Annotated in this window: 55 protein-coding genes (2 of these 55 only partly in view); 15 read left to right on the top strand and 40 right to left on the bottom strand. The window is 68.3% G+C overall.

What is annotated here, in order from left to right:
- Positions 1-236, top strand: partial view of a hypothetical protein gene (locus BST13_RS08270; protein WP_095533446.1) — the end only. 292 nt of this gene lie to the left of the window's left edge; the window shows 236 of its 528 coding nt (coding positions 293-528); the start codon falls outside the window, past its left edge; it ends in the stop codon at positions 234-236.
- The gene (locus BST13_RS08265) at positions 233-715 is read left to right on the top strand and encodes a ferritin-like domain-containing protein (protein ID WP_083162484.1); all 483 of its coding nucleotides are present in this window, start codon (positions 233-235) and stop codon (positions 713-715) included. Before BST13_RS08270 ends, BST13_RS08265 begins: the two co-directional genes overlap by 4 nt.
- A 45-nt stretch (positions 716-760) precedes the next feature.
- Here BST13_RS08265 and BST13_RS08260 read toward each other — a convergent pair whose 3' ends face one another.
- The 9 genes from BST13_RS08260 to mqo form a co-directional block, all read right to left on the bottom strand.
- The gene (locus BST13_RS08260; RefSeq protein ID WP_083162482.1) at positions 761-2,518 is read right to left on the bottom strand and encodes a proline--tRNA ligase; all 1,758 of its coding nucleotides are present in this window, start codon (positions 2,516-2,518) and stop codon (positions 761-763) included.
- Positions 2,519-2,543: 25 nt separating this feature from the next.
- A complete protein-coding gene (locus BST13_RS08255) occupies positions 2,544-3,212 on the bottom strand; it encodes a VOC family protein (protein ID WP_083162480.1) in 669 nt (222 codons plus the stop codon).
- A gap of 4 nt (positions 3,213-3,216) precedes the next feature.
- The gene (locus BST13_RS08250; protein WP_095533457.1) at positions 3,217-4,746 is read right to left on the bottom strand and encodes an MFS transporter; all 1,530 of its coding nucleotides are present in this window, start codon (positions 4,744-4,746) and stop codon (positions 3,217-3,219) included.
- A gap of 102 nt (positions 4,747-4,848) precedes the next feature.
- On the bottom strand, positions 4,849-6,060 hold the full coding sequence (gene cobA, locus BST13_RS08245) for a uroporphyrinogen-III C-methyltransferase (protein WP_083162476.1): 1,212 nt from the start codon (positions 6,058-6,060) through the stop codon (positions 4,849-4,851).
- Positions 6,061-6,135: 75 nt separating this feature from the next.
- Complete coding sequence (locus BST13_RS08240; protein ID WP_083162474.1) at positions 6,136-7,509, bottom strand: cobyrinic acid a,c-diamide synthase CobB; 1,374 nt, start codon at positions 7,507-7,509, stop codon at positions 6,136-6,138.
- Positions 7,510-7,561: 52 nt separating this feature from the next.
- Entirely contained in the window at positions 7,562-8,176 is a 615-nt protein-coding gene (gene cobO, locus BST13_RS08235; protein WP_083162472.1) for a cob(I)yrinic acid a,c-diamide adenosyltransferase, read from the bottom strand.
- 20 nt (positions 8,177-8,196) lie between these two features.
- On the bottom strand, positions 8,197-10,089 hold the full coding sequence (locus tag BST13_RS08230) for a magnesium chelatase subunit D family protein (protein WP_083162470.1): 1,893 nt from the start codon (positions 10,087-10,089) through the stop codon (positions 8,197-8,199).
- A 16-nt stretch (positions 10,090-10,105) separates the two neighbouring features.
- Positions 10,106-10,591 (bottom strand): GNAT family N-acetyltransferase, encoded by a 486-nt coding sequence (locus BST13_RS08225; protein WP_083162468.1) that lies wholly within the window; start codon positions 10,589-10,591, stop codon positions 10,106-10,108.
- A gap of 13 nt (positions 10,592-10,604) precedes the next feature.
- Entirely contained in the window at positions 10,605-12,107 is a 1,503-nt protein-coding gene (gene mqo, locus BST13_RS08220; protein ID WP_083162540.1) for a malate dehydrogenase (quinone), read from the bottom strand.
- A 171-nt stretch (positions 12,108-12,278) separates the two neighbouring features.
- Between mqo and BST13_RS08215 the strand changes: the two genes are divergently transcribed.
- Positions 12,279-13,274: an alpha/beta hydrolase gene (locus BST13_RS08215; protein ID WP_211296036.1), complete on the top strand. Its 996-nt coding sequence runs from the start codon at positions 12,279-12,281 to the stop codon at positions 13,272-13,274.
- 8 nt (positions 13,275-13,282) lie between these two features.
- Entirely contained in the window at positions 13,283-14,668 is a 1,386-nt protein-coding gene (gene mtr / locus BST13_RS08210; RefSeq protein ID WP_083162464.1) for a mycothione reductase, read from the top strand.
- Here mtr and nicT read toward each other — a convergent pair.
- The 7 genes from nicT to BST13_RS08175 all read right to left on the bottom strand — a co-directional run bounded on the left by nicT (position 14,665) and on the right by BST13_RS08175 (position 21,320).
- Positions 14,665-15,759 carry a Nickel transporter NicT gene (gene nicT / locus BST13_RS08205; RefSeq protein ID WP_083162462.1) on the bottom strand — a complete coding sequence of 365 codons (1,095 nt, stop codon included), beginning with the start codon at positions 15,757-15,759 and terminating at the stop codon, positions 14,665-14,667. The genes mtr and nicT overlap by 4 nt on opposite strands.
- A 49-nt stretch (positions 15,760-15,808) precedes the next feature.
- Positions 15,809-16,138: an ArsR/SmtB family transcription factor gene (locus tag BST13_RS08200; RefSeq protein WP_211296032.1), complete on the bottom strand. Its 330-nt coding sequence runs from the start codon at positions 16,136-16,138 to the stop codon at positions 15,809-15,811.
- A gap of 164 nt (positions 16,139-16,302) precedes the next feature.
- Positions 16,303-17,046 (bottom strand): FadR/GntR family transcriptional regulator, encoded by a 744-nt coding sequence (locus BST13_RS08195; RefSeq protein WP_083162460.1) that lies wholly within the window; start codon positions 17,044-17,046, stop codon positions 16,303-16,305.
- A gap of 17 nt (positions 17,047-17,063) precedes the next feature.
- Complete coding sequence (locus BST13_RS08190) at positions 17,064-17,837, bottom strand: 3-oxoacyl-ACP reductase (protein ID WP_029373334.1); 774 nt, start codon at positions 17,835-17,837, stop codon at positions 17,064-17,066.
- The gene (locus BST13_RS08185; protein WP_083162458.1) at positions 17,838-19,214 is read right to left on the bottom strand and encodes an aldehyde dehydrogenase family protein; all 1,377 of its coding nucleotides are present in this window, start codon (positions 19,212-19,214) and stop codon (positions 17,838-17,840) included.
- Positions 19,211-19,966 (bottom strand): gamma-glutamyl-gamma-aminobutyrate hydrolase family protein, encoded by a 756-nt coding sequence (locus BST13_RS08180; RefSeq protein WP_083162456.1) that lies wholly within the window; start codon positions 19,964-19,966, stop codon positions 19,211-19,213. The genes BST13_RS08185 and BST13_RS08180 overlap by 4 nt, the downstream gene beginning before the upstream one ends.
- On the bottom strand, positions 19,953-21,320 hold the full coding sequence (locus BST13_RS08175; RefSeq protein ID WP_083162454.1) for a glutamine synthetase family protein: 1,368 nt from the start codon (positions 21,318-21,320) through the stop codon (positions 19,953-19,955). Before BST13_RS08175 ends, BST13_RS08180 begins: the two co-directional genes overlap by 14 nt.
- A gap of 173 nt (positions 21,321-21,493) precedes the next feature.
- Between BST13_RS08175 and BST13_RS08170 the strand changes: the two genes are divergently transcribed.
- The 3 genes from BST13_RS08170 (at position 21,494) to ngg (ending at position 26,796) form a co-directional block, all read left to right on the top strand.
- Complete coding sequence (locus BST13_RS08170) at positions 21,494-23,071, top strand: amino acid permease (RefSeq protein WP_083162452.1); 1,578 nt, start codon at positions 21,494-21,496, stop codon at positions 23,069-23,071.
- A gap of 129 nt (positions 23,072-23,200) precedes the next feature.
- On the top strand, positions 23,201-25,009 hold the full coding sequence (locus tag BST13_RS08165; RefSeq protein WP_083162450.1) for an N-acetylglutaminylglutamine amidotransferase: 1,809 nt from the start codon (positions 23,201-23,203) through the stop codon (positions 25,007-25,009).
- Positions 25,006-26,796 (top strand): N-acetylglutaminylglutamine synthetase, encoded by a 1,791-nt coding sequence (gene ngg / locus BST13_RS08160; protein ID WP_083162536.1) that lies wholly within the window; start codon positions 25,006-25,008, stop codon positions 26,794-26,796. Before BST13_RS08165 ends, ngg begins: the two co-directional genes overlap by 4 nt.
- A gap of 15 nt (positions 26,797-26,811) precedes the next feature.
- On the opposite strand, the gene BST13_RS08155 is transcribed toward ngg, so the two are convergent.
- The 11 genes from BST13_RS08155 to sigI form a co-directional block, all read right to left on the bottom strand.
- The gene (locus BST13_RS08155) at positions 26,812-27,375 is read right to left on the bottom strand and encodes an alpha/beta fold hydrolase (protein WP_083162447.1); all 564 of its coding nucleotides are present in this window, start codon (positions 27,373-27,375) and stop codon (positions 26,812-26,814) included.
- An 87-nt stretch (positions 27,376-27,462) separates the two neighbouring features.
- Positions 27,463-28,125 carry a hypothetical protein gene (locus BST13_RS08150; protein ID WP_083162445.1) on the bottom strand — a complete coding sequence of 221 codons (663 nt, stop codon included), beginning with the start codon at positions 28,123-28,125 and terminating at the stop codon, positions 27,463-27,465.
- 9 nt (positions 28,126-28,134) lie between these two features.
- Entirely contained in the window at positions 28,135-29,583 is a 1,449-nt protein-coding gene (locus tag BST13_RS08145; RefSeq protein WP_245839441.1) for a cobyric acid synthase, read from the bottom strand.
- Positions 29,584-29,713: 130 nt separating this feature from the next.
- Positions 29,714-30,571: a type I methionyl aminopeptidase gene (map, locus tag BST13_RS08140; RefSeq protein ID WP_083162432.1), complete on the bottom strand. Its 858-nt coding sequence runs from the start codon at positions 30,569-30,571 to the stop codon at positions 29,714-29,716.
- 69 nt (positions 30,572-30,640) lie between these two features.
- On the bottom strand, positions 30,641-31,228 hold the full coding sequence (locus BST13_RS08135) for a DUF1707 SHOCT-like domain-containing protein (protein WP_083162430.1): 588 nt from the start codon (positions 31,226-31,228) through the stop codon (positions 30,641-30,643).
- A gap of 46 nt (positions 31,229-31,274) precedes the next feature.
- Positions 31,275-33,095, bottom strand: coding sequence for a penicillin-binding transpeptidase domain-containing protein (locus BST13_RS08130; protein ID WP_083162428.1), 1,821 nt, complete (start codon positions 33,093-33,095; stop codon positions 31,275-31,277).
- 121 nt (positions 33,096-33,216) lie between these two features.
- Complete coding sequence (locus BST13_RS08125) at positions 33,217-34,071, bottom strand: GNAT family N-acetyltransferase (protein ID WP_083162426.1); 855 nt, start codon at positions 34,069-34,071, stop codon at positions 33,217-33,219.
- 56 nt (positions 34,072-34,127) lie between these two features.
- Entirely contained in the window at positions 34,128-35,258 is a 1,131-nt protein-coding gene (gene ispG, locus BST13_RS08120) for a flavodoxin-dependent (E)-4-hydroxy-3-methylbut-2-enyl-diphosphate synthase (protein ID WP_083162424.1), read from the bottom strand.
- Between the two features lie 31 nt (positions 35,259-35,289).
- Positions 35,290-36,516, bottom strand: coding sequence for a M50 family metallopeptidase (locus BST13_RS08115; protein WP_083162422.1), 1,227 nt, complete (start codon positions 36,514-36,516; stop codon positions 35,290-35,292).
- Entirely contained in the window at positions 36,513-37,724 is a 1,212-nt protein-coding gene (gene dxr, locus BST13_RS08110; RefSeq protein WP_083162420.1) for a 1-deoxy-D-xylulose-5-phosphate reductoisomerase, read from the bottom strand. Before dxr ends, BST13_RS08115 begins: the two co-directional genes overlap by 4 nt.
- Before the next feature lie 43 nt (positions 37,725-37,767).
- Positions 37,768-38,631 carry an RNA polymerase sigma factor SigI gene (sigI, locus tag BST13_RS08105; protein WP_083162418.1) on the bottom strand — a complete coding sequence of 288 codons (864 nt, stop codon included), beginning with the start codon at positions 38,629-38,631 and terminating at the stop codon, positions 37,768-37,770.
- Positions 38,632-38,712: 81 nt separating this feature from the next.
- Here sigI and BST13_RS08100 point away from each other — a divergent pair, with 81 nt between their 5' ends.
- Positions 38,713-39,558 carry an NmrA family NAD(P)-binding protein gene (locus BST13_RS08100; protein ID WP_083162416.1) on the top strand — a complete coding sequence of 282 codons (846 nt, stop codon included), beginning with the start codon at positions 38,713-38,715 and terminating at the stop codon, positions 39,556-39,558.
- 10 nt (positions 39,559-39,568) lie between these two features.
- Positions 39,569-40,009 (top strand): nitroreductase family deazaflavin-dependent oxidoreductase, encoded by a 441-nt coding sequence (locus tag BST13_RS08095; RefSeq protein ID WP_083162414.1) that lies wholly within the window; start codon positions 39,569-39,571, stop codon positions 40,007-40,009.
- Here BST13_RS08095 and BST13_RS08090 read toward each other — a convergent pair.
- Positions 40,006-40,821, bottom strand: a complete 816-nt coding sequence (locus tag BST13_RS08090) for a DUF4097 family beta strand repeat-containing protein (RefSeq protein ID WP_083162412.1) — start codon at positions 40,819-40,821, stop codon at positions 40,006-40,008. The two genes, BST13_RS08095 and BST13_RS08090, sit on opposite strands and share 4 nt — an antisense overlap.
- A 37-nt stretch (positions 40,822-40,858) precedes the next feature.
- Positions 40,859-41,344: a histidine kinase gene (locus tag BST13_RS08085; RefSeq protein ID WP_083162410.1), complete on the bottom strand. Its 486-nt coding sequence runs from the start codon at positions 41,342-41,344 to the stop codon at positions 40,859-40,861.
- A gap of 100 nt (positions 41,345-41,444) precedes the next feature.
- On the opposite strand from BST13_RS08085, the gene BST13_RS08080 reads away from it, so the two are divergent.
- Complete coding sequence (locus BST13_RS08080; protein ID WP_083162408.1) at positions 41,445-42,767, top strand: cryptochrome/photolyase family protein; 1,323 nt, start codon at positions 41,445-41,447, stop codon at positions 42,765-42,767.
- Between the two features lie 76 nt (positions 42,768-42,843).
- On the top strand, positions 42,844-43,098 hold the full coding sequence (locus BST13_RS08075; RefSeq protein WP_029373311.1) for a DUF2631 domain-containing protein: 255 nt from the start codon (positions 42,844-42,846) through the stop codon (positions 43,096-43,098).
- Between the two features lie 43 nt (positions 43,099-43,141).
- Here BST13_RS08075 and BST13_RS08070 read toward each other — a convergent pair whose 3' ends face one another.
- Entirely contained in the window at positions 43,142-43,708 is a 567-nt protein-coding gene (locus BST13_RS08070; RefSeq protein WP_142282751.1) for a hypothetical protein, read from the bottom strand.
- A 133-nt stretch (positions 43,709-43,841) separates the two neighbouring features.
- On the opposite strand from BST13_RS08070, the gene BST13_RS08065 reads away from it, so the two are divergent.
- Both BST13_RS08065 and BST13_RS08060 read left to right on the top strand, forming a co-directional pair.
- A complete protein-coding gene (locus BST13_RS08065; RefSeq protein ID WP_083162404.1) occupies positions 43,842-44,525 on the top strand; it encodes a DUF427 domain-containing protein in 684 nt (227 codons plus the stop codon).
- An 18-nt stretch (positions 44,526-44,543) separates the two neighbouring features.
- Positions 44,544-45,017 (top strand): polyketide cyclase, encoded by a 474-nt coding sequence (locus tag BST13_RS08060; protein ID WP_083162402.1) that lies wholly within the window; start codon positions 44,544-44,546, stop codon positions 45,015-45,017.
- Here BST13_RS08060 and BST13_RS08055 read toward each other — a convergent pair.
- The 8 genes from BST13_RS08055 to BST13_RS08020 form a co-directional block, all read right to left on the bottom strand.
- On the bottom strand, positions 45,014-46,267 hold the full coding sequence (locus tag BST13_RS08055; RefSeq protein ID WP_083162400.1) for a MinD/ParA family ATP-binding protein: 1,254 nt from the start codon (positions 46,265-46,267) through the stop codon (positions 45,014-45,016). The genes BST13_RS08060 and BST13_RS08055 overlap by 4 nt on opposite strands.
- Before the next feature lie 122 nt (positions 46,268-46,389).
- On the bottom strand, positions 46,390-47,310 hold the full coding sequence (locus tag BST13_RS08050) for an alpha/beta hydrolase (protein ID WP_083162398.1): 921 nt from the start codon (positions 47,308-47,310) through the stop codon (positions 46,390-46,392).
- Between the two features lie 3 nt (positions 47,311-47,313).
- On the bottom strand, positions 47,314-48,849 hold the full coding sequence (locus BST13_RS08045; RefSeq protein ID WP_083162396.1) for a flavin-containing monooxygenase: 1,536 nt from the start codon (positions 48,847-48,849) through the stop codon (positions 47,314-47,316).
- Entirely contained in the window at positions 48,831-49,535 is a 705-nt protein-coding gene (locus BST13_RS08040) for an SDR family NAD(P)-dependent oxidoreductase (RefSeq protein ID WP_245839437.1), read from the bottom strand. Before BST13_RS08040 ends, BST13_RS08045 begins: the two co-directional genes overlap by 19 nt.
- Before the next feature lie 26 nt (positions 49,536-49,561).
- Positions 49,562-50,341, bottom strand: coding sequence for an HpcH/HpaI aldolase family protein (locus BST13_RS08035; RefSeq protein WP_083162383.1), 780 nt, complete (start codon positions 50,339-50,341; stop codon positions 49,562-49,564).
- Positions 50,338-51,306 carry a zinc-binding dehydrogenase gene (locus BST13_RS08030; RefSeq protein WP_083162377.1) on the bottom strand — a complete coding sequence of 323 codons (969 nt, stop codon included), beginning with the start codon at positions 51,304-51,306 and terminating at the stop codon, positions 50,338-50,340. Before BST13_RS08030 ends, BST13_RS08035 begins: the two co-directional genes overlap by 4 nt.
- A gap of 2 nt (positions 51,307-51,308) precedes the next feature.
- On the bottom strand, positions 51,309-52,529 hold the full coding sequence (locus BST13_RS08025; protein ID WP_083162375.1) for a cytochrome P450: 1,221 nt from the start codon (positions 52,527-52,529) through the stop codon (positions 51,309-51,311).
- A 7-nt stretch (positions 52,530-52,536) separates the two neighbouring features.
- Positions 52,537-53,241, bottom strand: a complete 705-nt coding sequence (locus BST13_RS08020; protein ID WP_083162373.1) for an NIPSNAP family protein — start codon at positions 53,239-53,241, stop codon at positions 52,537-52,539.
- Positions 53,242-53,316: 75 nt separating this feature from the next.
- On the opposite strand from BST13_RS08020, the gene BST13_RS08015 reads away from it, so the two are divergent.
- Together BST13_RS08015 and BST13_RS08010 are read left to right on the top strand one after the other, a co-directional pair.
- Positions 53,317-54,237, top strand: coding sequence for an SMP-30/gluconolactonase/LRE family protein (locus tag BST13_RS08015; protein WP_083162371.1), 921 nt, complete (start codon positions 53,317-53,319; stop codon positions 54,235-54,237).
- A gap of 10 nt (positions 54,238-54,247) precedes the next feature.
- Complete coding sequence (locus BST13_RS08010) at positions 54,248-55,063, top strand: thioesterase family protein (protein WP_083162534.1); 816 nt, start codon at positions 54,248-54,250, stop codon at positions 55,061-55,063.
- Between the two features lie 73 nt (positions 55,064-55,136).
- Here BST13_RS08010 and BST13_RS08005 read toward each other — a convergent pair whose 3' ends face one another.
- On the bottom strand, positions 55,137-56,393 hold the full coding sequence (locus tag BST13_RS08005) for a cytochrome P450 (protein ID WP_083162369.1): 1,257 nt from the start codon (positions 56,391-56,393) through the stop codon (positions 55,137-55,139).
- 85 nt (positions 56,394-56,478) lie between these two features.
- Positions 56,479-57,108: the 3' portion of a carbohydrate kinase family protein gene (locus BST13_RS08000; RefSeq protein WP_083162367.1), read on the bottom strand. The gene runs 318 nt beyond the window's last position; the window shows 630 of its 948 coding nt (coding positions 319-948); its start codon lies off the right edge, out of view; its stop codon occupies positions 56,479-56,481.

Here is a 57,108-nt window from a genome sequence, read left to right as displayed (position 1 = left end):
CCGGGACGAAGGCGCCGACCGCGCAGCCGTCGGCGCCGTCGTCCACCACGGCACCCCCCTCGGGCGCTCCGGCGCCCGCGCCGACGGCAGCCGACGTGATCAACGCGCTCAAGCAGTCCGCACAGGAGGCGACGACGCTGGCCGCCCGGCTCTCGGGGTACCGTGCCGGGCTGGTCGGATCGATCGCCGCGGCGTGCACGGCCGCCTACACCGTGGCACTGGGCGGTGCGCAATGACGACCACCGAACCGCCGCCTGCCGGACCGGCACGCCCGGCTGATCCGGCCGACCGTGCCCTCTTCGACGCCGTGGCCACCGAGCACGCCATCGTCTACGGCTACGGCCTGGTCTCCGCGCACTCCACGCCTGACGACAACGCGCTGGTGGCCGCCGCCATGGCCGAGCACCGAGACCGTCGCGAAGCCGCGATCACCATGCTGGGAGCCCGGTCGGTCCCTCCACCACTGCCCGCGGCCGGATACCAGGTACCGATACCCGTGGCCAACCCCACCGACGCGGCGAACCTCGCGGTCCGAATGGAACAGGACGCCGCGGTGGCCTGGCGCGCGGTGCTCGAGCAGGCCACCGACAACGCTGACCGCGCCTTCGCGGTGACGGCGCTGACGCAGTCTGCGGTGACGGCGGCGAAATGGCGCGCCCAGCTCAACGCCTGGCCCGTGACCGTCGCTTTCCCGGGCGGCGCCGAATCCGGCTGATCCGGCGCCGCCGCGGGCGGTACTCGATTGCTCTTGGCGGGCGCGTCAGCCGGCCAACGCCGCCGAGATCTCGGTGACGGCGTCGTCCACGGCGATTTCGCGGTTCTCGCCCGTCAACCGGTTGCGCAGCTCCACGGTGCCGTCGGCCCAGCCGCGACCCACCACGACGATCCACGGCATGCCCAGCAGTTCAGCGTCCTTGAACTTCACCCCGGGCGAGGCCTTGCGGTCGTCGAAGAGCACCTCGTGGCCGAGCCGGTCCAGGCCTGCGACCAGCTCCGTGGCACCCGCTCGAGCCGCCTCGTCCTTGTTGGCCACAACGACGTGCACGTCGAACGGGGCCACCGAAGCGGGCCAGCGCAACCCCAGCTCGTCGTGCTGCTGCTCGGCGATCACCGCGACCATGCGGGACACGCCGATGCCGTAGGAGCCCATGGTCAACCGGACCGGCTTGCCGTCCTCGCCGAGCACGTCGGCGGTGAAGGCGTCGGCGTACTTGCGGCCCAACTGGAAGATGTGGCCGATCTCGATGCCACGCGCCGACGTCAGCACACCGGCGCCGTCGGGCGACGGGTCGCCGTCGCGGACCTCGGCGGCCTCGATGGTGCCGTCGGGGGTGAAGTCGCGGCCGACGACCAGGCCGACGACGTGCTTGTTGGGCGCGTCGGCGCCGGTGATCCAGGCCGTCCCCTCGACGATCCTGGGGTCGACCAGATAGCGAACACCGTTCTTCTGCAAGGCTTTCGGGCCGACATATCCCTTCACCAGGAACGGGTTCCTGGCGAAGTCGGCCTCTTCGAGCAGGGCGAACTCGGCCGGCTCAAGCGCGGCACCCAGGCGCTTCTCGTCGATGTCGCGGTCGCCGGGCACGCCGATCGCGAGCAGTTCCCACTCGCCACCGGGTTCGCGGGTCTTGAGCAGGATGTTCTTCAGGGTGTCGGCCGCGGTGACCTCGCGGCCCGAGAACTCGTCCAGCCCAGCTGAATTGGCCCAGTCGACCAATGTCGCGATGGTCGGGGTGTCGGGGGTGTCGTACACCACGGCCTCGGGTTGCCCCTCGATGGGCAGCGGCGCGGGAGCCCGGGTGACCACGGCTTCGACGTTGGCGGCGTAGCCGGATTCCAGGCACCGCACGAAAGTGTCCTCACCGACTTCGCTTTCGGCCAGGAACTCCTCGGAGGCACTGCCGCCCATCGCACCCGACATCGCCGAGACGATCACGTAACGCACGCCCAGCCGTCCGAAGATCCTCTGGTAGGCCTCGCGGTGGGCGTGGTAGGCGTTCTTGAGGCCGTCGTCGTCCACGTCGAACGAGTACGAGTCCTTCATCACGAACTCTCGGCCGCGCAGGATGCCCGCGCGCGGCCGGGCCTCGTCGCGGTACTTGGTCTGGATTTGGTACAGCAGAACCGGGAAGTCCTTGTATGAGGAGTACTCCCCCTTGACCGTCAGCGTGAAGATCTCCTCGTGGGTGGGCCCGAGCAGATAGTCGTTGCCGCGGCGGTCCTGCAGCCGGAACAGGGTGTCGCCGTATTCGGTCCACCGATTGGTGGTTTCGTACGGGCCACGCGGCAACAGGGCGGGCAACAGGATCTCCTGGCCGCCGATGGCGTTCATCTCCTCGCGGACGATCTTTTCGATCCGGCGCAGAACCCGCAGTCCCAGCGGCAGCCAGCTGTAGATGCCGGGGCCGACCGGGCGTACGTATCCGGCCCGGATCAGCAACTTGTGGCTGGGCACCTCGGCATCGGCGGGGTCGTCGCGCAGGGTGCGCAGAAACAGCTCTGACATACGGGTGATCACAGCCGACAACCTTAAAGCGTGGTGCTCAGTCCCTGCCCTGCCAGGTACAGATGCAGGCCTCGTTGCCCTCGGCGTCGGCCAGTACCCAGAAGCGCGGCGCGCGGCGGTCGCTGAGCAGCGTGCCACCCGCGGCCAGCGCCGCCTCGACGCGGGCCTGCGCCATGTCGTGGGGTACGTCGATGTCGAGATGGATCCGATTTCGCTGCGGGCGGGGTCGGTCCATCTGCTGAAACGAGATCGCCGGGCCGCGGCCGAACGGGTCGACGAGGCCCGCGTTGAGGTCCGACTGCTCGACTTCATCCTGGTACCCGGTGACGGCTTTCCAGAACGGCCGCACGGCCGCGATGTCGAGCGCGTCGATGGCAATCTCCAGGGCCTGCACGGCCCCGCCGGTGGTCATCTCGAACCCACGGGCGGCCAGTGCTCGCGATACCTCGGCGGCCAGCTCGATGTCACGGTCGCTCACCCAGCCGGTTTCGGTGCACTGCAGTCGCAGCACTGCCCGGTCGGCCCGGATGTCGACGGTCAGATGGGTGGGCGCGTCGGAACCCGCGGCCTCGACCGCATGCGACGCGGCGGCCACCGCATCGGCCATCGACGGCGCCAGCACCTCGGTGTAGACGGCGCCGAGGACCAGGCGCCAACCCAAGTCTCCGACGGCGTCGGAGATCTGTTGACGGGTCGGACGGCTCACGGCGTCATTCGACGTCGAGCTCGCCCGCGTCCATGGCGTCCTTGACGTCCTGGGCATGGGCCACCTGCTCGGCGGTGTACCCGATGAACAGAGCCGCCCCGCCGACCAGGACCGCCACCGCCGCGACCCACAGCAGCCCGTAGGTGTAGCCGGCGTCCAGCGCGGCCAGCTGCGCGGGATTCATGTTCTTGACGGGCCCGGTGGTGCCGCCCAGGTACAGCGTGCGCGAGGTGATGACCGCCTGTATCACCGACAACACCAGCGGACCGCCCAGGTTCTGCAGCATCAGCGCGATCGCCGACGCGGGACCGATCCGGTCGAAGCCCACTCCGGCGATGGCGGCCAGGGTCAGCGGCACCACGATCATGCCGATGCCGATACCGCCGATGGTGATGGGAACCACGAGGTTCGGGAAGTACGGGATGCCCGCGTGCAGCGTCGAGCCGTACAGCATGGCCCCCAGCACCAGGATGCCGCCGGCGATGACCAGCACTCGCGGCGAGAAGAACCGCACGGCCTGCGAGGCCACGCCGAGGCCGATGCCCATGCCGACCACGAACGGGATGAACCCGATACCGGCGTGCAGTGCGCTGTAGCCCAGGATGTCCTGCACGTACAGGCCGATCAGCACAGTGAGGGTGAACAGCACGCCACCGGCCAGGAAGATCGCGGCGAAGGTGGCGACGCGGTTGCGCTCGTGGAAGAGGTCGAACGGGACGACGGGGTTCTCCGCGTTGCGTTCGGCGATGAGGAAGGCCAGCCCGAAGATCGCCGCGGCCGCACCCGAACCGAGCGTGACGGGCGAGAGCCAGCCCCGCTCAGGCCCCTGCGTGAACGCGAACACCGCCGCGGTGCAGGCCAGGGTGGCCAGCAGCGCACCGGCCGCGTCCAGCTTCATGCGCTCACGGTTGGTCTCGCGCAGTGCGGTGCGGGCCAGGTAGAGCATCACCAGGCCGATCGGCACGTTGACCATGAAGGCCCAGCGCCAGGACACTTCGGTGAGAGCCCCACCGACCACCAGGCCCATCACCGAGCCGATGGCGGTCATCGCGCCGAACACCGCGGTGGCCAGATTTCTCGCCGGTCCCTTGGGGAACGTGGTGGCGACCAGCGCCAGGCCGGTGGGCGACGCGATGGCCGCACCGATGCCCTGCAGCAGCCGCGCGGTCACCATGGTGGCCTCGTTCCACGCGCTGCCGCACAGGATCGAGGCGATGGTGAACAGCGCGACACCGACGATGAAGGTGCGCTTGCGGCCGATGGTGTCACCGAGGCGACCGCCGAGCAGCATCAGACCGCCGAAGGTCAATACGTAGGCGGTGATGACCCAGCTGCGGCCGGCATCGGAGAGACCGAGCTCGTCCTGGATCCGCGGCAGCGCGACGATCGCGACGGTGCTGTCCATGGTGGCGAGCAGCTGCATGCCTGCGATGGCGATGACTGCCGACAGAAAACCCCACGACGGGACCCATGCCGGGAGCCGTGAAGCGATCCCGTCACGCTGGTCACCGTCGTTGCCTGCCGCCTGGTACATCGGCAAAACCCGATCCTCCCCGGCGTCGCGGTTCATAGCTGCGCGCTCTGCGTCATTGAGAGCCGTCATAGCCGGTTACCTTACAGTAATCTTAAGAATCCTTTAACTGGCGAACGCTGCCACAGCCCCGATCACGATGATCGCGGGAGGCCGGATGCCGTCTTCACGGATCTTTTCCGGCGCGTCACCGAGAGTGGCCCGCAACGTCCGCTGTGCCACCGTGCTGCCGTGCTGCACCACAAGAACAGGCGTATCCGCAGGTCGGCCCCCGTCGAGAAGCGCCTTGGCAAACAACTCGATGCGTTCGACGGCCATCAGCAGCACGATGGTGCCGGTCATCTGGGCCAGCGCATTCCAATTCACTAACGATTCGGGGTGCCCCGGCGCAACATGCCCGCTGACCACCACGAATTCATGCGTCAGACCGCGATGAGTGACGGGAACACCGGCCAGCGCAGGAACTGCTATGGCACTCGTCACACCCGGCACGACAGTGACCGGAATGCCGGCGTCGGCGCACGCGATCACCTCCTCATAACCCCGCGCGAACACGAACGGGTCACCGCCCTTGAGCCGCACCACGAACTTGCCGGCCCGGGCCCGGTCGACGAGCACCTGGTTGATGGCGTCCTGCGCCATCGCCCGCCCGTAGGGAATCTTCGCCGCGTCGATCACCTCGACGTGCGGGCCGAGTTCGGCGAGCAGGTCCTGTGGCGCCAACCGGTCGGCGACGACGACGTCGGCGCGGGCCAGCAACCGCCGCCCGCGCACCGTGATCAGTTCCGGATCGCCGGGTCCGCCGCCCACCAACGCCACGCCGCTCGGCGCCTCGCCCGTCGCCTCGGCGGTGATCACGCCGCGCTGCAGCGCCTCATGGATGGCCGAGCGGATGGCCGCCGAACGGCGGTGCTCACCGCCCGCAAGCACACCCACCGACAGTCCGTCGTACTCGAAGGTCGCCGGCGTGACCGCCGAACCCTCGCGGGCGATGTCGGCGCGCACGCAGAAGATCCGACGCTGCTGGGCCTCGTCGGAGATGGCCGCGTTGACGGCGCCGTCGTCGGTGGCCGCGATCACGTACCAGGCGCCGTCGAGGTCGCCCGGCTCGAAATCGCGCAGCGCGAGGGTGATGCCAGGGTCCGCCTGGGCCAGTGCCTCCACCGCAGGGGTCGCGGCGCGGGCGATGACGTGGACGTCGGCGCCGTGGGCGATCAGCAACGGCAGTCGGCGCTGGGCGACGGTTCCGCCGCCGACGACGACCACCTTTCTGCCCGACAGGCGCAGGCCGACGAGGTAGGCGTTCTCTGAGTTCATTTTGCTCCTCGCGTCCGCGGCGTCATTGTGCTCCTCGCGTGCGCGGCGTTCATTTTGCTCCTCGCTTCCGCGGCGTCACGCGCCGAGCTTAGAGCCTGCCGCCGCCGCCACGAACCGGGTGATGGCCTGCGGGTGGGCCGCGGGATGGGTGTGCAGGTAGCCGGCATGCACCCCGCCTCGTACCGCACCGTCGGTGACAGGCCGGCGCTGCGCGTCGGTGAACGCCCACGCCGGGTCGAGCGGGTCGGCGAAAGTGACTGCGGTGCGGTGGAATTCGTGTCCGGTGACCCGGTCACCCGCGACGTGCAATACGGAGTCGACCACCGCGACGGCGTCCCGGTATCCGAGGGTGAGCCGTTCGGTGAACCGCGCCGAGCCGGGCAGCACCCCGCACATCGGCGCCCCGTCGAGATCGTCGAGCAGATACGTCAAGCCTGCGCACTCCGCGTGCACCGGGGCACCACGGCGCGCGAGATCGCGAATCTGCTCGCGCACAACGTCGTTGGCAGACAACTCGGCAGTGAACTGCTCGGGGAAGCCGCCCGGCAGCAGGAGCGCGTCGGTGCCCGGCGGCAATGGCTCGGTCAGCGGGTCGAACTCGGCCACCACCGCACCGGCTCCGCGCAGCAGTTCACCGTGCTCGGTGTAGCCGAAGCTGAACGCCTTTCCCGTCGCCAGCGCGACCGTGATCTCGCCTGTCGAACCGGCGCCGTCGGGGGACCACGGCTCGGCCGCCACATGCGCGGCCGCGGCCGACCGCACCGCGGCCAGGTCGACGTGGCGTGCCACCAAGGCGGTCATCGCGGCCACCGCAGCAGTTGCCCGACGACCGTGCTCGACGGCCGTGACGAGGCCGAGATGCCTTGACGGAACGGCCAGTTCGTCGTCACGAGGGATCGCCCCGAACACCGGGACGCCGGCGTGCTCGCAGGCCTGCCGCAGCACCTCCTCGTGCCGAGGCGAGCCGACCCGGTTGAGGATCACCCCCGCGATGTGCACATCCGGGTCGAAGGTCGCAAAGCCGTGCAGCAGCGCCGCGACGCTGTGACTCTGGCCACGCGCATCGACGACCAGCACCACAGGTGCGCCCAGCAGGCCTGCGACCTGTGCCGTGGAACCCCGAGGCGTGCCGTGCATTCGGTCGTCGATCCGCCCGTCGAACAGGCCCATCACGCCCTCGACCACGGCGATGTCAGCTCCGGAGCTGCCGTGCCGGTACAGCGGGCCGATCAACTCGGTGCCGACCAGCACCGGGTCGAGGTTGCGTCCCGGCCTGCCTGCGGCCAGCGCGTGGTAGCCCGGATCGATGAAATCGGGGCCGATCTTGAACGGGGCCACTGGGTTTCCGGCACGGCGCAGCGCGCCGATCAGACCCGTCGCCACCGTGGTCTTCCCGCTGCCCGACGCGGGTGCGGCGATCACCACCGCCGGCGTGGTGGCCGTGCTCACCCCAGCACCGCGAGCGTGCGTGTCTGTTGCCCGACACGCCCTTGCCGTCCGGCTACCACTCGATGCCCTTCTGCCCCTTACGGCCGACGTCCATCGGGTGCTTGATCTTGGTCATCTCGGTCACCAGGTCGGCGGCATCGATGAGATCCCGTGGCGCGTCGCGGCCGGTGATCACGACATGCTGCGTACCGGGGCGCGCGGTGAGGGTCGCGACGACTTCGGCCACGTCCACCCAGCCCCACTTCAGCGGGTAGGTGAACTCGTCGAGCACATAGAAGTCGTGCTGCTCGGCGGCGAGTCGGCGCGTGATCTCGGCCCACCCGTCGGCGGCTGCGGCGGCGTGGTCGACGTCAGAACCGTGCTTGCGGGTCCACGACCACCCCGAGCCCATCTTGTGCCATTCCACCGGCCCGCCCGTGCCGTGCTCATCGTGCAGTCGGCCGAGCTCACGAAACACGGCCTCCTCCCCCACCTTCCACTTCGCGCTCTTGACGAACTGGAACACCGCAACCCGGAAACCCTGATTCCAGGCCCGCAAGGCCATGCCGAACGCGGCAGTGGATTTCCCTTTGCCCGGCCCCGTGTGCACGGCCAGAAGGGGCGCGTTGCGACGGGCTTTGGTGGTCAGCCCATCGTCGGGAACGGTGAGCGGCTGGCCCTGTGGCATGGACGGTCCTCTCTCTCGCGCTATGCGGCGTCGGCCCGCGCCGTGACCAGCCGGGTCAGGCTGTCGGCGTGCAGGTGCTCCAAGCGCACAGCCGGGGCACCGAGCTGTTGGGCCAGTTGCTCGGCCAAACCCAGCCGCACAAAAGACGTTTCACAATCGACCACGACGGCCGCAGCCCCCTCGGCGACCAGCAGAGCCGCCGCCGCGCGGGTCCGGCCCAGCGGGTCGGGGCCTCCGGTGGCCCGCCCGTCGGTGAGCAGTACGACCAGCGGACGTCGCGCGCGGTCGCGGGCCCGCTCCCGCACCACCACGTCGCGGGCGGCCAACAAGCCTTGTGCCAGTGGGGTTTTGCCGCCGGTGTCGAAACGCGCCAGCCGCCGGCTGGCGATGTGCACCGAGGACGTCGGAGGCAGCAGCACCCGCGCATCCTGCTGACGGAACGTGATCACCGCGACCTTGTCCCGGCGCTGATAGGCATCACGCAGCAGGGACAGTGTGGCTCCGCCGACCGCCGACATGCGATCCCGCGCGGCCATCGACCCGGATGCGTCGACGACGAAGATCACCAGATTGCCTTCCCGGCCTTCGCGAATCGCGCGCCGGACATCGTCGGGCGCCGGGCGGGGCCGGCCTGCTTGGGTCTGGCGGCCGGCAGTGGCCAGCAGCGTGCCGAACACGTGCAGACCGTGCCCGACGCCGGATTCGGCGGTGGCCGCGATGGGCGCCCCGGTGCGGTTGCGTGCGCGCGACCGCCGGCCCGGCGCACCCTCACCGACCCCAGGCACCACCAACGCTTTGGTGCGGAACACCGCCGCGGGCGGTGCACTGGGACGGTTCGGAGCAGCCTTCGAATTACCTTGCGAGGGTTGGTTTTCCGGAGCGGATCCTGGTTCGCCGCCACCACCGCCGGGCGGATCGGGATCGAACTCGGGATCCTCACCCCCGTCCGGTCGCGACGCGGCCTCGGCCGCCTGATCCATGGCCTCGTCCAGCCGCTCGGGATCAAGCCCGGGGTCGTCGAACGGGTCGCGGCGCCGTCGGTGCGGTAGCGCGAACTCGGCAGCCACCCGGATGTCCTCCTCGTCGACGGTGATTCTTCCCGTCGCTTCGCCCGCCCCGGCCGCCGCGGCACGCCACGCAGCATGTGCGACCGCGGTACGCGCCACCACCAGATCGGCTCGCATGCCGTCGACGTCGAAGGCCGCGCACAGGGCAGCGATACGCCGTAACTCGTTGTCGGGCAACACCACTGAGCTGATAGCCGCCCGCGCCCGGGCGATGCGTCGAGACACCTCGGCGTCGGCGTCGGCGTAGCGGCGCACGAAACCCTCCGGATCGGTCTCGAATTCCATCCTGGCCCGGATCACCTCGACCCGTACATCGACTTCACGCGAGGCCGCGACATCGACGGTCAGCCCGAACCGGTCCAGCAGCTGCGGCCGGAGCTCACCCTCCTCGGGGTTCATGGTGCCGATCAGGACGAACCGTGCCTCGTGCGAGTGCGAGATACCGTCGCGCTCGACGTGCACGCGGCCCATCGCGGCGGCGTCGAGCAGAACGTCGACCAAATGGTCGTGCAGCAGGTTGACCTCATCGACGTACAGCACGCCGCCGTGCGCACGGGCCAGAAGGCCGGGCGAGAACGCATGCTCGCCGTCACGCAGCACCTTCTGCAGATCCAGCGATCCGACCACGCGATCCTCGGTCGCACCGATCGGCAACTCGACCAGTCGTGCGTCGTCGTCGACCGCGGACAACACCGCCGCCAACGCCCGCACCGCCGTCGACTTGGCGGTGCCCTTCTCGCCGCGGATCAGCACGCCGCCGATCTCGGGCCGCACGGCACACAGCACCAGCGCCAACCGCAACCGGTCCTGCCCGACGATCGCACTGAACGGGTAGGCGTGGGTCATGAAGGGTCCGTTCGGGTCACATCGGCTCCTCGCGCGAGCGCTCATCGGTTCGGGCTCCGGGGCGGACCATCGGGACATGCGGAATGCCGTCGTCGAGATACTCGTCGCCGTCGCGCACGAAGCCGTGCCGGGAGTACATATCTTCGAGATAGGTCTGGGCGTCGATGTGGCACGGGTAGTCGCCGACCTCGGCCAACGCGGCCTGCATCAGCCGGGTGGTATGGCCTTTTCCGCGGGCGTCCCGTTTGGTACACACGCGGCCGATGCGAAAGGCCTTCTCCCCGCCGGGATGTTCCTCCATCAGCCGCAGCGTGGAGATCACCTCACCGTCGGGGCCTTCGAGCCAGAAGTGCCGGGTCTCGGCCAGCAGGTCGCGGCCATCCAGTTCGGGGTACGGACAGGCCTGCTCGACCACGAACACCTCGATCCGCAGCTTGAGCAACTCGTAAAGCGTTGCGGCGTCGAGATCCTTGGCCCAACTACGGCGCGGGGCGATCGTCATATGCCCACCGCCGTCACACGCCGGCCGGGGCGTCGAGCTTCAATGCCCGGGTGCCCCATGCCCACACCTCCTCGTAGAGCTTGGGTTCGTTGGACAGCTTGGTACCCAGCGACGGGACCATCTCCTTGAGCTTGGGCGTCCAGCCCGCGTACCGGTCGGCGAAGCACCGCTCGAGCACGTCGAGCATGGCGGGCACCGCGGTGGACGCACCGGGCGATGCGCCCAGCAACCCGGCGATGCTGCCGTCGGCCGCCGACAACACGGTGGTGCCGAACTCCAGCACACCGCCGGCGCCCTTGCGCCGGATGACCTGCACGCGCTGCCCCGCGATGTCCAGCTCCCAATCGGAATCGACTGCGCTGGGCGCGAATTCACGCAACGTCTCGACGCGGTCGGCCTCGCTGAGCAACAGCTGGCCGACGAGGTAGTTGACCAGGCCCATCTCGGTGAGCCCGACACCGAGCATCGACATGATGTTGTTGGGCTTGACCGAGAACGGCAGATCGGTGATCTTGCCCTGCTTGAGGAACTTCGGCGACCATCCGGCAAACGGGCCGAACAGCAGCCACTGCTTGCCGTTGATCACGCGGGTGTCCAGGTGGGGCACCGACATCGGCGGGGCACCCAGCGGCGGAAGACCGTACACCTTGGCCCGATGCCCGGCGGTGAGCTCCTGGTTGTTGGTCCGCAGGAAGGCCCCGCCGACCGGGAACCCGCCGAAGCCCTTGGCTTCCGGGATGCCTGCCTTCTGCAGCAGCGGCAGCGCCCCACCGCCGGCGCCGACGAACACGAACTTGGCGTTGATCTTGCGCTTGAGGCCGGTGCGGCGGTTGGTCACCTTGAGCGTCCAGCTGCCGTCGGATTCCTTGCGCAGGTTCTCGACCTCGTGACCGAACAGCGTGTCCATGCCGCGCTGCGCAGTGAAGCCGATGAGCTGGCGCGACAGCGAGCCGAAGTCGACGTCGGTGCCGGCCTGGGTCCAGTTGAGCGCGACCGGATCGGAGAAGTCGCGGCCCTTGGCCATGAACGGCAGTCGCCGGGTGAATTCGTCCTTGTCGTCGATGAACTCCATCGAGGCGAACAGCGGATTGCCGACCAGAGCGTCGTAGCGGCGCTTGAGGTAACCGACGTTCTCGGCGCCGTGTACGAAGCTGACGTGCGGGATCGGGTTGAGGAAGCTGCGCACGTCGGTGAGCACGCCGTTCTCGGCGGCGTAGGCCCAGAACTGCCGCGACACCTGGAACTGCTCGTTGACGTTGACGGCCTTGCTGATGTCGATGGTGCCGCCGGTGCTCTCCGGTGTGTAGTTCAGCTCACACAGCGCCGAATGCCCCGTGCCCGCGTTGTTCCACGGGTCACTGCTCTCGGCGGCGGCGGCGTCGAGGCGCTCGATGAGGGTGATGGACCAGTCCGGCTCCAGCAGGCGGATCAGCGCGCCCAGCGTGGCGCTCATGATCCCCGCACCCACCAGGACGACGTCGGTTTTCTCGGTCCCAGCTACCTTTGCGTCAGACACCTGAATCGCACGTCCTTCGTTCGCAGCGCCCGTCATCGTCGACGGCTGTTCTTCTGCCAAGATTATCGTGACCCGACCGCCCGGTGAGCGGGCGTACCAGTGCTGTCGGTCACCCGGGTGACCACGGCCGCCGGTTAGGGTGAAGCCGTGACGTCACGGGAACCCGCCTGGGTGCCGGATGTGCTACCCGGCTTCTGGCAACAGACCATCACGCTCGGCCCGGATCCCGACGGTGAGGGCGACCTGGTCGCCACTCTGGTGCGCCGGGGTGACGGCGGCCCTGCCGAGCATGCGGTGCTGGCCCTGCACGGGTACACCGACTACTTCTTCCACACCGAACTCGCCGACCGCTTCGCTGAGCGCGGTTTCGCGTTCTACGCGATCGATCTGCACAAGTGCGGACGGTCCCGGCTGGAAGGCCAAACGCCACACTTCACCACCGACTTGGCCAACTACGACACCGAACTGGTCCGCGCACTGGAAATCGTCGCGGCCGACACCGAAGGTGCCAGGATCTGCCTGTCCGGCCATTCGGCGGGCGGCCTGATCGTCACGCTGTTCGCCGACCGGTTGCGGCAACGGGGCGAGCTGACCACGCACAACGTGGGCGGCCTGATCCTCAACAGCCCGTTCCTGGACCTGCACGGCCCGGCAATCCTGCGGACCGCCCCGACCTCGGCCGCGCTCATCGCGCTCGCCAGGGTGCGGAAACTGAGCGTGGTCCGCAAGCCCACGGAAGGCGGTTACGGCACCAGCCTGCACCGCGACTACGGCGGTGAGTTCGACTACAACCTCGAATGGAAGCCGTTGGGCGGCTTCCCCATCACCATCGGGTGGATCAACGCCATCCGGCGCGGGCAGGCTCGGTTACACCGCGGCCTTGACGTCGGCGTGCCCAACCTGATCCTGCGCTCCGACCACAGCGTCGCCGAATCCCCCGACCCCGCGGCCATCCAGCGCGGCGATGCGGTACTCGACGTCACCCAGATCGCGCGTTGGGCCGGTTGCGTGGGCAATCGCAGCACCATCGTCCCGATCGTCGACGCCAAGCACGACGTCTTCCTCTCGCTGGCGGAACCGCGGGCGGCCGCCTACCTCGAGCTCAACCGGTGGTTGGACAGCTACCTGAGTTCGCAAACTCATTCCAGCACAACACCTTCCGGATAGAGGCCCACGTGGAACACTACGACCTGACGATCATCGGCACCGGATCGGGCAACAGCGTCCTCGACGAGCGCTACGCCGACAAGTTGGTCGCGATCTGCGAGCAGGGCACCTTCGGCGGCACCTGTCTGAACGTCGGCTGCATCCCCACCAAGATGTTCGTCTACGCCGCCGAGGTCGCCCACACGATCCGCGACAGCGCGAAGTACGGCATCGATTCCCACATCGACAAGGTGCGCTGGCCCGACATCGTGTCGCGGGTGTTCGGCCGCATCGATCCCATCGCGGCAGGCGGCGAGGAATACCGCCGCTCCGCCGAGAACGTCACGGTGTACGCGAGCCACACCCGGTTCGGCCCGAAGTTGCCCGACGGCCGTTACACCCTGCGCACCGAGGACGGCGACGAGTTCAGCAGCGATCAGGTGGTGATCGCCGCCGGTTCGCGCACCTTCATCCCGCCGGCCATCGCACAGTGCGGCGTCACGTACTACACCAGCGACGACATCATGCGGATTCCCGCGCTGCCCGAACATCTGGTGATCGTCGGCGGCGGGTTCGTGGCAGCCGAATTCGCGCATATCTTCTCGGCGCTGGGCGTGCGGATCACCATCGTGTTGCGCGGAGCCGGCCTGCTGACGCACCTCGACGAGACCATCTGCCATCGGTTCAGTGAACTGGCCGCCGCGAAGTGGGACGTGCGCACGCACGAGAACGTGATCGGTTCACATCAGGATGGCGAGCGGATCGTGCTGCACCTCGACGACGGTGAGACCCTGCCTGCCGACACGCTGTTGGTGGCCACCGGCCGGGTGCCCAACGGGGATCTGCTCGACGCAGAGCTGGCCGGGGTCGAGATCGACGACGACGGTCGGGTTGTGGTCGACGAGTACCAACGCACAACGGCGCGTGGGATTTACGCGCTCGGTGATGTGTCGTCGGAGTACCAGCTCAAGCACGTCGCCAACCACGAGGCCCGCGTGGTGAAGGAGAATCTGCTGCGCGACTGGGACGACAGCGCCACTTTGATGGCCTCCGATCACCGGTTCGTCCCGTCGGCGGTGTTCACCGAGCCGCAGATCGCCACGGTCGGCCTGACCGAGGCCGAGGCCAGGGAGGCCGGGCACGACATCGTGATCAAGGTGCAGGACTACGGCGACACCGCCTACGGATGGGCGATGGAGGACACCACCGGCATCGCGAAGCTGATCGGCGAACGTGGGACCGGCCGAATCCTGGGAGCGCACATCATGGGCTACCAGGCGTCGTCGATCATCCAGCCACTGATCCAGGCGATGAGCTTCGGCCAGACCGCCCAGGAGGTAGCGCGCGGGCAGTACTGGATCCACCCGGCGCTACCCGAGGTGATCGAGAACGCGCTGCTGGGGCTCGCCGACTAGGTCTGGGTGCTCCAGCGTTCCTCGATGCGGCCGAACCGCCAGATGGCAAGGGCGGCAATCCAGCTGACGACGAAGATGCCGACGATGGCGAAGCCCGCGAATTCCAGGTCGGCCGACCCGATCACCGCGAGCGGACCCGAGGTGATGCCGAGGCGGTCCACCAGCAGACCGGCCAGCACGATGACGCCGATGACCAGCGCGACGATCACCGAGAGCACCGTGACCGTGAGGTTGTAGTACACCTTGCGCACCGGCTGCAGAAACGCCCAGCCGTAGGCCCGGGTCATGAAGATGCCGTCGAGGGTGTCGAACAGGCTCATGCCCGCGGCGAACAGCACCGGCAGCACCAGCACGGCGTACCACGGCAGGGTGAATGCCGCCGTTCCGGCCGCCAGCACCAACAACGCCACCTGGCTGGCCGTGTCGAATCCCAGCCCCATCAGGAAGCCGACCAAGTACAGATGCCACGGCTTGTTCACCCGCCCCATCACGCGGCCGAGCAGGCGGGCCAGGAAACCGCGCCGGTTGAGCTGCCGTTCGAGCTCCTCCTCGTCGAGCTCGCCGGTGCGCATGGCGCGGAACACCTTGGCGATCCCCACGGCGGCAATCAGATTCGTCAGCCCGATCAGGATCAGGAACGTGCCGGCCACCAGTGACCCGATCAGGCCGAGGGTCTGCAGCATCGGCGAGCCCTCGTCCTGCACCGGGCCGACCAGCGCCCGCACCCCCAGCGCCAGCAACAACGCCAGGCCGAACACCACGCTCGAATGTCCCAGTGAGAACCAGAAACCCGCGGACAGCGACCGGGTGCCTTCTCCCACCAGTTTGCGGGTGGTGTTGTCGATGACGGCGATGTGGTCGGCATCGAAGGCGTGCCGCGCGCCGAGCAGATAGGCGGTGACGCCGAGGCCCACACCGAACACCCCGGCCGAGCCGAGGGTGATGTGTTGCGGTGCCACCCCGACCACCAGCACACCCCAGCCGATGATGTGCAGTAGGGCCACGAATCCGCCTGTGGCGGCGATCGACATCCAGTCGGCGCGGTCGAACCGAGTGGTGGTGGTGCTCTCGGTCAAGGTGCCGATGCTCATCGCCCGAGCGTAGAACTCACCTTTTCATCTGTCTAGATAAACAGATAATTCATCCGTGCCGGGCGCCGAGCCAGTGCAGCAGATCGTGGACGACCTCGTCCTCTAGGCGGTAGCTGACCATCCGCCCCACCCGCACGGAACTCACCCAGCCCTGATCGCGGAGCACCCGAAGGGCCTGCGAGACAGCATTTTCAGAGCGTCCCAGCGCGGCGGCCAGGTCCCCGACGCAGATGCCGGGCGCCCGGTGCAGGCACAACAGGATCTCGAGCCGATGCGGATCCGAGAGCAGGTCGAAACGCCGCGCCCAGCCCGCGGTGTCGACGTCGGCCAGCGCCGAGGCCGCCCGCTCGACCTGCACCTGGTTTTCGAGCTGGTCCACGCTTTGAATGTAGCCCAGGAATGAGCCGAGGGCGCTCAGCCGTAGACGAGCCTCATCACGCCCGCACGAAGGTGCGCATAGTGCCGCCGTTTTGCGGTGTGTCGGGCAACAGACACGCACGGTCGCGGTGCTGCGGTGCTGGGGTGCTGCGGTGGTGCCCGACGTCAGTCCAAGAAGCCGTGCAACAGAGCGGCTGATCCGGCCACGTGGGCCAGCATGGCTTCTGCGGCGCCGTCGGCGTCGCCGGCCAGGATCGCGATGACGATGGCTTCGTGCTGTTCGTCGGAGTGGGCGATGTTGCGTGCCAGCAGAGGGATCTGGTCGAGCAGGGCATTGAGCCGCATGCGGTTCTCCGCGACGAGCGGCACCAGCGACGGTGAGCCTGCCGCTTCGGCGATCGCCAGATGCAACCGGGAGTCCAGCCTTCGATAGTCGTCGGGCGATGCCTCGCGGACATCGGCAAGGCGCGAGAACAGGCCGTCGCGCTCGGCTGCGCTCAGCGTGCGCCCGGCTGCCATCCGGGCCGCGCCGACCTCGAGGATCTCGCGCAGCCGCAGCGCGTCGTCGATCTCCTCCCGGCTTGGCCGCGCCGCCTCGGTGGTGTGCCGCGGCAGCTGCTCGGATAGGAACGTGCCGCCGTAGCGGCCGCGCCGCGCCACCAGGTAACCGGCATCGGCCAGCGACTTGATGGCCTCCCGCACGGTGTCGCGGCTGACCCCCAGCCGCGCGGCGAGCTCGCGTTCGGGCGGCAGCGACTCTCCGGGGGCCAGCACTCCGAGGCGGATGGTCTCCAGCAGCCTGCCCACGGTGTCCTCGAATGCGTTGCCCAGCCGGACCGGCCGCAGCAGGGCGTCGGCCGTCTCCACGGTGGGGGCGGTCGACTGCTGCGGATCCGGATCGGCTGTCATAACGAGCTATCAGGGTGTCACAGCGGTGTCACGTAGGCCGAGCTGATGCCACCGTCGACGAGGAATGTCGAGCCCGTGATGAACGACGCGTCGTCACTGGCCAGGAAGGCCACCGCGGCCGCCAGTTCCTCGGGTTCGGCGAACCGGCCCAGCGGGATGTGCACCAGGCGCCGCGCCGCGCGCTCGGGATCCTTGGCGAACAGCTCCTGCAGCAGCGGCGTGTTGACCGGCCCCGGGCACAGGGCGTTGACCCGGATACCGCTGCGGGCGTACTGGACGCCGAGCTCCCGCGACATCGCCAACACGCCGCCCTTGGACGCGGTGTAGGAGATCTGCGAGGTGGCCGAGCCCATCACCGCGACGAACGACGCGGTGTTGATGATCGACCCTTTGCCGGCGGGCACCATGTGTCGCAGCGCCGCGCGGCACGACAGGTACACGCTCTTGAGGTTGACGTCCTGCACGCGCTGCCACGCCGGCAGTTCGGTGCTCTCGATGAGATCGTCGTCGGGCGGCGAGATGCCCGCGTTGTTGAACGCGATGTCGACGCTGCCGAAAGTCGACGCGGCCGTGTCGAAGAGGTTGTCCACCGCGGCCTGGTCGGCGACGTCGACGGCCACGAACAGCCCCTCGAGCTCGTCGGCGGCGGCCTTGCCGGTGGCAGGGTCGATGTCGCCCACCACGATCGTGGCGCCCTCGGCACGCAGCCGCTTGCCGGTGGCCAGGCCGATACCGCTGGCACCGCCGGTGATGACGGCGACCTTGCCTGCCAGACGCTGGGTGAGATCCATCTAGAGCTCCTCTGCTCGATCTTCGACTGCGAAAAAGACGTTCTTGGTCTCGGTGAAGGACAGCGGCGCGTCCGGCCCCAGCTCGCGGCCCAGGCCCGACTGCTTGAAGCCGCCGAACGGGGTGTTGTAGCGCACCGACGAATGCGAGTTGACGCTGAGATTGCCTGCTTCGACCGCGCGGGACACCCGCACGGCGCGCGAGAGGTTGTCGGTCCAGATCGAACCCGACAATCCATAGGGCGTGTCATTGGCGAGTGCGACGGCTGCCGCCTCGTCGTCGAAGGGCAGCACCGTCACCACGGGGCCGAAGATCTCTTCGGTGACCGTCCGGTCGGAGGGCTGCGGCGTCAACACCGTTGGCGGGAACCAGAACCCGGGGCCGTCGGGAGCGGAACCACGGAATGCTACCGGGGCGTCGTCGGGGACGTAGGAGGCCACCGACTCCCAGTGTGGACGTGACACCAACGGCCCCATCTCGGTGGCACGCACCGCAGGATCACCGACCGCCACCCCCTTGACCGCAGGCTCCAGCAATTCCATGAAACGGTCGTACACATTGCGCTGCACCAGGATCCGGCTGCGGGCACAGCAGTCCTGACCGGCGTTGTCGAACACTCCGTACGGCGCCGTGGCAGCCGCACGCTCGATGTCGCAATCGTCGAACACGATATTGGCGCTCTTGCCGCCCAGTTCGAGCGTGACCCGCTTCACCTGCGCCGCAGCGCCGGCCATCACCCTCGTACCGACCTCGGTGGAGCCGGTGAACACGACCTTGCGCACGCCGGGGTGGGTGACGAAGCGCTCCCCCACCACGGCGCCCTTGCCGGGCAACACCTGGAACAGGTCGGGATCCAGACCGGATTCGGCGGCCAACTCACCGATCCGAATCGAGGTCAGCGGTGTCCATTCGGCGGGTTTGAGCAGTACGGCGTTGCCCGCCGCGAGTGCGGGGGCGAAGCCCCATGCCGCGATGGGCATCGGGAAATTCCACGGTGTGATGACGCCGACGACGCCGAGCGGCTCGTTGAACGTCACGTCGATACCGCCCGCCACGGGAATCTGCTTGCCGCTCAACCGTTCCGGGGTCGCCGAGTAGAACTGCAGCACGTCGCGGACATGCCCGGCCTCCCATTCGGCCTGTCCGATCGGATGCCCGGAGTTGGCCACCTCGAGCGCCGCGAGCTCGTCGACATGGGCGTCGACGGCAGCGGCGAAGGCCCGCAGGGCCCCGGCCCGCTCCGCAGGCGCCAACCGGGCCCACCGCCGTTGCGCGGCCGTGGCGCGGCCCACCGCGTCGTCGACCGCCGCCTCGTCGAGCAGGTCGACGGTGCGCAGCACCTCCTCGGTGGCGGGATTGATGACTTGCGCAGTGCTCATGAAACCCTCTCTGTCGCATACGATTTGGCGGCCTCGACTAACCCTGCGAAAAGCCGGACGTCGTCGAGGCGTTCCTCGGGATGCCACTGCACGGCCAGTACGAACTGGTCACCGGGAAGCTCTATACCTTCGACGACGCCCTCGGTGGTGTCGCGGGCACTGACCACCAGGCCGTCACCGAGCCGGTCGATGGCCTGGTGGTGATAACACTGCGCATCGGAGTGCGCCCCGATCAGGCCGGCGAGCCGGGTACCCGGCACCGTCTGCACAGACGACGTACTGAACACCGCGTTGCCCCGCTGATGCCGGGTATGACCGAGCACGTCGGGCAGATGCTGATGCAGCGTGCCGCCGAGCGCGACGTTGAGCACCTGTGCGCCACGGCAGATTCCGAGCAGCGGCAGCCCGCGCCGCAGTGCGGCGCGCACCAGGGCGAAATCCCATTCGTCGCGGTAGCCCACGGGTTCATCCGTCGAAGGATGACGAGGCTGACCGTAGGCCGCCGGGTCCACGTCACGCCCGCCGCTGATCACCAATCCGTCGATCCCGTCGAGCACCCGGTCGGCCACCGCGGCGCCGTCGGGTTGCGGCGGCAGCAGCACCGCGGTGCCCCCGCCGCGGTTCACTCCTTCGATATAGCTCGCGGGCAGGAAACTGGCGGTGACGTCCCACACTCCGGTCCGCGCCTGCTGCAGGTAGGTGCTCACACCGATCACCGGGCGAGCCTGCGGGTGCGCGTCAGAGCCGTTCAAAACCTCGCACCCTTTCCCAATCCGTAACCGCGGCATTGAAAGCCGCCAGCTCGACCCGTGCGTTGTTGAGATAGTGTTCGACGACGTCGTCGCCGAACGCCTCGCGCGCGATCTCGGACTTCTCGAACAGCGCGGCCGCTTCGGCCAGCGTGGTCGGCAGCCGCTCGGCACCGCTGGCATAGGCGTTGCCGGCCAACGCCTCGGGCAGTTCGAGTTCCCGCTCGATGCCGTAGAGACCGCCCGCGATCAGCGCGGCGATGGCCAGATATTGGTTGACGTCGCCGCCGGGTGCCCGGTTCTCCATGCGCATGCCGTGGCCGCGGCCCACCACCCGCAACGCGCACGTGCGGTTGTCCAGTCCCCAGGCGACGGCGGTCGGCGCGAAGCTACCGTCGGCAAACCGCTTGTAGGAGTTGATGTTCGGCGCATAGAACAGGGTCAGCTCGCGCATGGTCGCGAGCTGGCCGGCGATGAAGCTGCGGAACATCGGCGACATCCCGAGCGGGTCGGCGCTGTCGGCGAACACGGCACTGCCGTCGTCCCCGCGCAACGAGATGTGAATGTGGCAGCTGTTGCCTTCGCGTTCGTCGAACTTCGCCATGAACGTCAGGCTCTTGCCGTGCTGGTCGGCGATCTCCTTGGCGCCGTTGCGATAGATGGTGTGGTTGTCGCACGTGGTCCTGGCATGGTCGTAGCGGAACGCGATCTCCTGCTGGCCCAGGTTGCACTCCCCCTTGACGCCCTCGCAGTACATGCCTGCGCCCTCCATGCCGAGGCGGATGTCGCGCAGCAACGGCTCCATCCGGGTCGACGCGAGCATGGCGTAGTCGATGTTGTAGTCGCTGGCCGGCGTAAGGCCCCGATAGCCCGCCGCCCAAGCTTCGCGAAAGCTGTTGTCGAACACCATGAATTCGAGTTCGGTACCCGCGTAGGGCACCAGTCCGCGCTCGCTGAGCCGGTCGATCTGGCGGTCGAGGATGGCGCGTGGCGCTGCGGCGACCGGGCGGCCGTCGAGCCAGAACAGATCCGCCATCACCAGCGCGGTTCCCGGCAGCCAGGGAATCAACCGCAAGGTGGCGAAGTCGGGCCGCATCACCATGTCGCCGTAGCCGGTCTCCCAACTGGAGGAGGCGTAGCCGGACACCGTGTTCATCTCGACGTCGACGGCCATCAGATAGTTGCAACACTCGGCGCCGTGGGCGGCGACGTCCTCGACGAACAGCCGCGCCGACACCCGCTTGCCGGTGAGCCGCCCCTGCATGTCACAGAACGCCAGGATCACGGTGTCGATGTCGCCTGCGGCGACCATTTGCTCCAGATCGCCTTGTGCCAGCATGCCGCGGTTCAGGCTCATTGCGCACCTTCCTGCCCGTCGGTTACGTGACGGCAAGTCGACCATTGCGACCACGACGGACGGGCGATCGCCTCCTTAATATGCACGATTTTCCGGTCGAAAGGTAGGACAACAGACCAATAAGGCTCTATTGTCCTGGAATACCGCCCACCGCCCTGCCATGAGGAGGCGCCATGCCCGAGGGGCACGAAGAACTCACCGAAGACCTCACCGACGACGAAAAACATCTCGCGAAACTCGGCTACGTCCAGGAACTCCATCGGTCCTGGTCGGGATTCTCCAACTTCGCCATCTCGTTCTCGATCATCTCGATCCTGGCGGGCTGTTTCACGTCTTTCGGCCTCGGCTGGAACAACGGCGGCCCGGCCGCCATCGCATGGGGCTGGCCGATCGTCTCGGCCTTCATCCTCGTCATCGGGTTGTGCATGTCCGAACTGGTTTCGGCCTATCCCACGTCCGGCGGCATCTACTGGTGGGCCTCGAAACTCGGCGGCCCCAAAGCCGGCTTCTACACCGGCTGGCTCAATCTCATCGGGCTGATCGCCATCCTGGCGTCGGTTGCCTATGGCAGCGCGACCTTCCTGGATCTCACCCTGGGCACGTTCAGCGAATCCTGGCTCGCCGGCTACAGCCTGACCCGGGTGTTCATCATGTTCCTGATCATCCTGGTGGTCTCGGCGGTGATCAACATCTTCTCGTCGCACCTGCTGGCGGTCATCAACAACATCTCGGTGTGGTGGCATGTCGCGGGTGCGGCCGCGGTCATCGCGATCCTGTGGCTGCTGCCCGCGCAGCACGCCAGCGTCTCCGACGTGTTCGCCAAGACGATCAACAACTCCGGCCTCTTCTCGGGCGCCACGTCCGGGTGGGGCTGGCTCCTGTTCGTCCTGCCGATCAGCGCCATCCTGACGCAGTACACGATCACCGGCTACGACGCGTCCGCCCATCTGTCCGAAGAGACCAAGAGCGCCGCGAACGCCGCAGCCAAGGGGATCTGGCAGTCCATCTTCTACTCGGCGATCGGCGGCTGGATCCTGTTGCTGTCCTTCCTCTTTGCCGTGCAGAACGCCGATGAGGTGTCGGCCAACGGCGGCGCGGTCGCGACGATCTTCACCCAGGCGCTCGGCTCCAAGTGGGCCGGCGCCGTACTGCTCATCTCGACCGCAGGTCAGTTGTTCTGCACCACGGCCTGCCAGACCAGCGCCTCGCGCATGCTGTTCGCGTTCAGCCGCGACCGGGCCGTGCCAGGACACCAGTTGTGGTCGAAGGTCAACGCCACCAAGGTGCCGGCCAATGCCGTCATGGTCACGGCGACCATCGCGGCCATCATCACGCTGCCCGCAATCGTGCCCGTGAAGATCCCGGTGAACGGTGTGGAAGTGCCGTCACCCGTCGCGTTCTTCGCGGTGGTCTCGATCGGCGTGGTCGGCCTCTACCTGTGCTTCGCCGTGCCGATCTACTACCGGTGGAAGGCCGGCGACTCGTTCGAGCAGGGTCGGTGGAACCTGGGCAGCAACTACAAGTGGATGGCGCCGATCGCCATTGCCGAGATCATCGTCACCGCGATAATCGCGATGTTCCCGACTTCGCTGGGCGGCATGCCGTGGGACCCGAGCTTCGAGTGGAAGTTCGTCAACTACACCCCGCTGCTCGTCGGTGGCGTGCTGCTGCTGCTGTTCGTCTACTGGCACGTGTCGGTCAAGCATTGGTTCACCGGACCCATCAAACAGCTGGAGACTCCGAAAGTCTGACGGACCCGGGTACGCACCTCGCCCCCACGCGCCGGTGCGTACCCGATACGCATGTTTCTGACCTGCAGAGACAGGCTGCGACACGCCGCGAGTGAGACACCGGCGCGTAATGCTTGTAGGGTCGAACTGATGTGTGGAGCCACCGGAGAGGTGCGTCTCGATGGCCGTACGCCGGATGTTTCGGCGGTGTCGGCCATGGCAGAGGCGATGGCGCTCAGGGGGCCCGACGCGGCCGGAGTTTGGTCGCAAGGTCGGGTCGCCCTGGGCCACCGCAGACTGAAAATCATTGACCTGACCGAAGCAGGCGCCCAGCCGATGGTCGATCCCGAACTGGGGTTGGCCCTTAGCTGGAACGGCTGCATCTACAACTACCGCGACTTGCGCCGCGAGTTGTCCGGACACGGATACCGGTTCTTCTCGCACAGCGATACCGAGGTGTTGCTCAAGGCCTACCACCACTGGGGTGATCGGTTCGTCGAGCATCTCAAGGGCATGTTCGCGTTCGCGATCGCCGAGCGTGACACCGGCCGGGTGCTGCTGGGGCGCGACCGCCTCGGCATCAAGCCGCTGTACCTGACGCAGGACGCGCACCGCATCCGGTTCGCCTCGACGCTCCCGGCGCTGCTCGCGGGCGGAGGCGTCGACACCCGGATCGACTCGGTAGCGCTGCACCACTACCTGACGTTCCATTCGGTGGTGCCGCAGCCGCGCACCATCCTGCGGGGCGTCAGCAAGGTGCCGCCCGCGTCAGTGGTGGCCATCGAACCCGACGGCGCCGTCCGCACCACCACCTACTGGTCCCCGGACTTCAGCCGGCGCGCCGACCGTGCCGACTGGTCCGAACGGGACTGGGAAGACGCGGTGCTGGAATCGCTGCGCAAGGCGGTCGAACGCCGACTGGTCGCCGACGTCCCGGTCGGCTGTCTGCTGTCGGGAGGCGTCGACTCGAGCCTGATCGTGGGTCTGCTGGCCGAGGCCGGCCAACACGGATTGGCCACGTTCTCAATCGGTTTCGAGTCCGTCGGCGGCGTGGCCGGTGACGAGTTCAAGTACTCCGACATCATCGCCGACCGCTTCGGTACCGCCCACCACCAGATCCGCATCGACACCGACCGCATGCTGCCCGCGCTCGGCGACGCGATCGGCGCGATGAGCGAGCCGATGGTCAGCCACGACTGCGTGGCGTTCTACCTGCTGAGCCAAGAGGTCGCCAAGCACGTCAAGGTGGTGCAGTCCGGACAGGGCGCCGACGAGGTGTTCGCCGGCTACCACTGGTATCCCCCGATGGCCGAGCCCGGCGCGGCGACGCTCGAGGGAGCGGTGGCCGGCTACCGTCGCGCGTTCTTCGACAGGGACACCGTCGGGGTGAACGCACTGATCAGCGAGGCGTATCGGGCCGCGACGGCGGACCCGAGCGGCGCGTTCGTCACCGATCACTTCGCCGCGCCCGGCGCACAGACCGGAGTCGACCGGGCCCTGCGCCTGGACACCACGGTGATGCTGGTCGACGATCCGGTCAAACGTGTCGACAACATGACGATGGCGTGGGGGCTGGAGGGCCGGGTGCCGTTCCTCGACCACGAGTTGGTGGAGCTGGCGGCGACCTGCCCGCCCGAGCTCAAGACCGCACACGGCGGCAAGGGTGTGCTCAAACAGGCTGCGCGCCGGGTGATCCCGGCCGAGGTCATCGACCGGCCCAAGGGGTACTTCCCGGTGCCCGCCCTGACCCACCTGGAAGGCCTCTACCTCGACATGGTCCGCGACGCGCTCTACGCACCGGAAGCCAAGGAGCGCGGGCTGTTCCGGCCGGCGGCCGTCGACCGGCTGCTGGCCGATCCGAACGGTCGGCTCACGCCACTGCGCGGTAACGAACTGTGGCAGATCGCCCTGCTGGAGCTGTGGCTGCAGCGGCACGGCATCACGGGAGCGGCCGCATGACCAGCGTGGACCCCGACGCAGGAAACCGCGCGGCAGTGCATGCCGACGACGACCACACCGAGGCCATCACCCTCGGCCTGCACGACGCGTCGCCGCAGCATCTCGTCGATGCCATGGCCGACGACGTCGTCCTCGAACTGGGTTGGGGCCGACTGATTTTCGGCCAGACCTTCGCCGATCCGGAGACGCTCGCCGAGGTGCTGGGCCACGAAGGCCCGGGCCGCCGCGACATCTGCATCTACGCGCGCGAGTCGCACGTGTTGATCGCCCGCTCGCCCGCCGAGTTGTTCATCGACCCGAGCCACACCTACCGGTTGCGGTTCACCGAGGAGTTGGCTCCGCCCGAACCCATCGGGTTCTCGATCAGGACGCTGCGGGTCCGCGACGACGCCGACGAGATGAATCGCGTCTACGTGCGGTGCGGCATGGTGCCCGCACCGGTCGAGGTCATCTGGGACAACCACATCCGCAGTGCGGCGGTGTATCTCGTGGCGGTTCGCGACGACGACGGCTCGGTGATCGGCACCGTGACCGGTGTGGACCACCACAAGCTCTTCAACGATCCGGAGAACGGTTCGAGCCTGTGGTCGTTGGCCGTCGACCCGACCGCCGGGCTGCCCGGCGTGGGCGAGGCACTCACGCGCACCCTGGCCGGCATCTTCCGCGACCGGGGCCGGGCCTACATCGACCTTTCGGTGGCCCACGACAACACCGCGGCGATCGCGCTGTACGAAAAGCTCGGATTCCAGCGGGTGCCGGTGCTGGCCGTCAAACGCAAGAACGCCATCAACGAGCCGCTGTTCACACATCCCCCGGAGACCGTCGACGACCTGAACCCGTACGCGCGCATCATTGCCGACGAGGCGATGCGTCGCGGCATCTGGGTCGAGGTGCTCGACGCCGGTGCGGGTGAGATGCGCCTGTCGCACGGCGGGCGCAGCGTCGTCACGCGGGAGTCGTTGTCGGAGTTCACCTCCGCGGTGGCCATGGCCCGCTGCGACGACAAACGCCAAACCCGGCGCATCGTGTCCGAGGCCGGTATCACCGTCGCCAAGGGCCGGCTGGCCACCTTCGACCACGGCGATCACGAGTTCCTTGCCGAGGTCGGCGACGTCGTGGTGAAACCCACGCGTGGCGAGCAGGGCAAGGGCATCACCGTCGGCGTCGACGGTGACGACGAACTCGACGCGGCGCTGGACCGGGCCCGGGAGCAGTACCCGGAGGTGCTCATCGAGCAGCGTGCGCCCGGCGACGACCTTCGGCTGGTGGTGATCGACGGCAAGGTGGTGGCGGCCGCGATCCGCCGCCCCGCCGAGATCACCGGAACCGGCGCGCACACCATCCGCGAGCTCATCGAGGCGCAGAGCCGCCGCCGGGAGGCCGCGACCGGTGGTGAGTCACGCATTCCGATGGACGACGTCACCGCGGGCACCGTCGCAGAGGCGGGGTGGTCACTCGACGACGTGCTGCCAGAGGGTGAGCGGCTGCGGGTGCGCCGCACGGCGAACCTGCATCAGGGCGGCACCATCCACGACGTCACCGCCGAGGTGAACCCCGAACTGTGCCGGGTGGCGGTGACGGCGGCCCAGGCGATCGGCATCCCGGTCACCGGCATCGATCTGCTGGTGCCCGATATCACAGGCCGCGACTACGTGTTCGTCGAAGCCAACGAACGCCCAGGGTTGGCCAATCACGAACCACAGCCCACCGCAGCGGCTTTCGTCGATTACCTGTTCCCGGGACAACCGGGCCTGCCGCAGGCGTGGACGCCGTCACCGACGGCGTGAGCACCGGGCGCCGGGCTACCAGGTGCTCGTGCGCATGACGATCTCGGCGGCCAGCTGCGCGGTCGACTCCTGCGCGTTGCGCCGGCCGAGCATCTCGACCAGGCGGAAGTCCCCGTAGACGTAGCGCTGACTGGCCTTGGCCACCGCGCGGGCCGCCGGCGTGCTGACCAGGGCGGTGGTGTTCATCTCCACGGCGGGACAGTCCTCGTCGCGGATCACCCCGGTGAGGTCGGCGACGCGCGGGTGCCCGCGGTCCACGACCACCAGGCTGGTGAACCGGTCCAGCCGCGTCGCTGCCAGCTCCCAGGCCAGCTCGCCGCCGAGCCGGTCGCCCACCAGGACCGACCATTTGACGTCGACAGCGTCGAGGATGCCGACGATCGACTTGGCGGTCAGTCGCGGGTCGGGCGCGATGATGACGGTTCGCAGTGATGCCGTGTGCAGCCGTTGGCATACCGCGCCGTATGCCGCGGGACCGTGATGGCCGGCGCCGAGCAGCACGACCACCGAACCCTTCTCGGGGCCTGCCACGTCGACGGGCACCGAGAACCCGTCGATCGTCGGCACGGTGGTCAGCATTGGGACAACCTACCGCCCACGTGCGGCGAGCGGGTGGAAATCAGCGGGTCCTTGACGCGAGCGTAAACGGTTCTGTCAGCAGTGATGTCATCGCGCTTGGATGCGGTGCACCTGCTGGTCGAACGCGTCGAGGAAGGTCTGCGGCAAGGTGGCCTTGACGGGTATGGAGGGGTTCTGGGTCGGGAAGGTCACGCCGAACACCGACCAGGAGCCGATGTTCTCGAACGCGAAGAAGGCGCTGCTGTCCGACCCGCTCAGCTGCATCGTCTGTTGGTAGACCAACTCCGCGGGCCGTTGCGTCTCCAGCTTGGTGGTGGTGATCGGGATGCCTGCGTCGCTCGGATCGAAGAAGGTCCGGAATTGCGCGCACCGCTGCGCGGTCGCATCGATCTGGTCCATCGGTAGCGGCGAGGTCAGCACGGTGATGACCATGCGGGCACCGTCGTAGGAGAGCACATACTTGCCTGCACTGCCCGGGCCGCGTTCGGCCGAGCGGGCGATCACCCGAGTGAGCCCGTCAGAGCAACCCTGCGGATTCGACAGCATCGACGGCGGCCCGCCCGCCCCATCGGGCTGGCCCGGTTTTTCGACGATGCGGTCGTACTGCACGCCCGCCGGGAAATCGGCGGAGGTCAGCAAGACCTTCTCCAAGGTGGCGCCCGGCCAGGTGGGCGTCCCGGACACGACGGTCGCACAACCGGTGAGCAGCAGAAGCGCCAGCAACGGCACACCCACCCGAGCCCCGATCATGGGCCCAGGCTACCCAGTCGGCCCGTCCAGCGCCGTCCTCATGGTCGGTCGGCTCGGCGGGCCGTGGGTGAGCAGATCCATGACGGCATCGACGTCGAGATGCTCCGCCAACAGATCGGCCATCAGGTCCAGCTGAGCATCGCGGCGCGCGGCCACGTCGATGTCGTCGGCGACGACGAATCCGGTGCGCCCCGCGGCCCGCGCAACCTCGGTGAGCCAGGACCTGCGCACCGCGTCGTTGTCGAGCAGGCCGTGCCAGTGCGTGCCGTACACCGCACCGCGGCGGATACCCACGTTGCCCAGCCAATCCTGTTCGGCGTTGCCGACGACCCGGCCGTGATGGATCTCGTAGCCGTACAGCGGAGTGTTCCAGCGCCGCAGGGTTTTCTCGCGATCGAACACGATGTCGGCGGCCAGCAACCCGAGGCCCGCGACGCTGCCTGCGCGTGATTCCACGGAGTCCTCGATCCGGCGGCACAGCATCTGAAATCCCCCGCACACGCCGAGCACCGCCCGGCCCTGCGCGGCGTGCACTCGGATGGCCTCGGCGAGGCCGCGTTCGGTCAGCCAGGCCAGGTCGCCGACCGTGGCCTTGCTGCCGGGGATCACGACGACGTCAGCCCCGGCGAGATCCGTCGCGTCGGCCACCCACCGCACGTCGACGCCCGGCTCGCAGGCCAGCGCCTCTATATCGGTGGAGTTGGAGATGCGCGGCAGTCGGATGGCCGCGACCGTCAAAGACTGCTCACCGCGCGGCGGTTGGGGCGGCCCGACCAGTCCGCCCGGGCGCACCGACACCGAATCCTCGGTGTCGAGCCAGATGCCGTCGTGAAACGGGATCACGCCGTAGGTCGGCCTGCCGGTCATCGCATGCAGCTGCTGCAGGCCGGGCTCGAGCAGCGCCGGGTCGCCGCGGAATTTGTTGACGACGAATCCGGCGATGAGTGCCTGGTCGGCAGGTTCGAGGACCGCGACGGTGCCGTGCAGGTGCGCCAGCAGTCCGCCGCGGTCGATGTCGCCGACGAGGATCACCGGCAGATCAGCGGCGCGGGCAAGACCCATGTTCGCCAGATCCGTTGCGCGCAGGTTGATCTCGGCGGGCGACCCGGCACCCTCGCAGATCACCACATCGAATTCGGCTCGCAGCGCGGCCAATTCGTCGGCCACCGCGGCCGCGAGCCGGTCCCGGTGGGTGAAGTAGTCGCCTGCGGCCACCGATCCCGCGACCCGACCCCGAAGGACCAGCTGAGAGGTGCGATCGGAGCCGGGCTTGAGCAGGATGGGGTTGAACCGGGTGTGCGGCGCGAGCCCCGCGGCGCGAGCCTGCATCGCCTGAGCTCGGCCGATCTCGCCGCCGTCGACGGTCACCGCCGAGTTGTTCGACATGTTCTGCGCCTTGAACGGCGCGACCCGCACTCCCCTGCGCGCGAGCAACCGGCACAGGCCCGCGACCACCATCGACTTGCCTGCGTCGGAAGTGGTTCCGGCGACCAGCAGTGCGCCGCTCACTTTTCTTGGGCGAGCAGACGTGAAAGTCCACGACACGCCGGAGAAAAGGGGACCTCCGCGACTGCTCGCCAGAGAAACGTCACGGCAAGGTCAGGATGTCGGCGCCATCCTCGGTGACCACCAGCGTGTGCTCGAACTGCGCGGTCCACTTGCCGTCCTTGGTGGCGACGGTCCAGTCGTCGTCCCAGATCTCGTAGTCCAGGCCGCCAAGGTTGATCATCGGCTCGATGGTGAACGTCATACCGGGCTCGAGCACGGTCTCGACGGCGGGCTGGTCGTAGTGCAGCACCACCAGCCCGTTGTGGAAGGTGGTGCCGATGCCGTGGCCGGTGAAATCGCGAACCACGTTGTAGCCGAACCGGTTTGCGTAGGACTCGATGACCCGCCCGACGATGGACAGGGCGCGCCCGGGCTTGACGGCCTTGATGGCCCGCATGGTGGCCTCGTGCGTGCGCTCGACGAGCAGGCGGTGTTCCTCGGAGACGTCGCCTGCCAGGAAGGTGGCGTTGGTGTCGCCGTGCACGCCGTCGATGTAGGCGGTGACGTCGATGTTGACGATGTCACCGTCCTCGATCACGGTCGAATCCGGGATGCCGTGGCAGATGATTTCATTGAGCGACGTGCAGCAGGATTTGGGAAAACCCTTGTAGCCCAGGGTCGACGGGTAGGCCCCGTGGTCGATCATGTACTCGTGGGCGATCCGGTCGAGTTCGTCGGTGGTCACCCCGGGCGCAACGGCCTTGCCCGCCTCTGCCAGCGCCTGCGCCGCGATGCGCCCGGCGACCCGCATCTTCTCGATCACCTCGGCCGTCTGCACCCACGGTTCGCTGCCTTCTTGCACCGTCGGCTTCCACGCATACTCGGGACGCGGGATCGACTTGGGCACCGGCAGGGTCGGTGACAGCACGCCGGGGCGCAGGGCAGAACGAACAGACATAGGGGTCAGGGTACCGATCGGTGGGTACAGCGCACGCGGCAGCGCCGACGTGGACCCGCGACAAAAACGCTAGCCGCGCTGGCCGCGGCCGAACCATCCCTTGCGCGGACCACGGATGTCGACCGATCCGCACACGACCCGGCCGGTGAGGATGACGTGCGGGGTGCCGTCTGCCGGTGCGTCGCGGCGGCGATCGGTGGCACTGCCGACAATCACCTCGACATCGTCGATGGAGGCACTGGCGCCCTCGGGCAGCCGCATCTCCAGCGAACCGAACTTCAGGTCGAGCTCGACGACCACCATCGGACCGGCGAACCGGGCCCGGGTCAGATCGAGTTCCACCGAACCCATGCGGCGTACGAGCGCGAGCCGCGTCGGGACCGTCCATTCACCGTGGCGTTTGAGCGAGCCCATGACGCCTCGTAGCTCGACGCGGTCGGCCGCGGATGTGACGATCGCCGCAGGGCCGGGCAGATCACCGACCAGCGCGTCGAGATCGGCCTGCAGCCGCGCGCGGGACACGAGTGCCGAGCGCTCCTCGAACTCGTCGATGGCGATCAGGCCGAGCGCGACGGCGTTGTGCAGCCGCCGCAACGTGCCGTTGCGGTCGGCGTCGGAGACGCGCAGCTCCACCGATTGCTCATTGATCCCGGTCATGACCCGTCCAGATTACCGGGATTGGTGCTACCGCAGGTACCGCAGATCACGCCAGGTAGTCCGGCGGCAAGCCCTGGAACATCGTCTTGCACATCCGCACCGCGTACTCCGAGCTGCCACCGCCCACGATCAGGGCCGCGAAGGCCAGGTCCCCGCGGTAACCGGCGAACCACGCGTGGGAGCCGCCGTCGTATTCGGCCTCACCGGTCTTACCGCGCACGTCGCCGAACCCGTTGATCTCCTTGGCCGTGCCGTTGGTCACCACCAGCTGCATCATCGGGCGCAGGCCGTCGATCATCTTCTGCGAGATCGGGGCGCCCGCGTCGTCGATGGTCGTCTGGTGGCCTTCGATCAACTGCGGCACCGGGGTCTTGCCCGCGGCCACCGTCGCGGCCGCGAGCGCCATGCCGAACGGGCTCACCAGGACCTTGCCCTGGCCGAAGCCGTCCTCGGTGCGTTCGGTGAGGCTCACAGTCGGAGGCACCGAGCCGGACACCGTGCTGATGCCGTCGACGTGGTAGTCGGGGCCGATGCCGTACTGCTTGGCGGCCTCGTTGAGCGCTCGCGGCGGCATCTTGCTGGCCAGCTCGGCGAAGGTGGTATTGCACGAATTGGCGAATGCCCGCGACATCGGCACGACACCGAGGTCGAACGCGTCGTAATTGGTGACGATGCGGTGCCCGATCTCCAGGGTGCCGGGGCAACCGAGCAGGGTGTTCGGGTTGGCCATGTCGCGATCGATGGCGCCACCCGCGGTGATGATCTTGAAGGTCGACCCGGGTGGAAACAGGCCGGTGGTGGCGATGGGCCCGTCGGCGTCGGCGGCCGCATTCTGCGCGACGGCCAGGATTTCTCCGGTCGACGGTTTGATCGCGACGATCATCGCCTTGCGCCCGGTGGTGTTCACCGCGTTCTGCGCGGCGTTCTGCACGGCCCGGTCCAGGCTGATGGTGACCGACGGTGCGGGGTTGCCGGGCACCTCGTTGAGGACGTCGACGTCGACGCCGTTCTGGTTGACGGTGACGACGCGCCAGCCGGCCTGCCCCGCAAGGTCGTCGACCACGGCCTTCTTGACCTCGTTGACGATCGCGGGCGCGAACGTCTCGTCGGTCGGCAACATCTCGTCCTGCGGCGTGACGACGACGCCGGGCAGCGCGGCGATCGCCGGTGCCACACGGTCATGGTCGGACTGGCGCAGCGTGATCAGGCTCAACGGCTGGGCCGACGAGCTCGCCTGCTCGGCCAGCTGCTGCGCGTCCAGCGTCGGGTCGAACGGGCGCAGCGCGTCGGCCACCGCCTTGGCCGTCGACATCAGCGCGACGCCGGCGGATCTCGCGTCCAGCCCGTAGTGGTAGAGGTAGCCCGGCACCAGCACGTCGGTGCCGCCGTGCTCGTTGACCGAGGCACGGCGGGGCTGGTCGGCGCGCAGCGCGAAGGTCTGATGCTCACCCAGCCGCGGATGCAAACCTGTTGCGCTCCAACGGACTTCCCAGCGCCCCTCCTCGCGCACCAGGTTGAGCTGGCCGTCGTAGGTCCAGGTGCGGTTCTTGGGCAGATGCCAGGTGTACCGGTAGTTCACGCTGCCGGTGTCTTGCGCGTACTTCGACCCGGTGATCTGTGCATCGAGCCGGGTGGCCTGCAGTCCGGACCACGCCTCGGTCAGCGCGGTCTTGGCCTCGGCCGGTTTGTCGGACAGTGCCGCTGCCGCCGCGGCGTCGCCGGTAGCCAAGGCCGCGAAGAACTTCTCGGCGGCCGGTTCGGGTCCATCCGGACGCGGCGTACACCCGCTGAGCGCGACGGCCGCCAGAACCGTTGCCACGGTCAGCAGACTGGCGGTCCGTGTTACTGATGATGTTCGCGTTGCCATTGAGGCTGATGTTATGAACGTGCAGACCCGAATGGTTGGAGGCGCACCGTGATCGAACCGAGACGCGTACGTGAACCCACCGTTGTCGCGACGTTCTCGGGGCGCGTCGCGCGTCTGGAGCTCAGTCCATCAGCACGGTCGCGAAAACGCCGACCTGATCGAAGCCGATCCGCGCGTAGGTGGCGCGCGCGACCGTGTTGTAGTCGTTGACGTAGAGACTCGCGACGCGACCCGAGGCGACCACCGCGGCCGCCAACGCCGCCGTGCCCGCGGTGCCCAGGCCGTGACCGCGCCAATCCGGGCGCACCCAGACCCCTTGGATCTGGCCGACAGCCGGTGACTGCGAACCGATTTCGGCCTTGAACACCACTTCACCGCGTTCGAACCGGGCCCAGGCCCGGCCCGCCGCGATCAGCCCGGCGATGCGACGGCGATACCCGCGGCCGCCGTCGCCCAGCCGCGGATCGACGCCGACCTCACCGATGAACATGTCGATGGCGGCCACCAGGTACGCGTCGAGTTCCTCCATCCGCACGGGCCGCACCGCCGGGTCGACCTGGCACTGCGGCATGGAGGTCAAGGCCAGCAGCGGCTGCTGCTCGCGCACGTCGCGGGCCGTACCCCACACCGATTCCAGCCGCTGCCACATCGGCAACACCAGCTGCGCGTGGCCCACCAGCGACGAGCACCGTCGCGGCGCACTCATGGCCTTGTCGGAAAACGCCTTGAGGTCATCGAGACTGCCGCGCAACGGGATCAGATTCGGGCCTGCATAACACAGTGATTCGGTGACGCGGCGCCGCGTCCACAGTTCGCCGCCGATGGCGCCGGGTTCGACCCCGAACTCGGCGACGCGCGAGGCCACCATGCACGATCCGACCGGGTCCTCGTCGAGCACCTGCAGCACGGCGGCGGCGTCGCGTGCCACCGAGACCCGTCGCTCGTCGACAAGGCGGAAAATTGGCGGAGCCGACATCGGCGATTCTCTCTGCTCAACCCGGGACGGTGGTGACCCTGCTCACAAGGTCACATTCAGCTTACGGTCACCACCGGGGAACCGCTGGCATCACCCGTACCTTGTTCGGCAAGTCGCATCGCCTCTTCGATCAGCGTCTCGACGATCTGAGCCTCGGGCACGGTCTTGATGACCTCGCCCTTGACGAAGATCTGGCCCTTGCCGTTGCCGGAAGCCACACCGAGGTCGGCCTCGCGCGCCTCGCCGGGACCGTTGACGACGCATCCCATCACCGCCACCCGCAGCGGCACCTCGAGCCCGTCCAGGCCCGCGCTCACCGCGTTGGCCAGCGTGTACACGTCGACCTGCGCCCGCCCGCACGACGGGCACGACACGATCTCCAGGCCCCGCGGCCGCAGGTTCAACGACTCCAGGATCTGGTTGCCAACCTTGACCTCCTCGGCCGGCGGGGCCGACAGCGACACCCGGATGGTGTCCCCGATGCCCTCGCTGAGCAGCGCCCCGAACGCGACCGCGCTCTTGATGGTGCCCTGGAACGCCGGGCCCGCCTCGGTGACCCCGAGGTGCAGCGGGTAGTCGCACTGGGCCGCCAGCTGGCGGTACGCCTCAACCATGATCACCGGGTCGTTGTGCTTGACCGAGATCTTGATGTCGCCGTAGCCGTGTTCCTCGAACAACGAGGCTTCCCACAACGCGGATTCGACCAGGGCCTCCGGGGTGGCCTTGCCGTATTTCTTGAGCAGCCGCGGGTCCAGCGAGCCTGCGTTGACGCCGATGCGGATGGGGATGCCCGCATCGCCTGCCGCCTTGGCGACCTCCTTGACCCGGCCGTCGAACTCCTTGATGTTGCCCGGATTGACGCGGACCGCCGCGCACCCCGCATCGATCGCGGCAAAGATGTACTTGGGCTGGAAGTGGATGTCGGCGATCACGGGGATCTGGCTGTGCCGGGCGATCTCGGCGAGCGCGTCGGCGTCCTCCTGCCGGGGACACGCCACGCGCACGATGTCGCAGCCCGACGCGGTCAGCTCGGCGATCTGCTGAAGTGTCGAGTTCACGTCATGGGTCTTGGTGGTGCACATGGACTGCACGGCGATCGGGTGATCGCTCCCGACGCCGACATTGCCCACCATCAGCTGGCGGGTCTTGCGCCGGGGCGCAAGCACGGGCGGCGGCGGTGCAGGCATACCCAAACCGATGGATGTCACAGTGCCTCTCCTACTGGAAGATGCTGAGCGGGTTGACCAGGTCGGCGGTCACGGTCAGCAGCATGTAGCCGACCACGACCGCGAGCACCACGTACGTGGCAGGCATGAGCTTGAGGTAGTTCACCGGCCCGGCGGCGACTTTGCCGCGAGCCGACCGGATCATGTTGCGGAGCTTCTCGTAGGTGGCGACCGCGATGTGGCCGCCGTCGAACGGCAGCAGCGGAACCAGGTTCACCGCGCCCAGCACGAAGTTCAGCTGCGCCAGGAAGAACCAGAACGCCACCCACAGCCCGGCCTCGACGGTCTCACCGCCGATGATGCTCGCGCCGACGACGCTGATGGGCGTCTCGGGATCACGCTGCCCGCCGCCGATGGAGTGCACGAGTGCGCCGACCTTGGTCGGGATCTTCGCCAACGACTTGCCCAGCTCGACCGAGAGGTCGCCGGTGAACGTGAACGTCGCGGGCACGGCCGTCAGCGCGTTGTACTGCGTGGGGCCGAACTGGGCCGCGCTCACGCCGATCGTCCCGACCTGGGCCGGGGTCGCCTCGCTGGAGCCGTCCTTGGCGACGAAGCGCTGAGTCTGGGCGACGTCGACCGTGGTGGTGATCGGCTTGCCGTCGCGCTCGACGGTGATCTGTATCTGGCCGGTGGCCTTGCGCACTGCTGCGGCCATCTCGGAGAAGGTCTTCACGTCCTGGTCGCCGACCTTGACCACGGTGTCGCCGGGCTTGATACCCGCCTGCGCGGCGGGGCTCGGGCCGATGCAGGGGCCCTGGTGCCCCTTGCTGACTTCGCTTGTCAGACAGCCGGTTTCGCCGATGACGGCACCGGTTGGCGCGTGCAGGTTGGGCAGGCCCCAGATCACCGCGATGCCGTAGATCAGCACCAGTCCGATGATGAAGTTCATGGCGGGCCCGGCGAAAAGAACCGCGACGCGCTTCCACACCTTCTGCCGGTACATCGCGTACGGCCGGTCCTCGGGCGCGATCTCGTCCATGGACGTCATACCGGCGATATCGCAGAATCCGCCAAGCGGGATGGCTTTGATGCCGTATTCGGTCTCCCCCAGCGCGTTGGGCCGCTTGGTCGACCACAGCGTGGGGCCGAAGCCGACGAAGTACCGCCGGACCTTCATGCCGGTGGCCCGCGCGATCCACATGTGACCGCATTCGTGCAGGGCCACCGAGACCAGGATGGCCAGCGCGAACGCCGCGATACCCAGTGCGAACATCATTTGTTGACGAGACCTCTTCTGGTGGATTCCCGCTCGACGGCCCGCTGCGCCTGATCCCTGGCCCAGCGTTGTGCGTCGAGTACGTCTTCCACGGTAGCGGGTTCGGCGGCCCACTGGTCGGCAGCGTGCAACACGTCACCGACGGTTTGCACGATCGCCGGGAACCGGATACGTCCGTCGAGGAACGCCTCGGCCGCCTCTTCGTTCGCCGCGTTGTAGACCGCGGTCAGGCAGCCACCACATTTGCCCGCTTGACGCGCAAGGTCCACAGCGGGGAACACGTCGTTGTCCAGCGGCAGGAACTCCCACGTCGACGCGGTGGTGAAATCGCACGCGGCCGCGGCGCCGGGAACCCGGGCCGGCCAGCCCAGGGCCAGCGCGATCGGCAGTTTCATGTCCGGCGGGCTGGCCTGGGCCAGGGTGGAACCGTCGGTGAACGTCGCCATCGAGTGCACGATCGACTGCGGGTGCACCACCACCTCGATGCGGTCGTAGTCGATGCCGAACAGTAGGTGGGTCTCGATGAGCTCCAGGCCCTTGTTGACCAGGGTCGCGGAATTGAGGGTGTTCATCGGCCCCATCGACCAGGTCGGATGCTTGCCGGCCTGTTCGGGCGTGACGCTGTCGAGATCGGCCGCCGTCCAGCCGAGGAACGGGCCGCCCGATGCGGTCAGCACGATCTTGGCGACCTCGTCGGGTGTGCCGCCACGCAGGCATTGCGCCATCGCCGAGTGTTCAGAGTCCACGGGCACGATCTGGCCCGGCGCGGCCGCCTTGAGGACCAGCGGCCCACCCGCCACGAGCGATTCCTTGTTGGCCAGCGCCAGCCGAGCGCCGGTGCCCAGCGCTGCCAGGGTGGGTTTCAGGCCGAGCGCGCCGACCAGGGCATTGAGCACGACGTCGGCCTCGGTGTTCTCGACCAGGTGGGTGACGGCGTCTGGACCGGTGTAGGTGACGTCACCGACCTGCGCGGCGGCGGCCGGATCGGCGACGGCGACGCTGGTGACGCCCGTTTCGGCGCGTTGCGCCGCGAACAACTCCGGGTTACCACCGCCTGCGGCCAGGCCAACCACTTCAAAGCGGTCGGGGTTGGCGGCGATGACCTCCAGCGCCTGAGTGCCGATAGACCCAGTACTGCCGAGAACCAGCACGCGCAGCCGCGCCGTATTCCCCTGGTCGCTTCGCTCCCGCTCGCCGGATCCCGTCACCGCTACATTGTGCCGCGCTGAAGGTGCCTGCCCCAACCGCCGTCTACCGCGTGCGCGCCGACGGGTCCGCGGTCGCGTCGATCTTGACGATCAGACCGTCGCGAATGGTCAGGACGACCACGGCGAAGAGCCTGCGGTTGGCGTATGCCAGCAGCACCGGCTCGCCTGCGGGTCCGCCGACCAGCGTGGCGCCCGGCCCGAGGTAGAGCAGCAGGTTGGTGGCGACGGCGTCGCGGCCATGGTTGACCTGCTGAGGTGGCGCCGGATCGGCCAGGATGGTGCCGACACCCCACACGCTGGGGTCGAGCACGGCGCCGAGCGCCCGGACGTCGCCGTTGGCGCAGGCCTCGATGAACTTCTCCAGGACGACGCGATGTTCGTCTGCCGTGACACCACCGGTCTGCAGGTCGGTGTCGACGCGGTGTGGCGTGAGACCGGCGAACTTGATCCGGGCCCGCCGGGCCAGCTGTCGGCACGTGCCGACCGGTCTGCCGACGGTTTCGGCGATCTCGTCGAACGGCACCGCGAACACGTCGTGCAGCACGAACGCGACCCGCTCCCCCGGGCTGAGCCGGTTGAGGACCTCGAACAACGCCGTGCGTACCTGGTCGTCGAGGGTGGCGCGGTCGGCCGGGTCGGGCTCCGCCGACACCGCTGTCTCGACCGTCCCCGGCTGCTCGAGGCGCGCCCGCGCCGAGCGCACCTGGTCGAGACACAGTCGTCCGGCAACCACCGTCAGCCACGCGCGGACATCGTCGAGCTGCCCGGCGTCGGTGCGGGCCAGCCGCAGAAACGCTTCCTGCGCAACGTCTTCGGCCTCACCGATGTCGCCGAGCATCTGGTAGCACAGGTTGACCAGGTACGGGCGGTGCTCGCGCCACGCCGCCTCGACCAGTGAATCGTTCATGTCGTTAGGACGAAATGCCGGTCCCGAAAGTTACCGGCTCTCCGCTGTAACTTTTCCGACGGCCACCCCGTCCTTGATCGCATGAACACAACCATTCTCGTCACGGGCGCCACCGGCAATGTCGGGCGTCCACTCGTTTCCGAACTCGTCAGCGCGGGCGCCCGGGTACGTGCCGTCAGCAGGCATCCGGCGACCGCGGGCTTTCCCGCGGCGGTCGAGGTGGTGCCGACCGCGGCAGCCGGGCTGGCCGGGGCCGACGCCGTCTTTCTCAATTCCCGCGCGCTCGGCGCCGAGCTCGCCGCGACCGTCGAACAGGCCCGCGCGGCAGGGGTAGCTCGGCTGGTCGCGCTGTCGGCGATCAATGCCGATGACGACGATGCCCGCCAGCCGTCGCGGGTACGCGGAGACCGCAACCGCGAGTGCGAACAGGTGGCGGTGGCGTCGGGCCTGCAGTGGGTGAGCCTGCGGCCGACGATCTTCGCATCCAACTTCGCGGGAATGTGGGCGCCGCAGCTCGCCGCAGGCGATGTGGTGACCGGGCCGTATGCCGACGCCTCGATCGCGGTGATCGCCGACGCCGACATCGCGGCCGTGGCGGCCGTCGCACTGCTCACCGACGATCTTGTGGGGCAACGCATTCCACTGACCGGTCCGCAGGCGCTGACCAACACCGAGCTGGTCGCCGCCCTCGGCACGGCGCTGGGCCGGCCACTGCGCTACCAGGAGGTGCCGCCCGACGCGGTACGCGAGCGGTTCCGCGCAGTCGGCTTCCCGGCGGCGTTCGCCGACGCGTACCTGGCGCTGCTGGCCGACACCGTCGGCAGCCCGGCACTGGTCACCCACGAGGTCGACAAGATCCTCGGCCGTCCCGCAACACCTTTCGCCCGCTGGGCTGCCGACAACCGTGACCGGTTCAACACCGAGTAGAGGAGCGAACATGTCCGAACCCACCCCGCCCCGGTGGCTCAAACCCATGAACAAGGTGATGATGGCGGTACAACGCCTGGGCATTCCGACGGGCCCCGCCATGGTGCTGACCGTGCCGGGGCGCCGCACCGGCCAACCACGCAGCACTCCGATGACCCCGTTCGACCACGATGGGGGCCTCTACACCGTCGCCGGCTATCCGGGGTCGGACTGGGCGGCCAATGCCCGGGCCGCAGGGTCCGGCACCCTCACCAGAGGACGACGGTCCCGCCGAGTCCACATCGTCGAACTCAGCCCCGAAGAGTCCCGCCCGATCCTGCGGACGTTCGCTGCGAAGGTGCCCGTGGGCGTCGGATTCGCCAAGCGCAGCGGCCTGGTGGTCGACGGCACACCCGACGAATTCGAGGCGCTGGCAGGGCGATTGACGGTGTTCCGGTTCGACCCGGCCTAGGAGTTGTGGCCGGCCGGTGCCTGCGATGCACGGCGAATCGAGATGTCGCCGGATCCCGTGCGGGCGCGCACCACCAAGGTCTCATCGCCCGCGGCGGGTCCGTCGGAGGCAGCCAGCCGGTTGTCGACCGAGCCAGAGCCGGTCGTGAGCTCAAGCCGTGCAGCGGTGCCCTCGGGGATGCCGACCTCGACCTCGCCGCTGCTCGTGTGCGCGCTGAGCGCACCGGCCGCAGCGACGGCGACGGTGACCGAGCCCGAGGCCGCCTGGACCTTGAGACTGCCGCGCAGCGTCCCGACGCTGAGGTTGCCGCTCGCCGCCTGGAATGTCACGTCGCCCTCGACGTGGTCGATGCGCGCATCGCCCGATGCGGTCGCGATGCGCGCGTCACCCACCAACCTGCCGATCGCAACATCGCCGGATGCGCTGTCCGCCTTGAGTTTTCCGGTTACGGTGTCGACACGCACGTCCCCGCTGGCGGTGGCGAACCGGCAATCGGAGTAGCTGCCGTCGGCCTCGGTGTCAGCTGAGGCTGCGGATACCCTCAGCCGGGATCCGGCAGGCAGGGCAATGTCGATGCGGACCGCTCCCCCGCGGCCGAGCGACAGGATGCGCCGGCCTGCGCTCACGGTGAGCGCGCCGTCGCGGTAGTCGACGCGTGCCTGTTCGGCGATGCGGACGTCGGAGGGCCGGTTCGGATCGCGGGGCGCGACCTCGACGACAGTGTCGTCCCGGTCCGAGGCACTGACGCGGACAACGCCCGCCACCACCTCGACGTCGGCCGAAATCGGTTCGGGTGTATGGAATGTGGACATCGGAATCTCCTTGTCGGTGGGGTTCGGGTCGATCGGTTCAGCGGACCCAGCCGCTGAAAGACTTGCCGCCACTGCGGGTTCGGCCGGCGGGAGCACCGAGCCTCGCGCTCGCCGAGCGCACCAGCCAGGCATTCACCGAGATGCCCTCGCCACGCGCCGCGGACTCCACACCGGCGCGCAAGCTCTCGGGAAGCCTCAGGGTCACCCGCCAGGTGCCGCCGGAGTCGTCGTCGGGAACGTCAGCACGTGATGACGCCGACGGCACGGCCGGTTCCGCGGGTTCGGGAAGTTCCACCGCGAACTCCGGATCCCTGCCGGCCAGTCGGACGTGCACAGCCCCGGGGGCGAGCTCCCGCGTGATCTGTTCGGCCGCCTCGGAAAGCGCTTCGAGCAGTGCGAGCCGCAAGGCCGAGTCAAGCGGCGCGGTCAACCGCTGCGCGAGCGCTTCGGCGTCAGCACCGCCCGCAGCGGCCGCCACCGCCAGTTCGTGTCGGACGGCATCGACGTACGGCTGCAAATCCATGGTGTCATGATGACACCATAGAGACGTCATATCAAGTGTCATCATGGTGCGCGGGGATGCTGCAGCCTCCAGGCCGTCCGGGTCGGGCACCATCGGAGGCATGCCCACCTTGCTGTGGTTCCGGCGGGATCTGCGCCTGTCCGACCACCCCGCCCTGCTGGCCGCCGCGCAGGACGACGCCGAGGTGCTGGCCTGCTACGTGCTCGACCCGCGGCTGGCCGCAACCTCGGGACGTCGTCGCCTGCACTACCTCTACCGGTCCTTGCACGAGCTGCGGGAGCGCCTCGGCGGGAAGCTCCTGGTGGTGACAGGCAGGCCCGAGCAACAGATTCCACGCCTCACCCGTGCCGTCGGGGCGGATGCGGTGCACATCTCGCAGGACCATTCGCCGTTCGGGCGGCGACGCGACGAGGCCGTGCGCACCGCGCTCGCCGGCGTGCCGCTGTGCGCGACCGGTTCGCCCTACCTGGTCTCGCCGGGGCGCATCAGCAAGCAGGATGGCACGCCGTATCAGGTCTTCACGCCGTACTACCGGGCGTGGCGCGACCACGGATGGCGCGCTCCTGCTGCTTCCGGACCCGATTCGGCGCGATGGATCGACCCGGCCGGGCTACCCGGCGCGACCCAGATCCCTGATGCCCCGAGCCGGCCGGACGCGCCGGCGGGTGAGCTCGCGGCCACGGCGCAGTGGCGGACGTTTGTCGAGACGTCACTGCCGGGCTACGCCACCGACCGCGACCGTCCCGATCTCGACACCACCAGCCGGATGTCGGCACACCTGAAGTTCGGCACCATCCACCCGCGCACGATGGCGGTCGATCTCGGCTCGGCCGCCGACGCGTATCTGCGGGAGTTGGCTTTTCGTGACTTCTACGCCACCGTGCTGCACCACTGGCCCGAAAGCGCCTGGCAGAGCTGGAATCGCGGCATGGCCGCGATCGAAGTGGATGACGGCCCGGACGCGCGGCGGGCGTTCGACGCCTGGACTGCCGGGAGGACCGGCTTCCCGATCGTCGACGCCGGGATGCGACAGCTCGCCCAGACCGGTTTCATGCACAACCGGGTGCGGATGATCGCCGCGTCGTTTCTGGTCAAAGACCTCCACCTACCGTGGCAGTGGGGTGCGCGATGGTTTCTCGACCAGCTCACCGACGGCGATGTCGCCAACAACCAGCACGGCTGGCAGTGGGTCGCCGGGTGCGGCACCGACGCCGCACCGTATTTCCGGGTGTTCAATCCGACGGCGCAGGGCGCGAAGTTCGATCCCGCCGGGGACTACATCCGGCGTTGGGTACCCGAGCTCGCCGACGTCGCCGACGTGCACAAGCTCGGCTCGGCACGGCCCGCGGACTACCCCGACCCGATCGTCGATCACGCATCAGAACGGCTCGAAGCGTTGCGCCGGTACCAACAGCTGAGATGACCGGTGCCGGTCGACATACGACGCAGTGTCGTATGCCAGAATGTCTGCAGTCCCTGCCCGACTGTGAGGAGCAACCGTGGCCAGCACCGAAGTGGAGCGACACAACGGCGTCGACGTCGAGGATGTGCCCTCGGCGGCATGGGGTTGGTCGAAGGAGAACATCAAGGTCATCCACATCGGTGGCGTGCTCTCCGCACTTTTCCTGCTCGTGATGATGCGCGGTAACCACGTCGGCCACGTCGAGGACTGGTTCCTGATCGGGTTCGCGGCCCTGATCCTGCTGCTGGTCGGTCGCGACTGGTGGCTGCGTCGCCGCGGCTGGATTCGCTGACCTGACACCGCGCGGCGTCTCCAGCGCCGCAGCCACATCGTCTTCAGCAGACCGGGACCATATCGTCGGCGAACAGCGCCGCCGGTCGGCCACCCAGCAGCAGTGTCTCCACCGCGCCGCTGGTCGTGATCGAATCGCTCACTGCGGCAAGAGCATGCGCCTTGAATGCCTGCGCGGCCGCGCTGAGCCGGTACTGCGTGGCGTGTAAACCTCCGCCGAATCGACCCAGCGCACCGGCGCCCCAGAACGCGACCTCGCCGTCGCCGCGCCGCATGGATGCGAGGACCTGCGAGCGCACGTCGTCGTCGGCGTCGAACAGGTCCGCCGCGATCACTGTCGTCACGATCCGCTCATGCGTTGTCGCGGGCCATTCACCGTGCAGCTCAACGGCTTTGATGCCGAGAATGCGCAACGCGCGGTCGTCGCGATGGTCCGGCAGCGCGACGGTGACGCCCCAGCCCGCCATCCGCCGGTCGAAAAGCCAGCCGCCGATGCTCGCGACGACGTCGGCGGCGTCTCGGGCCTGCACGTTCAGTTCGTATCGCAGCACCTGGGCAGGCCGCACCCGTGGCTGGGATCTCGTAGCGATCGGCGTATCGGACAGCGTCATGGTCTCACCGTCATTCGTCACCCTCCGGCTGTGTCACCCGTCACCAAACAGCGTGACATTTCTCCATCAATCTGTAAAGCTCCTATCGTCTCTGCCATCGTGGCCGGGCGATGTCCGGATCGGAGGTGACGCGGTGAGTCTGGTGGCCGGACATGGCCCGTTGAGCCCGCAGCCCGCTGGGTGGTTCACTCCCCCACTGCCCGGCGCGGTGGTCTACATCGAGCCGCATCCCCGGCGGATCCAGGCGTTTGTGGGTGGCGACGCCACGATCGACACCGAGCGCGCATTGCTCGTGCACCGCGCGGGTCACGCACTGAGCTACGCGTTCCCGCAGGACGAGGTCGGTGGCCTGCCGAGCCATCCGGTTGCCGAAGCCCCCGGGTATGTGGCGGTGGCGTGGGACGCCGTCGACGCGTGGTTCGAGGAGGGCCGCCGGTTGGTGCACTATCCGCCGAACCCGTATCACCGCATCGACTGCCGACGGAGCGGACGTGGGCTGCGGGTGGCGGTCGACGACACCGTGCTGGTCGACACCGACGACACCGTGATTCTGTTCGAAACCGCTTTGGCGCCAAGGCTCTACGTCAACCCCGCACTGGTGCGCACGGACCTGTTGCACCGCAGCCAGACCACCAGCTACTGCAATTACAAGGGCACCGCCACGTACTGGTCGGTGACATTGGGCGGTACCGTGATCGCCGACGCGGCCTGGAGTTATCCCGATCCGCCGCCGGAGTCGTTGCCTGTCAAAGGATTTCTGAGCTTCGACGCCACCAAGGTGCGGGTACTCGCCGAGCTCCAGGGCTTCGAATTCTGACAAGGGGAAGGCACACACTTGGGCATCGTGACCACCAGCTCCCAGACGGTGTATCGGCAGTCCGCGGAGACCGTGTACGACTTCGTGACCAATCCGGCCAACTGGACCAGGACCTATCCGGGCGAGCCGCGGATCAGCGGGCTGCCCTCGGCCCTGCCGTTGCGGGTCGGTGACACCTGGCAGGAGTCTCATCCGAGCGCCGATCGGATCTTCACCTGGCAACTCGGCATCGCGACGCGCCCATGGCGGTGGGTGTTCACGTCGGTTGGACGGCTCGGCGTCGACAGCAACGGTGCCGGCGGGCTGGAAGGGCGGATGACGGTCGAGTACCGCTTCACCCGGCCGGGTGAGAATCTGACGTTGTTCAGCCGCACCATGACGATCGAGGCCGACCGGCATGCACCGCTGCCGGACGGTTTCTTCCGGATCGTGAACCCGGCTCACATCGACGCCTACCACGCCGCGGTGGCGCGGGAACTCGGCGCCGGTTAAGTGGCGACGGGTCCGTCGAAATCGTCCGACAGCGCGGCGGCGAGTTCCAGGATCCGCCGCTGGAACCGCGGTCGGAGCAGGTCGAGGTGGATCTCGGTGCCGCAGGCGATGTGCTTGTCCCAGGGCAGCACGAACACCCGGCCGGGAGGCAGGTGCTTCTGAAACTGCGTCACGAGCGCGCCGGTGTCGACGTTGGGCCGGCGTGAGCCGACGTGATTGACCACCACGCACGTCCGGTTCAGCAGGTCACGGTGGCCGTTCTGCCACAGCCAGTCGAGCGTCACCGCGGCCTGGCGGGCGCCGTCGATCGAGGCGCTCGCCACGATCACAGCCCCCGAGACGCTGCTCAGCGCGGCGCGGGCCGCGGGCTGGAACATGTCCGCGGCGCAGTCGGCGATCACCAGGTTGTAGTGCTGCGAAACGATGTCGGTGGCGGCTTTCCAGTCGGCGTCGTTGAACGCGCGGGACGCGGCGCTGTACTCGAGACCGGACAGCACCTCGAGCTTCGATTCGTTCATGCTGGTGAATCCGCGGATGTCGTTGTAGCGCGACAGATCTTTGGCGGCGAGCAGATCCGACACGGTCGCCGCTGACTGCCGCCCGACCCGGTCCGCGAGGTTGCCGCTGGCGGGGTCGGCATCGATGGCAAGGATCCGGTCACCGCGCACCTTGCTCAGCGTCGAACCGAGCGCGACCGCGACAGCCGTCTTCCCGACGCCGCCCTTGAGGCCGAAGACGCCGATCTGGTACGAGTCCCTGGCGTTACGACGGATGCGGGCATACAGGTCGAGTTCGTAGAGCTCGTCGCGCGACAGTCCCAGATTCAGCCGGGTGGTGCGGTACAGCAGCCCGCGCCAGCCACGCTGGGAGTGCATCTTGACCGTCGGACGCACGCCGACGCGCGCGAGATTGTCGACCGCCCGGTGCTCGCTCAGACCGACTCCGCTGTTGGGACCTGCCCAGCCGTCGACCGCCTGCAGCCCGTCCTGCAGGGGCCACGGCGGCCGCGGCGGGATCGGCTGGAGCTTGGCGGTGATCTCGGCCTCTGTCGGATCCGGCGCCACGACCGAGAGCGCGGGCGCCTGGATCACCGGCGGGGCTCCCGTCGGCACGTCACCGTGCCGGGAGCCGCCGTTGGTCACCGAGGTGACTGATCCACCGAACAGGGCGTCGGCGTCGCCGTACGGTGCAGGTTCCCTGGCGTGTTTGGGGTCGCGGGAGTACCCGAGCCGGTCGTTGTCGGCCGACATAGCTACCTCTCAATCGGTCAATCGCGCTGTAGCGCCAAACCCATCGTCCCACGGCGTAGTTGACACATTATTGTCCAGCCCGTTAACCGGACGCCACCTGAAGACCGGCCGCGCGGTCGAGATCACGACAGCCCGCGCGTCAATGCGGCGCCCTGCATGGTGTGCAGGTGCCGGGTCATCTCCCAGTGCGGCAAAAGCGAATCGAAGCCGTGACAGGTGCCGGGAAACACATGCAGTTCCGTACTGACCCCGGCGGCCAGCAAACGTCGTGCGTAGCCGAGCGCCTCGTCGCGCAGCGGATCGAGCTCCGAGCAGGTGATGAGCGCCGGCGCGAGTCCGTCGAGCGTCGCGGCGCGCGCCGGAACCGCAGCGGCCGCACCTTCCCGCCCGGCCAGATAGTGTCGCCACATCGCGGCGGCGGCAGGTGCGTCGAAGCCGGGGGTATCACCGAATTCGGCCTTCGAGCCGGTCGGGCGGTCGTCGAGCGCGGGCTGGTGCAACAACTGGAACACGATCGGCGGAGCCGATCCCGCGGCCGAACGCTGGGCCAGCACTGCGACCAGGGCACCGCCGGCGCTGCTGCCCGCCACGGCGATCCGCGTGGCGTCGACGTCGAGGTCGTCCGCACGCGCGGCCACCCACCTCAGCACCGCCATGGCGTCGTCGAGCGCCGCCGGGAACGGATGCTCGGGCGCCAGCCGGTAGTCCATGGCGATCACCGTGCACCGGCCCTGCCGGGCGAGTCCGACGCACTGGATCTGGTCGACGTCGAGATTGCCGAGGACGAAACCCCCGGAATGGCAGTAGACGACGGCAGGCGCGGGCGACGGCCCGCCGCGGTAGATGCGCAGCGCGAGCGTCCGCCGGCCGAGCATGATGTGGGCATCGGCGATCGCGACGCCCGAGGTGTCCAGCGTTCGCGCAGTGTCGCGGCGCCGCTGATCCAGCGACGCGCGCACCGCACCGAGATGTTGGGCCGACAGATCGGTGCGCGCCCCGGCAAGGTGATGCAACGCCGGGTCGAGGCGATCCAGCCAGGACACCGGCTATCCCTGCGCGCCGACGGACGTGCTGTGCGCGGCCGGGGTGGTGGTCGACGCGGGCGGGACGAAAGTGTATTCGGCAGAACGGAATCGACGCGTCATCGTCCAGAACGCCCGGGCGCTGCGCGGCCACTGGGTCACCACCCGCCCGCTGGGTGCGCGGAAGTAACTGCTGCATCGGGTCAGCCACACCGTGCCCTGCATCCACCGGTCGACGTCGGCGATGAACCGTGCCATCGCCGCAGGCGCCACCGCCACATACGATTTGCGTTTGCGCCGAAGATGTTTCAGCGCCCGCACCACGTAGCGCGCCTGGGCCTCCAGCACGAATATGACGCTGTTGGAGCCGACGTTGGTGTTCGGCCCGTACAGCATGAAGAAGTTCGGGAAACCGGGCACAGCCATGCCCAGATACGCGAAGGCGCCGTCGCGCCACGTGTCGTGCAGGCGCGTGCCGCCCTCCCCGACCACCTCGATCTGCCCCAGATAGTCGGTGGCCGCATAACCGGTCGCGCATACCACCACATCGACGTCGAGTTCGCGGCCGTCGGCCGTGACCAGCGACCGGGCCTTGAGCGCGCGGGCGGGGCTGGCGATCACCTCTACGTTGGGACGCGTCAGGGCGGGGATGAAGTCCGAGGAGAACACCAGCCGCTTGCAGCCCAGCGGATGATCAGGGGTCAGCACGGAGCGTAATTCTGGTTCGGCGACAACAGTTTCCAGCATCTTCAGCGCGACGTCGCGGAACTCCTTGGTCTTGTCGCTGCCGTGCTCGATCACCGAGATGTTCGCCTCGCTGCGCAGCCACAGCCGCGTCCGGTAGATCCTCTTGGCGAACGGCACGTGGGCGAAGAGCCAGCGCTCACGGTCGGTGTAGGCGCGGTCCGGCTTCGGCAGGATCCAGGTCGGTGACCGCTGCACGGAGTACACCTTGGCGGCGACCTTGGCCAGTTCCGGCAGCAGTTGCGAGGCCGTCGACCCGGTGCCGAGCACCGCGACCCGCGCGCCGTCCAGGCGCACGCCGTGGTCCCAGCGGGCCGAATGCATGAGGGTGCCGGTGAAGGGTTCTTCCTCGACGAGATTCGGCATCACCGGCCGGGTGAACAATCCCACCGCCGAGACCACCACGTCGAACCGGTGGTGTTCGCCGGTCGCGGTCGTCAGCCGCCAGGTCATGGTGGCGGCGTCCCAATGCGCAGCGGTCACTTCGGTATTGAGCTTCAGGTGCGGGCCCAGCCGGTGACGCTGCGCGCTGCGCTCGAAGTAGGCGAGGATCTCCGCTTGAGAAGACCACAGCCGCGACCAGCCGGGGTTGAGATCGAACGAATAGGAGTACAGGTGCGATTTCACATCGCACGCCAGTCCCGGGTAGGTGTTGATCCGCCACGTCCCGCCGACGCCGTCCTCGCGGTCGAAGATCGTGAATTCGTCGAAACCCGCCTTCTTCAAGAAGATTCCGAGCGCCAGCCCACCGGGTCCGGCGCCGATGATTCCGACTGATGGCGATGTGGGCATCCGCGTCATCCGATCTGCAGGCATTGGCCGCCGTCGACGACGAGTTCGGAGCCCGTGATGAACGAGGCCTGCTCGGAGAGCAGGAACGCGACCGCGTCGGCGATTTCGGTCGGCTGCCCCAGTCGGCCGAGGGTGGCTCGCTGCGCGAGCCGCGCCTGGGTGGTCTCGTCGAGCATCGGCGTCTGGACCGGGCCCGGGAACACCGCGTTGACACGGATACCGTCGGGACCGAGTTCGGCTGCGGCCACCTGGGTGAGTCCGCGCAACGCCCACTTCGACGCGCCGTACGCCGCGTGGTGCGCAAAAGGCCGGATCGCGCCGGTGCTGCACGTGTTGACGACGGCGGCTCCCCGGGCCCGCCGCAGTGAGTGCAGCGCAGCCTGGATGCCGAGGAATGGGCCGAGACAGTTGACCCGCCAGGAGTTTTCGAAGGCCCCCGGTGTCTCGTCGGCGATCGAGGCCCGGTGCAGCACCCCGGCGTTGTTGACCAGGGCGCTCAGCGCACCGAACCGGGAAACTGTCGCGTCGACCGCCGAACGCCACTGCTCGGGCGAGGTCACATCGAGTTCGACGGGCAGCACTTGATCACCGAATTCCGCTGTACCCGTGATCAACTCGTCGATCGCCAGATCTGCTGCGGTCACCCGGTAGGCGTCGGCCACCAGCCGGCGCACGATGGCCGCGCCCTGACCGCGGGCGGCGCCGGTCACCAGGGCGACCCGGTCTGCTGTGGCGTTCAGTTGTAGCCTCCTCTTTCAGTGGTGGCCGCCGCCTGCCCCATTGCCTCGCTGAGATGATCGGCCGCGCCGCGGCGCAGCGCCTGGGACTCCGACGCGAGCGTGATCATCCGGAAGCCTTCCTGCGCGAACAGGTTTCCGAGCTGTCCCGTGCCGGCGTGGATGCCTGCCACGAGCCCGGCCGCGGTGGCGGTCTTGCGGACCCGGGCGATCGCGGCGCGGACGTCGGGGTGAGTCCCGGCGTCGGCGGGCCGCACGCCCATCGAGATCGCCAGGTCGGCGGGCCCGACGTAGAGCCCGGCCAGTCCGGGCACGGCGCAGATTTCGTCGACGGCCGCGAGCCCCCGCGCGGTCTCGATCAACACGAACACACTGACCCGGGCTTCCAACGCGGCCGGGTCATGGCCCAGGCTCGCGCGTAACGGGCCGAAGCTGCGCACCCCTGCGGGCGCGTAGCGGGTGGCGGCCACCGCTCGTGCGGCCTGGTCGGGGTTCTCCACCATGGCGACGATCACGGCGTCGGCCCCGGCGTCGAGCACCCGCCCGATCGGAGCGGGATCCGCCGACGGCAGCCGCACCGCTGTGGCGATCGGCAGATGCTCGGTGCGGCGCAGCAGCATCGCGACATCGGCGTCATCGAGATAGCCGTGCTGGACGTCGAATCCGACGTAGTGGTAGCAGGCGGCGGCGAATTCCTCGGGACCGATGAGCGTGGGGGCCACCACCCAGCCGCCCCAGAGTTGAGAGTGTGAGGCCAGCGCCTCGACGAATCTACTCATGCGCAGATCGCTATCTTGACCCGCTCCGGCACCGGCCGACAGGCCAACTCGAAGGCGCTCTGTACGTCGTCGATCCCGAACGTGTGGGTGACGTAGCCGGGCAGCAGATCGGGATGCGCGGCGGCGAATTCCCCGGCCCGCCGCAGCACCCGCCGGCGGTCCAGTGTCACACCGGATTTCAGTGTCAGATTGTTGCGCAGCATGGTTCGCATGCTGATCGGGTAGCAGTCGTCGTCCGGGACGCCGAAGTAGAACACCGTGCCGCCGAACGCCGCCGCCGTCAGTGCGTGGTTGAGCGTGGCGACCTGATGCCCGACGGCTTCGATCACCACATCAGCCCGGTCGGTGGCGCCGAGGTGGGTGACCCACCGGTCACTGGTGGCACGCACCGCGGTGTCCACCCCGAACTGTGGGCCGAGCCCGGACCGGTCGACCGGGTCGACACCCGTGACGTGTGCTGCACCGAAAGCCTTTGCCACATAAGAGAACAGCAGGCCGATCGAGCCCTGCCCGATCACCGCGACCTGCCGGCCGGCCAGCTCAGGCAGCTGCTCGACGGCGTAGAGCACGCATGCCAACGGCTGCAACCCGACCGCCAGCGCCGGGCTCAGAGCCGGGTCGTAGGGCACCAGCCCGTTGCCGTCGGAGACCACGCGGCCCATGAGACCGTCGAAACCCGACGCCCAGCCGACCACCCGGTCGCCCGGCCGATGTTCGGGGTGTCGACTGGCGAGCACTTCGCCGACGATCTCGTGGACCGGAAAACCGTTGATCCCTGCGGCGTTACGGCCGGTGTCCCCCGCAAGTCTGCCCTGGGTGCCGCGGAAGCCCGGCAGGTCGCTGCCGCAGATCCCGGCGGCCAGGAAATCCAGCAGCACCTGCCCGTCGGTGAGCGATTGCGGCGCAGGCTCCGCGACGTCGATGCGTTCGAAGGTGTATGGCGCGACGAGGCGATGACACCACATGGCTATACCTCCACCGGAATGCTGTTCCAGCCCCATTGGAAGCTCGACGGTGGGCGCGACGCGGCCTGTTCGTCGATGTGACAGTCGGGCACCCGCTTGAGCCACTCCTCGATCATGATCGTGATCTCGAGGCGCGCCACGTGCACGCCGAGGCAGAAGTGTTGTCCCCGACCGAACGACAAGAGCCGCTCGATGGGCCGGTTCCACACGAAGTCGTCCGGCCGGTCGTACTCCCGTTCGTCGCGGGCCGCCGAGGCCAGCAAGGTGATGACGCGTTGGCCGGGTTTGATGGTGGTGTCGTGAATGGTGTACGGACGCCGCACCGTTCGAGCAAACCACTGCGCAGGTGCACCCCACCGGATGATCTCCTCCCGGGCGATCGGCACGTTGCCGGCCAGATCGGAACGCACGGCTGCCAGTTGGTCGGGGTGGCGGTGCAGCTGCCAGAGCCCGGTCGCGGTGATCTTCGGTACGGTTTCTGTGCCACCGATGAACACGCCGAGCATCTGCACAGCCGCTTCCATGTCGGTGAAAGCCGAGCCGTCGGGCAGTCTGAAGTCGATCAGGCTGTCGGCGATCGGCACGGTCCCGTCAGCGCCTTCGGCCCGGCGGCGTGCCACGATCGGGGTCAGGTAGGACAGGTAACCCGGACGGGCGTTGCCGATCTCGACGCCTTCCCCCGGTTGGGCGAGGCTGCCCGCGTTGACGGTCGCCAGTACCTCCGGCGCGAGATCGGCAGGCAATCCGACGAATTCGCACACCATCGCGGCCGCGACGATGCCTCCGTAGTCCTGGGTGAGATCGAGCGTGCCCCGCGGCAGCAGTTCATCGAGGCGCTCGTTGGCCAGGGTGCGGATCCGGTCGGCCAGCTTGGCCGCCGAGCGTGGCCGGAACTGCGCCGAGGTGCACCGCCGGACGTTCTCGTAGATCGGCGAATCGAAATTGGCGTGAAACTGCATGGGGTGCAACGGCGGATCGGCCACCGGACCGTCGTTGTGGTCGGCCAGCACGGCCGCGGCGGGCAGGGTGCCCTCTGAGGCGACGAAAGTTCCGTCGGTCACGCCGAGCACCTCCCAGATGTCGTCGAAGCGGGACAGCGCGTAGGTGTCCCACTTGTCGATGTAGTACACGGGGTGCTCGTCGCGAAGGGTCCGGTAGTACGGCAGCGGGTTGGCCATCACCTTGGGGTCGAATGGGTCGTAGGTGAAGTCCGATCGGGTCATCGCGCGCCTACTTCAGCGGCGACGGCGGTAAGGCCGCGAGGATCGAGTCTTCCCACCCGTCACGCAGCGCGGGGGCGACGCTCATCCAGGTGACGATTTCCGCAGGCGGACTGTCCTTCCACGACGGGTAGTGGTTTTCGAAGCAGTCCCAGTCGCCGTCGAGGGCCCAGTAGTGGATCACTTCGTTGAACCGGAACGTGGTGATGAAGGAGCCCAGCCAGCGCTTGCCCGTCGATTCCGACCAGGGCACGTAGAGCCGCTGCAGCTCGCGGATGTAGTCGTCCTGGCGGCCCGGCTTGGTCTGCATGATCTCCTGGATCACCAACCCCGCACCGAAGTTCTCCGCCCGCAGCTGCGCCAGCGTCCGGTTGTACTTGCCGGCGTACATGATCCGGCCCTCACCGCGCGCGCCGAGCTCCGACAGATACGCCGACCACTGCCGGGCCGGTTTCTCGTGGCTGCCGCCCGCGGCCTGGGCTCGGCCGATCCGGGCGTAGTCGGCGAAGGTGTCGATTTCCCAGATGACGGTCACCTGCGGCCAGTGGCCGTTGTAGGGCGTGGTTTCCCAGACGGCGAAGAGGCGGGCGCCGAGCTCGGCCATCATCGGGTGGTAAGTGTCGCTGAACCTCTGGGTGAACCCTTCGACGTTGCCCGCTCCCAGGTCGACCGTCTCGTGCAGATACAGCAGCGTGTGGCCGTAGAACTTCTTCATCGGCGCACACCCGTGGTTGACAGTGGCACCCTGCGAGCGTGACACTCAAGGCGTGTTTTGTAAAGGTGGGTGGCGATGACGGTCGAAGCCGGACCGGTACGGACGACACAACTGGCCAACGGATTTTGTTTCGGCGAGGGTCCGCGCTGGTTCGAGGGGCTGCTGTGGTTCTCCGACATGCTCGGCGAGGCCGTGCACACGGTGACCCTCGGCGGAGCGTCGACGACGCTGCCGCTGCCCGGACATGCGCCGTCCGGCTTGGGTTTTCGGCCTGACGGCGCCCTGCTGATCGTCTCCACCGAGCGCCGTCAGGTGCTGGTCTACGACGGTGACACCGTCGAGCTGCTGGCCGATCTGAGCGCGGTGGTTCCGGCCCCGCTGGGTGACATGGTGATCGACGCGCATGGCCGTGCTTACGTCGGTTCGCAGGCTCGCTTCGGGGGCGAGCGCAGCGACGGGGAGTGTATCGGGGGCGAGCGCAGCGACGGGGAGTGTATTGGGGGCGGTGTCATTGTGCGCATCGACCCGGATCGCACGGTGCACGTCGTCGCCGATGCCCTCGATTTTCCCAACGGCATGGCCATCACGCCCGACGGGACCACCCTCGTCGTCGCGGAATCCACCGGGTGCCGGCTGACGGCCTTCACCATCGACTCCGAGGGCGGGCTGAGCGGCCGCCGGGCGTTCGCCGACGGGCTGGACGGCCCGCCGGACGGGATCGCGATCGACGCCGAAGGCGGGGTGTGGACCGCGTTGACGCTCGCGCACGAGTTCCAGCGCATCGTCGAGGGTGGTGCCGTAACCGACCGTGTCGACGTCGGCGAGCGCACTGCCATCGCGTGCGCGCTCGGCGGCCCCGAGGGACGGACGCTGTTCCTGGTGACCACCACCGACGCGTACCCGCAGCGGTTGATCGGCACGACGCTCTCCCGCGTCGAGGCGCTCATGGTCGATGTGCCCGCGCCGGGCGATCACGAGCACGGCCACCACCACTGACAGGGCGGACATGTCGGATTCGTACTACGAGTTGATCGACGAGGATCGGCTCGGCGAGAAGTTTCGGGCCACCGACATGGTGCGCGGCACCTGGTCGGCCGCCATCCAGCACGCCGCTCCGGTGTCGGCCCTGCTGGTGCGGGCCCTGGAGCGCTGCGAGCGCCGGGCGGACACCCGCTGCAGCCGGGTGGTGGTGGACCTCATGGGTGGCGTGCCGTCCGAGGGCGAACTCTGGGTGAGCGCCCAGGTGCAGCGACCCGGCAAGCAGATCGAGTTGGTGAGCGCCGAGATGCTCGCGCCGGGGCCCGACGGCACCCCGAGAACCGTTGCGCGCGCGAGCAGTTGGCGCATGTTGCAGCTGGACTCCACGGCGTTGACTCATGCTTGCGCCGCGCCGCTGCCACCGCTGGAGCAGGCCCGCAGCCGCGACATGGCCAAGCACTGGGAGCCCAACTACGTGCACAGCCTGGATTGGCGGTGGCTGACCGTGCCGCAGGCGCCAGGGCCCGGCGAATCGTGGCTCAAGCCCACGGTGGACCTCGTCAAGGGCGAGACCTTGACGCCACTGCAGCGGTTGTTCACCGTGGCCGACGACGCCAACGGCATCGGCTCCAAAATCGACATCCGCGAATGGACGTTCCTCAACACCGATCTCGTGGTGCACGTGCATCGGTTGCCCGAAGGCGACTGGATCGGCATCCGGGCCGACACCAACTACGGGCCCGACGGTATCGGCACCACGGTGGGCACGCTGTTCGACCAGACCGGCCCCGTGGGCGCCATCCAGCAGTCGGTCCTGGTGCGTCCCCGCCGCCCACCTTCTTAGCGCGAACAGACGCGAAAGTCCGCGACACGCCGCGTTTCCGGTACCGCCATGTCTGTTCGCGAGAAAAAGTGCCCTACCGGATGTGGGCGGGCACGCGCTTGATGCCGTGGACGAAGCTGCTGTAGAGCAGCTCGGGTTCGCCGAACTCAATGCTCTTGATGCGGGTCAGCAACTCGCGGAACAGGTTTCGCAACTCGGCCTTGGCGAGTTGATTGCCCAGGCAGAAGTGGGGCCCGCCGCCCCCGAAGCCGATCTGCGGGTTCGGTGACCGGCTCAGGTCGAACCGCTGCGGATCGGTGAACACCGACTCGTCCCGGTTGGCCGAACAGTAGAACAAGCCGACCTTGTCCCCGGCGCTGATGGTCTGCCCGGCGATCTCGACGTCCGCAGTGGCGAACCGGGCGAACTGCAGCACGGGCGTCGCCCACCTGACGAACTCCTCGACCGCGAGCCCGATCCGGCCGTCGAAATCCTCCAGCAGCCAATCCTTTTGGTCCGGATGGGCGGCCAGCGCCATCATCGCGTGCGTCGTGGTCTGCTTCGTGGTGTCGTTGCCCGCAGAGGCGAGCAGGATGAGAAACGCGCCGATCTCCTCATCGGTGAGCCGGTGCCCGTCGACTTCGGCGTTGACGATGCTGGTCATGAGGTCGTCACCGGGATTGGCCCGGCGGAACTTGGCCAGTTCGACGCCCGTGGACGAGATCAGCATGATCTCGTTGATGGTGTCCATCGCGCGTTCTTCGATGCTGGAGTACTCGTCGTCGCTCATGCTGAACAACTTCTCGGCGGCCTTGGCGAGTGCGGGTTGGTCTGCCGCGGGCACCCCGAGCATGTCGGAGATGGTCCTCATCGGCAGCCGCGCCGAGCAGGCCTCGACGAAGTCCACGTCGCCGGCCCCGACGAGATCGTCGACCACCGCGACGGCGTTGCGGTGGATCTGCTCCTCGATCTTGCGGACGTTGCGGGGCGTGAACGCCGAGCTGATCAATCGGCGGTAGGTGGTGTGCTCGGGCGGGTCCATCGTCAGGAAAAACGACGCGAACTTCTGCACGTCGGCCGGCATCGGGTCCAGCGCCACCCCACGCGCGGAGGTGAACAGCTCCGGGTGCTGACTGGCGAACTGGATGTCAGCGCGGCGGGTCAACGCCCAGAAGCCGGGTTCGGAGATGTCGAAGAGCGTCGGCAACGGCTGGTGCCAACTCAACCCTTCATGCGCCCGCAGCCGGGCGAAGGTGTGGTCACGTTCGGCGAACGGTCGGCGCCAGAAGTCGTGGGACGTGATGTCGAATGGACTGCATGTGCGGGCCTGCGGCGAGCCGGCAACGGTCACGTGGATTCCTTCCGCGGGGCGGCAACGAAATCCAGCGTGACAGTTGAAGGATAATTTGTAAAGCAGTGCGTTGGCTGGAATCGGGTCAGCGCAGCATCGGATCCGCCGCCTGAACCGCCTCCACCTCCGCCATCACCGGCGCGTAGGCCCCGGAGTGACTGACGGTCAACGCGCTGGTGATGATGGCGCGGTGCAGCGCGGGCTGGACATTGGACCAGCTCACCGCGGCCAGCCGCCGGCGCGCCGAGGCCGAGCCGAGCAGACGGGCATCCATCAGCCCCGAGATCAGCCCCGCCATGAACGAGTCCCCGGCGCCGACGGAGTCGCCGACCTCGACGGTCAGCTGATCGAGGTGCAGCATGTCGCGATTGTGGGCCAGCAGCGCGTAAGCGCCCCAGGGGCCGCGGGTCACCACCACCATGGCGGGACCGCTCTTGACCCACCTGCGCATGATGTCTTCGACGGGCGTCTGCGGATACAGCCACGCCAGGTCTTCGTCGCTGGCTTTGACCACGTCGGACAGGGCGACCATCCGTTCGACGCGGTCCACCACCGCGTCGGGCGATTTCATCAGGGCCGGGCGGATATTCGGGTCGTAGGACACGGTGCAGTGGCCCTGCATCCGCGCGGCGACATCGACGACGGCGGCACCGCCCGGTTCCAGCGTGACCGCGATGCTGCCGGTGTGCAGATGCCCGAACGACGACAGGTCCGG

The sequence above is a fragment of the Mycobacterium aquaticum genome (assembly GCF_002086485.1).
GTDB lineage: Bacteria > Actinomycetota > Actinomycetes > Mycobacteriales > Mycobacteriaceae > Mycobacterium > Mycobacterium aquaticum.
This window is presented reverse-complemented; position numbering and strand designations above follow the sequence as displayed.

What these genes read in the sequence shown, in the direction of transcription:
- BST13_RS08265 (WP_083162484.1), top strand. Translation starts at nt 233, where the DNA reads ATGACGACCACCGAACCGCCGCCTGCCGGACCGGCACGCCCGGCTGAT.
- BST13_RS08250 (WP_095533457.1), bottom strand. Translation starts at nt 4,746, where the DNA reads ATGTACCAGGCGGCAGGCAACGACGGTGACCAGCGTGACGGGATCGCT.
- cobA (WP_083162476.1), bottom strand. Translation starts at nt 6,060, where the DNA reads ATGAACTCAGAGAACGCCTACCTCGTCGGCCTGCGCCTGTCGGGCAGA.
- cobO (WP_083162472.1), bottom strand. Translation starts at nt 8,176, where the DNA reads ATGCCACAGGGCCAGCCGCTCACCGTTCCCGACGATGGGCTGACCACC.
- BST13_RS08230 (WP_083162470.1), bottom strand. Translation starts at nt 10,089, where the DNA reads ATGACCCACGCCTACCCGTTCAGTGCGATCGTCGGGCAGGACCGGTTG.
- BST13_RS08225 (WP_083162468.1), bottom strand. Translation starts at nt 10,591, where the DNA reads ATGACGATCGCCCCGCGCCGTAGTTGGGCCAAGGATCTCGACGCCGCA.
- nicT (WP_083162462.1), bottom strand. Translation starts at nt 15,759, where the DNA reads ATGAGCATCGGCACCTTGACCGAGAGCACCACCACCACTCGGTTCGAC.
- BST13_RS08195 (WP_083162460.1), bottom strand. Translation starts at nt 17,046, where the DNA reads ATGACAGCCGATCCGGATCCGCAGCAGTCGACCGCCCCCACCGTGGAG.
- BST13_RS08190 (WP_029373334.1), bottom strand. Translation starts at nt 17,837, where the DNA reads ATGGATCTCACCCAGCGTCTGGCAGGCAAGGTCGCCGTCATCACCGGC.
- BST13_RS08185 (WP_083162458.1), bottom strand. Translation starts at nt 19,214, where the DNA reads ATGAGCACTGCGCAAGTCATCAATCCCGCCACCGAGGAGGTGCTGCGC.
- BST13_RS08175 (WP_083162454.1), bottom strand. Translation starts at nt 21,320, where the DNA reads ATGAGCCTGAACCGCGGCATGCTGGCACAAGGCGATCTGGAGCAAATG.
- BST13_RS08170 (WP_083162452.1), top strand. Translation starts at nt 21,494, where the DNA reads ATGCCCGAGGGGCACGAAGAACTCACCGAAGACCTCACCGACGACGAA.
- BST13_RS08165 (WP_083162450.1), top strand. Translation starts at nt 23,201, where the DNA reads ATGTGTGGAGCCACCGGAGAGGTGCGTCTCGATGGCCGTACGCCGGAT.
- ngg (WP_083162536.1), top strand. Translation starts at nt 25,006, where the DNA reads ATGACCAGCGTGGACCCCGACGCAGGAAACCGCGCGGCAGTGCATGCC.
- BST13_RS08155 (WP_083162447.1), bottom strand. Translation starts at nt 27,375, where the DNA reads ATGCTGACCACCGTGCCGACGATCGACGGGTTCTCGGTGCCCGTCGAC.
- BST13_RS08150 (WP_083162445.1), bottom strand. Translation starts at nt 28,125, where the DNA reads ATGATCGGGGCTCGGGTGGGTGTGCCGTTGCTGGCGCTTCTGCTGCTC.
- BST13_RS08145 (WP_245839441.1), bottom strand. Translation starts at nt 29,583, where the DNA reads ATGGTGGTCGCGGGCCTGTGCCGGTTGCTCGCGCGCAGGGGAGTGCGG.
- map (WP_083162432.1), bottom strand. Translation starts at nt 30,571, where the DNA reads ATGTCTGTTCGTTCTGCCCTGCGCCCCGGCGTGCTGTCACCGACCCTG.
- BST13_RS08135 (WP_083162430.1), bottom strand. Translation starts at nt 31,228, where the DNA reads ATGACCGGGATCAATGAGCAATCGGTGGAGCTGCGCGTCTCCGACGCC.
- BST13_RS08130 (WP_083162428.1), bottom strand. Translation starts at nt 33,095, where the DNA reads ATGGCAACGCGAACATCATCAGTAACACGGACCGCCAGTCTGCTGACC.
- BST13_RS08125 (WP_083162426.1), bottom strand. Translation starts at nt 34,071, where the DNA reads ATGTCGGCTCCGCCAATTTTCCGCCTTGTCGACGAGCGACGGGTCTCG.
- ispG (WP_083162424.1), bottom strand. Translation starts at nt 35,258, where the DNA reads ATGCCTGCACCGCCGCCGCCCGTGCTTGCGCCCCGGCGCAAGACCCGC.
- BST13_RS08115 (WP_083162422.1), bottom strand. Translation starts at nt 36,516, where the DNA reads ATGATGTTCGCACTGGGTATCGCGGCGTTCGCGCTGGCCATCCTGGTC.
- sigI (WP_083162418.1), bottom strand. Translation starts at nt 38,631, where the DNA reads ATGAACGATTCACTGGTCGAGGCGGCGTGGCGCGAGCACCGCCCGTAC.
- BST13_RS08100 (WP_083162416.1), top strand. Translation starts at nt 38,713, where the DNA reads ATGAACACAACCATTCTCGTCACGGGCGCCACCGGCAATGTCGGGCGT.
- BST13_RS08095 (WP_083162414.1), top strand. Translation starts at nt 39,569, where the DNA reads ATGTCCGAACCCACCCCGCCCCGGTGGCTCAAACCCATGAACAAGGTG.
- BST13_RS08090 (WP_083162412.1), bottom strand. Translation starts at nt 40,821, where the DNA reads ATGTCCACATTCCATACACCCGAACCGATTTCGGCCGACGTCGAGGTG.
- BST13_RS08085 (WP_083162410.1), bottom strand. Translation starts at nt 41,344, where the DNA reads ATGGATTTGCAGCCGTACGTCGATGCCGTCCGACACGAACTGGCGGTG.
- BST13_RS08080 (WP_083162408.1), top strand. Translation starts at nt 41,445, where the DNA reads ATGCCCACCTTGCTGTGGTTCCGGCGGGATCTGCGCCTGTCCGACCAC.
- BST13_RS08070 (WP_142282751.1), bottom strand. Translation starts at nt 43,708, where the DNA reads ATGACGCTGTCCGATACGCCGATCGCTACGAGATCCCAGCCACGGGTG.
- BST13_RS08055 (WP_083162400.1), bottom strand. Translation starts at nt 46,267, where the DNA reads ATGTCGGCCGACAACGACCGGCTCGGGTACTCCCGCGACCCCAAACAC.
- BST13_RS08045 (WP_083162396.1), bottom strand. Translation starts at nt 48,849, where the DNA reads ATGCCTGCAGATCGGATGACGCGGATGCCCACATCGCCATCAGTCGGA.
- BST13_RS08035 (WP_083162383.1), bottom strand. Translation starts at nt 50,341, where the DNA reads ATGAGTAGATTCGTCGAGGCGCTGGCCTCACACTCTCAACTCTGGGGC.
- BST13_RS08030 (WP_083162377.1), bottom strand. Translation starts at nt 51,306, where the DNA reads ATGTGGTGTCATCGCCTCGTCGCGCCATACACCTTCGAACGCATCGAC.
- BST13_RS08025 (WP_083162375.1), bottom strand. Translation starts at nt 52,529, where the DNA reads ATGACCCGATCGGACTTCACCTACGACCCATTCGACCCCAAGGTGATG.
- BST13_RS08020 (WP_083162373.1), bottom strand. Translation starts at nt 53,241, where the DNA reads ATGAAGAAGTTCTACGGCCACACGCTGCTGTATCTGCACGAGACGGTC.
- BST13_RS08015 (WP_083162371.1), top strand. Translation starts at nt 53,317, where the DNA reads ATGACGGTCGAAGCCGGACCGGTACGGACGACACAACTGGCCAACGGA.
- BST13_RS08010 (WP_083162534.1), top strand. Translation starts at nt 54,248, where the DNA reads ATGTCGGATTCGTACTACGAGTTGATCGACGAGGATCGGCTCGGCGAG.